This is a genomic window from Synergistaceae bacterium, from assembly GCA_017540085.1.
Classification (GTDB): Bacteria; Synergistota; Synergistia; order Synergistales; family Aminobacteriaceae; genus JAFUXM01.
Map to the genome: position 1 here is coordinate 1 of JAFYBQ010000037.1, position 57671 is coordinate 57671.

General features: G+C 49.6%; 56 protein-coding genes and 1 tRNA gene (1 of these 57 running past the window's edge). 21 read left to right on the top strand and 36 right to left on the bottom strand.

Features of this window, described 5'->3' with window-relative positions:
* The 3 genes from IKQ95_08685 to IKQ95_08695 form a co-directional block, all read left to right on the top strand.
* Positions 1-570, top strand: a 570-nt coding sequence (locus IKQ95_08685) for a group II intron reverse transcriptase/maturase (protein MBR4196769.1), incomplete at its 5' end; no start/stop codon positions are given.
* A 58-nt stretch (positions 571-628) separates the two neighbouring features.
* The gene (locus IKQ95_08690) at positions 629-802 is read left to right on the top strand and encodes a phage holin family protein (protein ID MBR4196770.1); all 174 of its coding nucleotides are present in this window, start codon (positions 629-631) and stop codon (positions 800-802) included.
* The gene (locus IKQ95_08695) at positions 799-1086 is read left to right on the top strand and encodes a hypothetical protein (protein ID MBR4196771.1); all 288 of its coding nucleotides are present in this window, start codon (positions 799-801) and stop codon (positions 1084-1086) included. Before IKQ95_08690 ends, IKQ95_08695 begins: the two co-directional genes overlap by 4 nt.
* 25 nt (positions 1087-1111) lie before the next feature.
* On the opposite strand, the gene IKQ95_08700 is transcribed toward IKQ95_08695, so the two are convergent.
* Positions 1112-1636: a hypothetical protein gene (locus tag IKQ95_08700; GenBank protein ID MBR4196772.1), complete on the bottom strand. Its 525-nt coding sequence runs from the start codon at positions 1634-1636 to the stop codon at positions 1112-1114.
* A gap of 316 nt (positions 1637-1952) precedes the next feature.
* On the opposite strand from IKQ95_08700, the gene IKQ95_08705 reads away from it, so the two are divergent.
* Positions 1953-2222: a hypothetical protein gene (locus tag IKQ95_08705; protein ID MBR4196773.1), complete on the top strand. Its 270-nt coding sequence runs from the start codon at positions 1953-1955 to the stop codon at positions 2220-2222.
* A gap of 121 nt (positions 2223-2343) precedes the next feature.
* Here IKQ95_08705 and IKQ95_08710 read toward each other — a convergent pair whose 3' ends face one another.
* The 8 genes from IKQ95_08710 to IKQ95_08745 all read right to left on the bottom strand — a co-directional run bounded on the left by IKQ95_08710 (position 2344) and on the right by IKQ95_08745 (position 7875).
* On the bottom strand, positions 2344-2742 hold the full coding sequence (locus tag IKQ95_08710; protein MBR4196774.1) for a hypothetical protein: 399 nt from the start codon (positions 2740-2742) through the stop codon (positions 2344-2346).
* An 8-nt stretch (positions 2743-2750) separates the two neighbouring features.
* A complete protein-coding gene (locus IKQ95_08715; GenBank protein MBR4196775.1) occupies positions 2751-4082 on the bottom strand; it encodes a hypothetical protein in 1332 nt (443 codons plus the stop codon).
* Between the two features lie 13 nt (positions 4083-4095).
* The gene (locus IKQ95_08720) at positions 4096-4890 is read right to left on the bottom strand and encodes a transporter substrate-binding domain-containing protein (GenBank protein MBR4196776.1); all 795 of its coding nucleotides are present in this window, start codon (positions 4888-4890) and stop codon (positions 4096-4098) included.
* Positions 4891-4934: 44 nt separating this feature from the next.
* On the bottom strand, positions 4935-5432 hold the full coding sequence (locus IKQ95_08725) for an amino acid ABC transporter permease (GenBank protein MBR4196777.1): 498 nt from the start codon (positions 5430-5432) through the stop codon (positions 4935-4937).
* Positions 5433-5441: 9 nt separating this feature from the next.
* Positions 5442-5645, bottom strand: coding sequence for a hypothetical protein (locus tag IKQ95_08730; GenBank protein ID MBR4196778.1), 204 nt, complete (start codon positions 5643-5645; stop codon positions 5442-5444).
* Positions 5602-6339, bottom strand: coding sequence for an amino acid ABC transporter ATP-binding protein (locus IKQ95_08735; protein ID MBR4196779.1), 738 nt, complete (start codon positions 6337-6339; stop codon positions 5602-5604). Before IKQ95_08735 ends, IKQ95_08730 begins: the two co-directional genes overlap by 44 nt.
* A gap of 314 nt (positions 6340-6653) precedes the next feature.
* Positions 6654-7631: a transposase gene (locus IKQ95_08740; protein MBR4196780.1), complete on the bottom strand. Its 978-nt coding sequence runs from the start codon at positions 7629-7631 to the stop codon at positions 6654-6656.
* Positions 7624-7875 (bottom strand): hypothetical protein, encoded by a 252-nt coding sequence (locus IKQ95_08745; protein MBR4196781.1) that lies wholly within the window; start codon positions 7873-7875, stop codon positions 7624-7626. Before IKQ95_08745 ends, IKQ95_08740 begins: the two co-directional genes overlap by 8 nt.
* 250 nt (positions 7876-8125) lie before the next feature.
* Between IKQ95_08745 and IKQ95_08750 the strand changes: the two genes are divergently transcribed.
* Genes IKQ95_08750 through IKQ95_08790 form a run of 9 tightly spaced genes read left to right on the top strand, consistent with a single transcriptional unit; the run spans position 8126 to position 18406 of the window.
* Positions 8126-9793 carry a VanZ family protein gene (locus IKQ95_08750; protein MBR4196782.1) on the top strand — a complete coding sequence of 556 codons (1668 nt, stop codon included), beginning with the start codon at positions 8126-8128 and terminating at the stop codon, positions 9791-9793.
* Entirely contained in the window at positions 9790-10929 is a 1140-nt protein-coding gene (locus IKQ95_08755) for a glycosyltransferase (GenBank protein ID MBR4196783.1), read from the top strand. The genes IKQ95_08750 and IKQ95_08755 overlap by 4 nt, the downstream gene beginning before the upstream one ends.
* Positions 10904-12076, top strand: a complete 1173-nt coding sequence (locus tag IKQ95_08760) for a glycosyltransferase family 9 protein (protein ID MBR4196784.1) — start codon at positions 10904-10906, stop codon at positions 12074-12076. Before IKQ95_08755 ends, IKQ95_08760 begins: the two co-directional genes overlap by 26 nt.
* A gap of 3 nt (positions 12077-12079) precedes the next feature.
* Positions 12080-13525 carry a D-glycero-beta-D-manno-heptose 1-phosphate adenylyltransferase gene (gene rfaE2 / locus IKQ95_08765; GenBank protein MBR4196785.1) on the top strand — a complete coding sequence of 482 codons (1446 nt, stop codon included), beginning with the start codon at positions 12080-12082 and terminating at the stop codon, positions 13523-13525.
* 1 nt (position 13526) lies between these two features.
* A complete protein-coding gene (locus tag IKQ95_08770; GenBank protein MBR4196786.1) occupies positions 13527-14108 on the top strand; it encodes an SIS domain-containing protein in 582 nt (193 codons plus the stop codon).
* Entirely contained in the window at positions 14098-14637 is a 540-nt protein-coding gene (gene gmhB, locus IKQ95_08775; GenBank protein MBR4196787.1) for a D-glycero-beta-D-manno-heptose 1,7-bisphosphate 7-phosphatase, read from the top strand. The genes IKQ95_08770 and gmhB overlap by 11 nt, the downstream gene beginning before the upstream one ends.
* Positions 14637-15707 carry a glycosyltransferase family 9 protein gene (locus tag IKQ95_08780; GenBank protein ID MBR4196788.1) on the top strand — a complete coding sequence of 357 codons (1071 nt, stop codon included), beginning with the start codon at positions 14637-14639 and terminating at the stop codon, positions 15705-15707. Before gmhB ends, IKQ95_08780 begins: the two co-directional genes overlap by 1 nt.
* A complete protein-coding gene (locus IKQ95_08785) occupies positions 15704-17026 on the top strand; it encodes an oligosaccharide repeat unit polymerase (GenBank protein ID MBR4196789.1) in 1323 nt (440 codons plus the stop codon). Before IKQ95_08780 ends, IKQ95_08785 begins: the two co-directional genes overlap by 4 nt.
* Positions 17027-17047: 21 nt before the next feature.
* The gene (locus tag IKQ95_08790) at positions 17048-18406 is read left to right on the top strand and encodes a hypothetical protein (protein MBR4196790.1); all 1359 of its coding nucleotides are present in this window, start codon (positions 17048-17050) and stop codon (positions 18404-18406) included.
* A gap of 7 nt (positions 18407-18413) precedes the next feature.
* On the opposite strand, the gene nagA is transcribed toward IKQ95_08790, so the two are convergent.
* From nagA to IKQ95_08805, 3 genes are all read right to left on the bottom strand, one after another.
* Positions 18414-19535: an N-acetylglucosamine-6-phosphate deacetylase gene (nagA, locus tag IKQ95_08795; GenBank protein ID MBR4196791.1), complete on the bottom strand. Its 1122-nt coding sequence runs from the start codon at positions 19533-19535 to the stop codon at positions 18414-18416.
* 249 nt (positions 19536-19784) lie between these two features.
* Positions 19785-20246 carry a hypothetical protein gene (locus IKQ95_08800; GenBank protein ID MBR4196792.1) on the bottom strand — a complete coding sequence of 154 codons (462 nt, stop codon included), beginning with the start codon at positions 20244-20246 and terminating at the stop codon, positions 19785-19787.
* A 50-nt stretch (positions 20247-20296) separates the two neighbouring features.
* A complete protein-coding gene (locus tag IKQ95_08805) occupies positions 20297-21763 on the bottom strand; it encodes a PTS transporter subunit EIIC (GenBank protein ID MBR4196793.1) in 1467 nt (488 codons plus the stop codon).
* Between the two features lie 143 nt (positions 21764-21906).
* Here IKQ95_08805 and IKQ95_08810 point away from each other — a divergent pair, with 143 nt between their 5' ends.
* Positions 21907-23133, top strand: a complete 1227-nt coding sequence (locus IKQ95_08810; GenBank protein MBR4196794.1) for a 6-phosphofructokinase — start codon at positions 21907-21909, stop codon at positions 23131-23133.
* Positions 23134-23183: 50 nt separating this feature from the next.
* Here IKQ95_08810 and IKQ95_08815 read toward each other — a convergent pair whose 3' ends face one another.
* Complete coding sequence (locus tag IKQ95_08815) at positions 23184-23783, bottom strand: DUF4276 family protein (GenBank protein ID MBR4196795.1); 600 nt, start codon at positions 23781-23783, stop codon at positions 23184-23186.
* Positions 23780-24955 (bottom strand): AAA family ATPase, encoded by a 1176-nt coding sequence (locus IKQ95_08820; GenBank protein ID MBR4196796.1) that lies wholly within the window; start codon positions 24953-24955, stop codon positions 23780-23782. The genes IKQ95_08815 and IKQ95_08820 overlap by 4 nt, the downstream gene beginning before the upstream one ends.
* 173 nt (positions 24956-25128) lie before the next feature.
* Between IKQ95_08820 and IKQ95_08825 the strand changes: the two genes are divergently transcribed.
* Positions 25129-25201: transfer RNA gene (locus IKQ95_08825), tRNA-Ala, on the top strand.
* 4 nt (positions 25202-25205) lie between these two features.
* On the opposite strand, the gene IKQ95_08830 is transcribed toward IKQ95_08825, so the two are convergent.
* The 10 genes from IKQ95_08830 to IKQ95_08875 all read right to left on the bottom strand — a co-directional run bounded on the left by IKQ95_08830 (position 25206) and on the right by IKQ95_08875 (position 33780).
* Positions 25206-25685: a DUF501 domain-containing protein gene (locus tag IKQ95_08830; GenBank protein ID MBR4196797.1), complete on the bottom strand. Its 480-nt coding sequence runs from the start codon at positions 25683-25685 to the stop codon at positions 25206-25208.
* 38 nt (positions 25686-25723) lie between these two features.
* Entirely contained in the window at positions 25724-26296 is a 573-nt protein-coding gene (locus IKQ95_08835) for a S1 RNA-binding domain-containing protein (protein ID MBR4196798.1), read from the bottom strand.
* A 32-nt stretch (positions 26297-26328) separates the two neighbouring features.
* A complete protein-coding gene (locus tag IKQ95_08840) occupies positions 26329-26916 on the bottom strand; it encodes a hypothetical protein (GenBank protein MBR4196799.1) in 588 nt (195 codons plus the stop codon).
* A gap of 2 nt (positions 26917-26918) precedes the next feature.
* Positions 26919-27467 carry a hypothetical protein gene (locus IKQ95_08845; GenBank protein ID MBR4196800.1) on the bottom strand — a complete coding sequence of 183 codons (549 nt, stop codon included), beginning with the start codon at positions 27465-27467 and terminating at the stop codon, positions 26919-26921.
* 15 nt (positions 27468-27482) lie between these two features.
* A complete protein-coding gene (locus tag IKQ95_08850; GenBank protein ID MBR4196801.1) occupies positions 27483-28805 on the bottom strand; it encodes an ACT domain-containing protein in 1323 nt (440 codons plus the stop codon).
* A gap of 104 nt (positions 28806-28909) precedes the next feature.
* Positions 28910-30226 (bottom strand): aspartate kinase, encoded by a 1317-nt coding sequence (locus IKQ95_08855; protein ID MBR4196802.1) that lies wholly within the window; start codon positions 30224-30226, stop codon positions 28910-28912.
* Positions 30223-31458 carry an amidohydrolase gene (locus IKQ95_08860; protein MBR4196803.1) on the bottom strand — a complete coding sequence of 412 codons (1236 nt, stop codon included), beginning with the start codon at positions 31456-31458 and terminating at the stop codon, positions 30223-30225. Before IKQ95_08860 ends, IKQ95_08855 begins: the two co-directional genes overlap by 4 nt.
* A complete protein-coding gene (gene dapD / locus IKQ95_08865; protein ID MBR4196804.1) occupies positions 31377-32075 on the bottom strand; it encodes a 2,3,4,5-tetrahydropyridine-2,6-dicarboxylate N-acetyltransferase in 699 nt (232 codons plus the stop codon). The genes IKQ95_08860 and dapD overlap by 82 nt, the downstream gene beginning before the upstream one ends.
* Positions 32076-32079: 4 nt before the next feature.
* Entirely contained in the window at positions 32080-32889 is an 810-nt protein-coding gene (dapB, locus tag IKQ95_08870; protein MBR4196805.1) for a 4-hydroxy-tetrahydrodipicolinate reductase, read from the bottom strand.
* A gap of 3 nt (positions 32890-32892) precedes the next feature.
* The gene (locus IKQ95_08875; protein ID MBR4196806.1) at positions 32893-33780 is read right to left on the bottom strand and encodes a 4-hydroxy-tetrahydrodipicolinate synthase; all 888 of its coding nucleotides are present in this window, start codon (positions 33778-33780) and stop codon (positions 32893-32895) included.
* A 360-nt stretch (positions 33781-34140) separates the two neighbouring features.
* Between IKQ95_08875 and IKQ95_08880 the strand changes: the two genes are divergently transcribed.
* The 4 genes from IKQ95_08880 to ychF all read left to right on the top strand — a co-directional run bounded on the left by IKQ95_08880 (position 34141) and on the right by ychF (position 40175).
* Complete coding sequence (locus IKQ95_08880; GenBank protein MBR4196807.1) at positions 34141-36522, top strand: hypothetical protein; 2382 nt, start codon at positions 34141-34143, stop codon at positions 36520-36522.
* 126 nt (positions 36523-36648) lie between these two features.
* Positions 36649-38139 (top strand): potassium/proton antiporter, encoded by a 1491-nt coding sequence (locus IKQ95_08885; protein MBR4196808.1) that lies wholly within the window; start codon positions 36649-36651, stop codon positions 38137-38139.
* Positions 38140-38425: 286 nt separating this feature from the next.
* Positions 38426-39061: a L,D-transpeptidase gene (locus tag IKQ95_08890; GenBank protein MBR4196809.1), complete on the top strand. Its 636-nt coding sequence runs from the start codon at positions 38426-38428 to the stop codon at positions 39059-39061.
* A gap of 16 nt (positions 39062-39077) precedes the next feature.
* Complete coding sequence (gene ychF / locus IKQ95_08895; protein MBR4196810.1) at positions 39078-40175, top strand: redox-regulated ATPase YchF; 1098 nt, start codon at positions 39078-39080, stop codon at positions 40173-40175.
* Between the two features lie 53 nt (positions 40176-40228).
* Here ychF and IKQ95_08900 read toward each other — a convergent pair whose 3' ends face one another.
* Complete coding sequence (locus tag IKQ95_08900; protein ID MBR4196811.1) at positions 40229-41218, bottom strand: acyltransferase family protein; 990 nt, start codon at positions 41216-41218, stop codon at positions 40229-40231.
* A 94-nt stretch (positions 41219-41312) separates the two neighbouring features.
* Complete coding sequence (locus IKQ95_08905; GenBank protein MBR4196812.1) at positions 41313-45662, bottom strand: hypothetical protein; 4350 nt, start codon at positions 45660-45662, stop codon at positions 41313-41315.
* Between the two features lie 249 nt (positions 45663-45911).
* Here IKQ95_08905 and IKQ95_08910 point away from each other — a divergent pair, with 249 nt between their 5' ends.
* Positions 45912-47186, top strand: coding sequence for a transposase (locus IKQ95_08910; GenBank protein ID MBR4196813.1), 1275 nt, complete (start codon positions 45912-45914; stop codon positions 47184-47186).
* A gap of 23 nt (positions 47187-47209) precedes the next feature.
* Complete coding sequence (topA, locus tag IKQ95_08915; protein ID MBR4196814.1) at positions 47210-49708, top strand: type I DNA topoisomerase; 2499 nt, start codon at positions 47210-47212, stop codon at positions 49706-49708.
* A 45-nt stretch (positions 49709-49753) separates the two neighbouring features.
* Here the strand turns inward: topA and rsfS are convergent, their stop codons facing one another.
* The 10 genes from rsfS to hisF all read right to left on the bottom strand — a co-directional run.
* Positions 49754-50065 (bottom strand): ribosome silencing factor, encoded by a 312-nt coding sequence (gene rsfS / locus IKQ95_08920; protein ID MBR4196815.1) that lies wholly within the window; start codon positions 50063-50065, stop codon positions 49754-49756.
* Between the two features lie 95 nt (positions 50066-50160).
* Positions 50161-50961, bottom strand: coding sequence for a transporter substrate-binding domain-containing protein (locus tag IKQ95_08925; GenBank protein ID MBR4196816.1), 801 nt, complete (start codon positions 50959-50961; stop codon positions 50161-50163).
* A 36-nt stretch (positions 50962-50997) separates the two neighbouring features.
* On the bottom strand, positions 50998-52173 hold the full coding sequence (gene cbiE, locus IKQ95_08930) for a precorrin-6y C5,15-methyltransferase (decarboxylating) subunit CbiE (GenBank protein ID MBR4196817.1): 1176 nt from the start codon (positions 52171-52173) through the stop codon (positions 50998-51000).
* The gene (cbiD, locus tag IKQ95_08935; protein ID MBR4196818.1) at positions 52166-53206 is read right to left on the bottom strand and encodes a cobalamin biosynthesis protein CbiD; all 1041 of its coding nucleotides are present in this window, start codon (positions 53204-53206) and stop codon (positions 52166-52168) included. The genes cbiE and cbiD overlap by 8 nt, the downstream gene beginning before the upstream one ends.
* Complete coding sequence (locus tag IKQ95_08940) at positions 53191-53790, bottom strand: precorrin-8X methylmutase (protein ID MBR4196819.1); 600 nt, start codon at positions 53788-53790, stop codon at positions 53191-53193. The genes cbiD and IKQ95_08940 overlap by 16 nt, the downstream gene beginning before the upstream one ends.
* Positions 53777-54856 (bottom strand): cobalt-precorrin 5A hydrolase, encoded by a 1080-nt coding sequence (locus tag IKQ95_08945; GenBank protein ID MBR4196820.1) that lies wholly within the window; start codon positions 54854-54856, stop codon positions 53777-53779. The genes IKQ95_08940 and IKQ95_08945 overlap by 14 nt, the downstream gene beginning before the upstream one ends.
* Complete coding sequence (cobM, locus tag IKQ95_08950; GenBank protein MBR4196821.1) at positions 54834-55586, bottom strand: precorrin-4 C(11)-methyltransferase; 753 nt, start codon at positions 55584-55586, stop codon at positions 54834-54836. Before cobM ends, IKQ95_08945 begins: the two co-directional genes overlap by 23 nt.
* The gene (locus IKQ95_08955; GenBank protein ID MBR4196822.1) at positions 55583-56359 is read right to left on the bottom strand and encodes a histidinol-phosphatase; all 777 of its coding nucleotides are present in this window, start codon (positions 56357-56359) and stop codon (positions 55583-55585) included. Before IKQ95_08955 ends, cobM begins: the two co-directional genes overlap by 4 nt.
* The gene (locus IKQ95_08960; GenBank protein MBR4196823.1) at positions 56356-57009 is read right to left on the bottom strand and encodes a bifunctional phosphoribosyl-AMP cyclohydrolase/phosphoribosyl-ATP diphosphatase HisIE; all 654 of its coding nucleotides are present in this window, start codon (positions 57007-57009) and stop codon (positions 56356-56358) included. The genes IKQ95_08955 and IKQ95_08960 overlap by 4 nt, the downstream gene beginning before the upstream one ends.
* Positions 57010-57011: 2 nt before the next feature.
* A protein-coding gene (hisF, locus tag IKQ95_08965) for an imidazole glycerol phosphate synthase subunit HisF (protein MBR4196824.1) crosses the window boundary here: on the bottom strand, positions 57012-57671 show its 3' portion. It continues 99 nt past the right edge of the window; 660 of the gene's 759 nt are visible here — the last part of the coding sequence; its start codon lies off the right edge, out of view — the gene reads right to left on this strand; it ends in the stop codon at positions 57012-57014.

Consider the following 57671-nt stretch of genomic DNA (forward strand, 5'->3'; position numbering starts at 1 on the left):
AGAATGACACATCTGACTGACCTAGAAATTCTTGACACCTACAATGCTCAAGTGCGGGGCATTTGCAATTACTATGCGCTGGCAAGCAATTACTGCAAGCTGTCATATTTTGTCTACCTCATGGAATATAGCTGTCTGAAGACTTTAGCAGCAAAACATAAATCTAGTGTTGCTAAAATATATGCCAAGTACCGACAGGGAAGCACATGGGGTATACCATACGAAAGCAAGAAAGGCAAAAAGATAAAAATGCATGTAAGGCTTAAAGATTGCCACCGCTCAAGTGCATATGACGGTGAAGTGAGCATTGACGTAGACCAAGTACGCACAAAATATCACAACACGAACGTTAATACGCTTGATGCAAGGCTAAAGGCAAATACATGCGAGCTTTGTGGCAGGAGTGGCGGAGATACGCAATACGAAATCCACCACGTGAACAAAGTGAAAAACCTTTCAGGGCGTACGCTATGGGAAAAAGTCATGATTGCCAGAAGACGCAAAACACTTGTTGTGTGCAAAGAATGCCACCAAAAGATACATCAACAAAGCAGTAAAAAAAAGGCGTAATTAGAGTAAATGGCGAGCCGTATACATTGAGAAGTGTAAGTACGGTTCTGAGAGAGGTTTGTGCAAACCTACTGTAGAAATACAGCAAGGCGGCACTTACCTACTCTACATCGGCAATGAAGGCATTTCCATCATCGAGAATGCTGACAGACTCGGCATTCCCATTCTCGGCTTTATTCGCGACAGATTCCTCAATATGAAGAAGCTGAATAAAAATAAGGTTTCCGCATGAAGTGTCAGCTTATACACGACCACTTTCAGAACTTCCGCTCTTACGGTCTCCCGAAAGCACAGTTCATCATCGCCGACATTCTTTACAACTTTTCGGGGGACTTCTACGCCTCACGGCATAGCTGGTGGAAGGACGGCAAAATTGAGAACGGTGCGAGCTGTGTCGCGGGAAAAGCTGCTTTCAATTCGGACGCTGCTTTTAATCTCACCGAGTATTTTCACTTCCGCTCGTCTTCATCAAAAGCTCTTCTCCTCAGGTTCTCAAAGCTAACATACGGATTGTAGGGGTTGTTGAGTATACTCTCGTCCTCTACCGCAACAAGCTGCCTAATTTCATGAACTCCGGCCATGACTCCGGGATTTTCCATCCGTGAGCGTCAAATATATCCTTGTTGTAGTCTGAGATGTCCGCAAGCAGTTCCGCGTCCTGAAAGTTTGAGTACTTTACCTCTCCTCCGATCCCGATAATGTCCGGGTAATTCTCGCGTATGAATCTCGTCTTGAGAATCGTAATCGGCTCATTAGGTGAATAGTTGTGAGGTGAATAGCCGAGAAGCTCGAACACGGTTATTTTTGTGTCAAACGGTGCTGTGAGTTTGCAGAGTAATTCGGCCTTAGCGTTAATGAATTTCATTTGCGGCGAACCTATGAACCCCGCCACGAAAATATTATCCGGCTTGTTGTACAGCACTGTAAGCGATGCAGCCTTCTGCACGCTTCCGTCTTTCATGACAACGATACGGATACCGAGCGTCGTTGCTTCCGTCTGGTCGTGCGTAACGTAAATTATTGTCGCGCCGAGTCTGTCGTGCAGCTTTGCGATTTCGGCTCTCATCCATCAGGAAGACTTGCGGATTACTGACGATTGCGCGTCCCATTGCGACTCTCTGACGCTGACCCCTGACAGCTGAGACTGTCTGCGGTCTAAAACTTTCTCAAGCTACAAGATTCTCGCGGCTTCCTTCACGGCGTTGTTGACTTGGGACTCTAGCAATACGGCCTCGAAGCGAGCGAACCCGGACATTCTTTCGGCTCGGCAAGAAAGAATCATATTACGTCATAAACGGGCGGGGGACTCTTTATTCCGATGACGTTCGCGACCGCACTAGGACATTCAGAATCAATTCGGGCGAAGGATTGACGGACTCAGGGTGAAACAGGCTTTAGAGTCCGCCGGATTCACTCATGAAGAACCCGTATACAGGACTCATTTCCCGGACTTGAGAGAGAATTTGCGCGATGAGATGTTATTCATTGTCGACAATAATAACGCTTCACAGTTTGAGCTTCTCGGACAACTTTATATGTTCGTGGACATTCCCACACGTTCAGCGGAAAACGCCTGCGAGATTTCTACATGCGCGAGGCAGTCTCATACATTGAGAGCAATTATCAGCGTTATGTTACTGTTGAGGAAATAGCCGGAGCGTTGAGGCTCAAAAGTAGTTATTACGGAGTCTCCCCGCGTGAATGGAGGAACAATCATAAATTAACCTGAAAGGGAGTTTTACGGATGATATTGCGGCCTTTCAGGTTTTTCATTCAGTGTATCCTGCGGCTGTCAGCTATAATACTTAATACCCAGAAAGCATCAGCCAGTAGTATAGCCAACCCGAACCACGGCGCGGCTCTGAGGGCGGAAAAAGTTTCTGCTCTCAGAATATAGGAGCTTGCAAACACAAGAAATATTCCGTAAGCAAAACGCAGGCTCTTTGCGGGACGGCAGAAGAAAATCAACGCTACCAGCAGAATAATTACAGCTCCGAACGATATATACGGCATAGCCTCCGAGGTAAATACATTATTCAGAAGCCAGGCATTTTTGAGGACTAAATAGCGGTGCATACCCATTTTCATCCCAGCGAAATATTCCGCAACACAGCACGCAGGCAAAGCAGCGAACACTAAGAGAACAGAAACAATTTCAGAAAAACGCCTCATAGTATTTCCTACTTGTACTGCGGTTTCTGATCTCCGAACATAACAGGATTCGAGGGATCATTTGACCATTCGCACCAGCCGCCGTCATACAAAGATATATCAGGCCAGCCCAGCACGACAAACTCAAAATTAACTTCAGCGGCTCTCCAGCCCGTTCCGCAGAATGTCGCTATCTTGTTTTCCGGGTGAATGCCCCATTCATTCCACAGCTGTGTGATTTCGATCCCGTTCCGCATTGTTCCATCGATATTCTCAAAGTCCGGCAGGGTCTGCGCGTCAGGCCCGCAATGCCCCCAGACATCGCCGGAAATACGCCCTTTGCGCTCAAGCCACGCATAGCCGGAAGTTTCACCGATCTGTTCAGGCCATGAACGAATACTCACAAGCCGCCCGTTAGAGTCCGCGAGGATTGCTTTTGCTTCTTCTGTGCCGATAACGAGATTTTTGTTGCCGGGCACTGAAGCTCCAAAATCTTTCACGGGGCTTTTTGGTGTTGACTCTTTTGTTACGGGAAGCCCTGCCATTTCCCACGCGCTGAACCCTCCGTCAAGAAGCCTCACATCCTCAACTCCGCAGTACATCAAAATCCATGCTATTCTCGCGGCGGCCATGTTAGCGGTTGTGCTGTATACGATGACAAGGGTGTCCTTTGTGATTCCGTTGGCTTCCATTGCTGACTTCAGTCTCTCGTCTGAAAGCTGATTCCAGATTGGCCCCTCTTCAAATTCGTCTGTGTTTATGTGAATTGAGCCGGGTATATGTCCGTTAGCATATGAAGTTTTTTCTTCACCCCAGCTTGCTTCAAACACTTTGAAAGGTCTGCCGTCATAGTTTTCAGGCGTTTTCCCGTCCATTAATGCCTTCAGCCACTCAGGATATACAAGAAGCCGATAATTTGGGTAGCTGTACATCGGTATAGTTTCGTCTGATGTCCATTTTGAGGCCGGAAGGGTGAAAAGAACAGCGCGCTTTACGTTTTTCCTTGCGAGTCCGTCAAGAAGTCTGCTGTCTATTTTGTCAGCACCGTAAAGAATGACAGTTTTCCCCTCTGAAACTCCCTTCTGCGTGAGAATGTCATCAAGTTTCTCGTCATCCGCGAGCTTCAGCCATGAAACAGGAAAATCCACAGCACCCGCTACATGTCCTCCCCGCACAGCTCCGTCAAGTCTCCATCCCATGTAGGCGGCTTCAGGTCTCAGATCAAGCATAACACTGTCAGCATTGCCGATGTAACTGCGGAATACTGCAACGGAATCGGTTACTGTCAGCGAAACTCCTTCAGCAAAGCACGGAGTAATCAGCAACATTGAAACAAAGAGAGCAGAAATTACTTTCCTCATCTCATGGCCTCCCCTAGAATTTCCAGGGCGATACGTAGCCTTCAGGGGGATTGCTGTAATCCTCGCTGAACCATTTTTCATATATCGCCTTCAATGAGCCGTCAGCTTTCATTTCCTGTATCGCTTTCGTTACGATTCTGCAAAGCTCCTCTGATTTCGGGTCTCCTTTGCGGAAGGGGAACGCCTTTTCTCCGACAGTGATATTTTCCTCAACCGTTCGCGCTTTAAGGTAGCCGTTCTTTATCTTGAATGCCGCCTCACTGCCCGCGAAAATCATAACATCAACTTTTCCCTGCCTGAATGACTCGTTAAGCAAATCGCTCGAATCATACACAACTAACTCGACTTTGATTCCCTCTTTCTCTGCAATCTGCTTGAAGAGATTCCCGCCGTTTGACCCGGAGGAATAGCCGCATTTGAGGCCGTCAATGTCTTTCAGGCGTTTGAGGTCTGTGCGGTCTTCATGTACGACTAACTTCTCAGGTATATACGCGTAAGGCTCCGAGAACTGGTACTTGTCGATTCGTTTCTGATTCACCGTTATCGTGTTGCCGACAGTATCAGCGCGCCCGGAGTCCAAATACCCGAATAGCGTGTTGAACTCGCCCGTAACAAAATTCACCTTGAGGCCGGTTTTCTCAGCGATTACCGCCCAAATATCCGGCTCAGTTCCGAGATGTTTTCCGCCCGTGATGTATGTGTTTGGGACGGACGAATTTCCCGAAGCAACCGTGATTTCTTTCGGAGCGTCAGCAAACGCAATCCCCGAAACTGCAACGACAAGCAAAGCAAACAATAAACGTTTCATGATGTAACACCTTCCTGTGAAAATTTATGCCAAAGAGCGAGGGACTAATACAATTTCGCAAGCCTCCGCTCGATAAGCCGCAACACAAATTCAACCGCTAAAACTATAACGAGATATACAACCGTAACGCACAAATATGCCTCAAAGAATCTCAGGCTCAATGCCGCCTCCATTTTCGCAGTACCCATGACATCAGCAAGCCCGACAGTGAAGCCCAATGCCGTACCCTTTATGATTCCGATAAAGTGATTCCCGATTGACGGGACAGCGACAACGAAAGCCTGAGGAAGTATCACCCTCATCATCGCCTGACGCTTGGTCATTCCGATTGAGTAACACGCCTCAATTTGTCCCCTGTCAACAGACTCAAGCGCAGCCCGGAAACTTTCGGCCATGAATGCAGAAGTGTTGAAGATCAGACTCAGTACGACAGCCTGAAACGGAGTCATGTCCTTCAATGCCGGAAAAATGCAGGGAAGCGCAAAGAATATCATGAACAATTCAACAACAAGAGGAGTCGCCCTGAACACCGTAATGAACACGTCAAAAAATTATGTCAGCACCGGGATTTTGTAGTAGCGTATTATTGCTATGAAGAGTGATAATATCAGCGTCCCGATTAATGACAGTATTGCAATTTCAGAAGTGAGTCCGAGTGATGACAGTACTAGCGGAAAAAGCCCCGCGAAATTATTGATGTCGAATAACATATTACCCCTCCATAGCCATGCTGACGAATCGCCGTATACGCTCATTGCCGGAATGCTCGAATATCTCCGAGGGACTTCCCTGCCCTGCAACGACTCCGCCCTCAAGAAATATCATCGTGTCGGCAATCTCACGTGCGAATTTCATCTCATGCGTAACGATTAGCATTGTGATGTTAGTTTTTGCGAGACGGCGTATTACTTCGAGTACTTCACCGGTTAATTCGGGGTCAAGTGAGCTTGTCGGCTCGTCAAAAAGTATAACGTCAGCGTCAGAAGCTACAGCCCGTGCAATTCCGACTCTCTGCTGCTGGCCTCCTGACATTTTGCGGGGGTAAAAATTTTCTTTGTCAGCGAGTCCGACTTTTGCGAGAAGGTCTCTTGCGCGTGACTCTGCTTTCTTCCTGTCAATTTTCTGTACTGTAATCATAGGCTCCATAACGTTTTCGATGGCTGTCATGTTTCGGAACAGGTTGTAATTCTGAAATACCATTGATGTTTTGCGCCGTAATCTGTATATGTCGGATGATTTTGCGGCTGAAGCGTCAATTTTCACGCCGTCAATTTCGATTGTGCCGGAGTCGGGGCGTTCGAGAAAATTTATGCAGCGGAGAAGGGTTGATTTCCCCGTTCCTGAAGGCCCTATTACGGCCATGACTTTGCCGGACTCAAGCGTGAGATTTACACCTCTGAGAATCTGAAGGGTGCCGAATGTTTTTGTGAGCTGTGAGATTTTGAGCAATATATATTTCCCCCGTTGTTATAGTTATAGTGAAAGGGTGAGGGAAATTATTGAGAGATTACGCCGTAGTATTCACAAGCAAATGACATGAAGAATGCAAACCCTGCACCCTGTTTTCATGTCATGTAAAATTTTTCTGAAATGTGAAATACAGCAACAAATGTAAATCCTTTCTGTAGGCTCAATAAATTATACACGTGCTTATATGGCAAGTGAGAATAACGAAAAACGCTATCACACCTCAAATGACTTGGCCGGAAATTTCATCCTCACAGAAAATTAAGTTAAGTATACGTGCCTGAGCCTCCCCATGCCTAAAGGCAGGGGGTTCTCAAGAAGTTTGATTTTAAGTTTCCACCTGCATATACAGGCATCCTTATTCTTAAGGGCGTGGCCAGTCCGCCCCTACTGTATAGCCCTATTAAGGGCACAACATTACTTTTCCTGAGTATGTTCAATGCTCCATTTACATCGGCATTTAACTCAAAACCTGTGCTTGTTCGGTACAATCCTCTGTGAATGCGACTGCCGGAAAATTCATATTTCTGCGGGTTATCGGCGTTGTATATGGGCATTTCGTCCTTGTCCCAGAATGATGCCTTTGACGTGTAACTCTCTTCCTGTTCATGATATTCAATCCCATACAATTCGCAAAGATACTCTAACTTTTGCCGGATTTCTCCGTATGGGATATTCACGAAATTCTGATTGTTCACATTTCCCATATGCGTGTCTCTCTGGAATGTTACGTTATATCCGCAAACTAATATCCCGATACCGTTCAGAAGGCAGTAATTTATGACTTTCCTGCATGATTTAGAGATATAGTCATTCACGCGCAATTTTCTTTTTCTTGCAAGCTGTCTCTGTCTGAATGTAGGCTTTTTGCCGTAGTTCTGCTTGTCCTTTATGCTTGCTAGTCTGGCATTCACTTTGTTGTACCATTGATTTATCGCTTTCAGTCTCCGCCCGTCTATTATGAACGACTGCCCCTCACTTGTCGCGCATGTCATCAAGTTGTTTAGCCCGAAATCTATCGCAAGTGCTTTTTGTTTGTCCAATTCCCTTTGAGCTGTTACAGCCTCGTATGTATACTGTATCTCAAAGAACCTAGCGTTATTTATCGGGATTATTCGTATGTACTTAACTTTCTTGCCTTCAAGTATCGGTGGTACTTTTACCGTAAGTTTTGAATGAATAGCTCCGTATTGCTTTGAATATGGCAGTGTGAATATCTGATTGCGTATCGTGAACTGCTGAATGATTAACGGTGCATACCCGTCTTTAGGCAATTAATGCGGAATTTTCACCGCTCTGCTGTGCCATATTCGAGTTCAATATTCGGTAATTCCCGGAAGCCTTCAATATCGCGTAAGTTTTCTCATAGCCGAGATACTTGCCTTCTCTGAAGAAATACTGTCGGTTGACGTAAATAGCCTCATTCATCAGGTTTTTGGAAGTCCTGCACAATTCACGCAAAACTCGGTAATCATCTTTAGACAAATGCTTTAACTGTTGCTTGACTGTAAGATACATATTCTTTATCTCACCTCCTTTTACTAGAAGTAAATATTACCAGTAAAAGAATATCAAGCAAAAATTACGTTGCGCCTTATATCCCCATAGCTAAATCTAGGGGTTTTACGGCGGTTTTTTGATAATGTCCGAGCTGGTGAACGGGAAAAATCCGTGAAAATATTTTTTCAATTGCGCTTGTGGTATCATTACGGAAAAAATTTCCCGTTTCAGTGTGGTGTTGTATATCATTATGGAAGAAGAAAATTCTTTGCTAAGAAAGCTGCTGATTCTTTGGCACGGGCGGAAATTTATATTATCATTGACAATCATCGCCGCTGTGATTTCGCTGGCCTATGCATTTTACCTCCCGCTTATCTATAAGGCTGACTGCAATTTTATTCCCCCGAACCAGTACATGAACAAACTCGGAGTATTCGTTAGCCTCCAAGATCAAAGCGACAGGGTCGGAGGACTCTCAAACCAGTCTGTAGTGGCTGAGTCCGTTACAAGCAGCCAGATGATTATGGGACTCATGAAGCAAAATTCAGTGCTTGACGCAATAACAGATCGCTTTTCCCTGATGGAAGTGTACAAACAGAAATCACGAGGAAAAATGCGCGAGTACATCGTGAAAAAACTTCTTGAGCTTGAGGAAGATGCCAAGAGCGGAATAATCACTGTCGGATTTCTTGACGAGAATCCCAAGAGAGCCGCAGATATAGCCAATGCTTTTGTTGAGATTTTGCAGGACAAAATAGTTTCGCTGGCACGGCATGACGCGGAGCAGAAGAGAATATTTTTTGAGAAACAGCTATTTAATGCCCGGCTTTATCTCGACAAAGTGCAGAATGAACTTATCGAGTATCAGGAAAAACTCGGCGGAGTAACTATCCCCCGCGCACAAATGGAAGCAACATTGCGCTCAATCACAGACCTTCGGCAGAACATCGCGGCAAAGCAGGCGGAAATCTCAGCGATGAGAACCTATGCCCCGTCAACAAACCCTAAACTCCGGGCGGCAATCTCACAGCTTGAGACGATGACGAAAGAGCTTGAGCGGCTCGAAGCAGTCCAGCGTGACTCAAACCCTCAATTAGGCGTGGAATATCACCGCTATGAGACGAGGGTCAACACGGCCTCAAGAAATTATGACTCCATCATGAGAAAACTTGAGGAAGCCCGGATTGATGAGTCTCAGACGTTCTTTCAGCTCCAGATTGTAGAGTATGCCTCCCCGCCGGATATGAAGTACAAGCCCAGCCGCGCAAGGATAGTAATTCTTGGGACATTTATCGGCTTCCTTCTTGGGTGCTTCTGGGTGGTATTCGCAGATTTCCGCAAAGGACTCAAAAAGGCCGTTAGGGAATATTCAGAGAAGAACCCCGAAATTTTCACGGACTCCGAAATTCCACAAAGCCATGAAGTTATCCCCGGCCATGACGGAGACAGCCCCGGATTTTTTCGGCGTGTTATGGTCGTTGCGCCTGTCCTGCTGTTTATGGCGGTCATTGCGCTTCTGACGTTCCAGCCCCCGGAGGGAAGCGATCTTCTTACGGCGAAATTTCAGATGCTTGCGTCTCACTTTCTGGGCGGGAATGTTCCTGCGTGGATTTCCGACAAGCTCATACTGCGGTCAGTGATTCATTTCTTCCTGTACCTACCATTAGGTGCGGCGGTGTATTACGTGCTTAGGCGGTTCGGCGTTCGGGGAGTCAGGGCAGTGATTCCGGCTGTGATGATTTCGGGGGCGTTCGGTCTTGCTGACGAGGCCGTGAAGATGTTTCTTCCCGGGCGTGAGTTCGATTTTGCTGACTGGCTTATGGACATGGCCGGGAGCTTTGTGGGCGTGATTATTGCGGCGGCTCTGGGCTTCCTGTATTCACTGCTTCACAGTAAGAAGGAAAATGCACTAAATGAAGGGGGCATATCAGCGTGAAAATTCTTCACATAGCACACGCATATTATCCTCATGTCGGAGGGGTTGAGACTTCAGCAAGGCAGATTGCCGAGGGAAGCGCGGCGCGGGGTCATGAAGTAACAATGCTCTGTTTTGACGATAAGAACGAGAAAGAGGTCGTAAACGGCGTAAATGTCATTAGGGTAAAGCCTCTGTTCAGAGTCGGGAGCGCGTCAATTTCATGGCGTTATTTCCGAGAATATATGAGACTCTCAAAGGACGCGGACATCATTCACTTCCATGTGCCGAATCCAATGGGCGAGCTTCCTTTCTGCCTTCTGAAACGCGGAAAAGCCCGGACGCTCTGCACGTATCATCTTGACCCCGTGAGGCCGAAAGCGTTTGTGTTCCTGTACACGCGCCTGCTAAACTTGTTCATGAAGAAGGTTGATGTGATATGCCCTACATCGCCGTACTATATAGTGTCGTCAAAAATCATCGAGAACTATCTCGAAAAGTGCCGGACTATTCCTCTTGGCGTTGATGTGAAAAGTTTTCAGAATGTATCAGCCGAAAAAATCGCCGAGGCCGAAAAAGTCGTGTCAACCCTCAAAAGGCCGAGAATATTATTCTGCGGAAGGTTCGCATACTTCAAGGGGATTCCGACTCTGCTTGACGCGATGACATTTCTGCCGGAATATTCGCTTGTGATGGTCGGAGACGGCAAGAAGCGTCCTGAGACAGAGGAACAGATTGACAGACTCGGACTCCGCGACAGGGTGATACTTGCGGGAATGCAGACGGGAGAATTTTACCGGGCATTCTTCCATGTGGCTGACATTTTCGCGTTCCCGTCAACATGGCCGGAGTCTTTCGGGATTGTCGGAATAGAGGCACTTGCGGCAGGGCTTCCGATTGTTACGACAGAGATTTGGGCGGGGTCATCGTACTACAATGAAGACGGCAAAACGGGAATCATTGTCCCCCCGCAAGACCCTCACGCCCTAGCCGAGGCAATCAGAACGATACTCAGCAACCCGGAAATGCACAAAACAATGTCTGAGAACGCAAGAATACGCGCTGACAAATTCGCCATTGAGAGAATGCCGGAGCGTTATGAGGAAGTATATTCATTCCTGATGAGGAAAAATGAGCATAAAGACTCTAATCAATAAAGCCCTTATAGCCTCTGACGCATTATTGAGGGCGGCTCTTAGGCGGAAAAGGAAAACAGCTCTCGGCAAAGTGCTGGTGATATTTCAGCAGGCTTTAGGAGATGCGGTGCTGATTAGTGATTCGCTGAGGGAGTACCCGAAAATTTTCGCGGGCTATGATGTCGTGTTCGTTGCGCGTCCGTCTATAATCAAATTCCTGAAAGACGTAATGCCCGGTGCTGACGGCCTGAATTTTGAGGCTATCGACTTCAAGCGATTCATTGAGGATTACGGGTATTACCGGGAAATCTCCGGGAAATACAGAGGGTCGGCGGAAATTCTGATAGTGCCAGCGTCGACTCCTTCAGCCGAAATATTTTCATGCGCCAATGATTCGCCCCGTAAAATTGCCTCAGTTCGTCCCACAGACATAAAAAGCTCCCTGCTAATGTTCCTCCTGTCAAAACTATCATACACCGAAAAAATCAGGCCCGACAAAAACGAGATGACATTACAGCGGCACCGTCAGTTAATCCATTATCTTGGGAACAGGGATTTTCTTGCCAGACTCCCGCGTCTGAAGCATGAGCCGAAAATCATCGCGGAGGATCATTACTGCGTCATCTGCGCCGGAGCATCAAAGCCCGAAAGATGGTGGCCCGCCGAGCGTTTCGCGGAAATTGCAGACTTTCTGAATGATACGTACAACATGAATGTTCACCTTTGCGGAGGACAGAATGAGGCCGAAATCGCAGAAAAAGTACAGTCCCTAGTGAAACATCCTGAGAGAGTAATAAATCATGTAGGGGCTACGAGTTTCGCGGAATGGTCATCAATCGTACAGCATTCAGATTTAGTTGTGGCAAATGACAGCGCAACAGCACACCTTGCCGCCGTACACAGGGTGAAAACTGTCTGTATAATAGGCGCGTATGAGTTCGTCATATTCCCGTACAAGGTTGATGTTCTTGAAGACGGAGACCGCCTGCCCCTTTGCGTGTATCATCACATGCCCTGCGAATATTGCCGGGACAAGGGATATTTTTCCGGATGCCTCAACAGTGAGTGCTTGAAGCGGCTAAATGAGGGGAAATGCGCGCTGTGTATTGACGCTGTTACGGCTGATGACGTAAAAAACGCGATAATCAAAATCATGAAAGAAGGATAAATTTTGCCAGCTTCATTGAATGACATAAAGCCCGGAAAAATTCTAGTTGCCGGGGATATTATGCTTGACACATATTACACCGGGGACATCAAAAGAATATCCCCTGAAGCCCCCGTGCCTGTGTTCAGGAAGGAAAAAGAGCGCAGTGTTCTCGGAGGAGCGGCCAACGTTGCGGCCAACCTCGACGCGGCAGAGCAGAAAGTCTACATGATGTCCGTTGTCGGGAATGATGACGCGGGCAGTGAGCTTGCCGAAAGATTCGCCAGGATGGGAATTGATACGGAGCTGATATTCAGGCTTGAGGACAGGAAAACGACCGTCAAAACGCGCTTCCTTGCGGGAAATAATCAGCAGGTTATACGGATGGACGTTGAAGACTCCCAGCCCATAAGCGAAAATCTCTGCGCTGAAATGCTCGCCCGTCTCAAAGAAAAAATGTCGGCGGAAAATTTCAGCATCGTTCTTTTGTCGGACTACATGAAAGGACTCCTGACTTACGATTTCACGCAGGGGGTAATAAAACTCGCGAATGAGGCAAATATCCCCGCATTTGTTGACGTGAAAGATCCCAAAATAGAGAAATACAGCGGGGCGTTCCTTCTCAAACCGAATTTGAACGAGCTGCGGACTCTCACGGGGATTAACGCGCAGACCGACGACGAAATCATACAGGCCGCCGAATTTCTCCGCGTAAAGGGGAATCATAAGTACGTCCTTGCTACCTGCGGGCCTCGCGGGATGGTTCTTGCGGGCGAAAATGAGTCGTACTTCATAAAGTCAACAGCTCAGGAAGTTTTTGACGTTACAGGCGCGGGCGACACGACAATAGCATATCTCGCCGCGTGCATGGCCAACGGTTTCGACATGCATACATGCGTTGACATCGCCAACACTGCCGCGGGGATTCAGGTCTCAAAAGTCGGAACGTCATTAGTCTACTGGCGTGAAGTAAGAAGCGCAATGAGCCGCAAAGCCATCCATGTAGACGAGAAATTATTGACGGGGAAAGCCCTTCAGACCTTCAGGAAAACACACGAGGAGCAGAGAGTCGTATTCACAAACGGGTGCTTTGACATTCTCCACGCCGGACACGTGAAATATCTCCGCGAGGCCGCAAAGCTCGGTGAGGTTCTCGTTGTCGGACTCAACAGCGACTCTTCCGTAAAACGCCTCAAAGGTGAATCCCGCCCGATAAACTCACAGAATGACAGAGCCGAAATTTTGTGCGCCCTCGGATTCGTCGACTATGTTGTGATATTCGAGGAAGATACCCCGCTGAACCTGATTCAGGTCATACAGCCCGATGTACTCGTGAAGGGCGGCGACTATACCCCGGACAAAGTTGTGGGCGCGGACTTTGTGAAATCACGCGGAGGGGAATTGTTCCTTATTCCGTTTGTAGAGGGAAAATCAACAACTAACATTATCAGAAAGATTGAGGCAATGTAACATGCACGAATTAATATGCGAAAGAATCAACGACAGCATAAAGCTGAAGCAGTCCCTCCTGAATGACTCTGCCCTTCTCGAAAATATTTCCCGCACCGCAGATGAGATTGTTACATGTATCAGGAACGGCGGAAAATTAATCCTCTGCGGGAACGGCGGTTCAGCCTCGGACGCTCTCCACTTTGCCGGGGAAATTGTCGGCAGATTCCAGAAGGAGCGCACCCCGTGGCCTGCTGTCGTCCTGAATGCTGACGTTGCGACAATGACAGCAATCGCCAATGATTACTCGTATGATGACATGTTCGCACGCCAGGCGGAAGCACACGCCCAAGCCGGGGACATCCTCATAGGCATAAGCACGAGCGGAAATTCTGAGAACGTTCTCCGGGCGGTGAGGGCGGCAAAGTCAAAAGGCGCGAAAACTGTAGCCCTTCTCGGCAAAGACGGCGGAAAAATCGCTCATGAGGCAGATTACCCGCTCATAGTCCGCCATAATGTTACGGCGCGTGTTCAGGAGTGCCACATCTGTATCATTCACATACTCTGCGAGATTGCCGAAAACATTTTAGCCGATGGGAAATAGGGCGGTATTTCTTGACCGGGACGGGACAATCAACGCCGACAAGAATTATCTGTACAGGGCGGAGGATTTCGAGTTCCTTCCCGGGGCTGTTGAGGCTCTGAAACTGTTGCAGGACTCCGGCTATCTTCTCATCATCATCACTAACCAGTCGGGAATAGCGCGAGGGTATTACACTGAGGACGACTTCAGGACTCTCACCGAATGGATGTTAGGCAGACTCAAAGAAGCGGGCGTGAATATCGCGAGGGTATATTACTGTCCGCACCTGCCTGACGCAAAAATCCAGGAGTACCGCAAAATCTGCACATGCCGGAAGCCTGAGACAGGACTTTTTGAGCAGGCAATAAGGGATTACGATATTGACATGGCCAGAAGCTATGCCATAGGGGACAAGATGAGGGACTGCGCCATATGTGAAAAGACTCCGTGCAGGGGATTTCTTATCGGCGGAAAATCTGACAGCGAAAGAGTCAAAACAGTCTCAAGCCTTCTTGAAGCGGCGAAAATCATAACAGGCGGTGAATCCTAATGAACGTATTAATCTGCACAGGGCCGGGGATCGGCGACATGGCGCAGAAATTGCCGATGGCCTCGGCGATTAAGTCGCAGTACCCGGACGCTAATATAGACTTCATCATGAACAGGCCCCCGCAGAATTGGACAGCCCGAAACCAAGTATCGCAGGACGTGAACATTCAGGTTTTGCAGTGCCAGCCCTATGTGAGAAATTTATACTGGTACAACGTGAGGCACCCGTTACACTGCGCGAAATTGCTGTTTCAGCTCAGAATGAATCATTATGACCTCGGATTTGACCGGGACAGCGGAATAAACAACAGGGGAAAGAGGCCATCATTATGGATGTACCGCATAATGAGATGGGGGGGCGTGAAGAAAATCGCGGGCTACCTGAAGGATTATGCCGACATTTTTGTTGATGTCCCCGAAAGGACTCACTTTCTCGAACGCGACAGGCTCACCCTTAACGCCGCAGGAATCACAGCTCCCATGACAATAAAGACGATTGATGAGTCAAAACTTGATTTCAGTTTTCCGGGCTGTGAAAGACTGCGGGAGTCCCAGAAAATTGTCGGGCTTTCTGTCGGCACTAATTCTTATCCTTGGACGCTAGGCGGAAAAACAATCATGTACGATGTAAAGTCATGGCCCTATGAGAAATGGCGGGAGCTTGCCGGAATGCTGGCGGAGAAAAATATTGATGTCGTTATTCTCGGAGGCAAAAAGGAAATGAATGAGCTTGCCGAGAAAAATATAACTTTCCCCGAAAATGAACATATACATAACCTCATAGGACAAACGACGCTGAAACAGAGTCTTGCGGTTCTGAGTCTCTGCTCTCTTGCTGTCGGTGCTGAGGGCGGAATGATGCACTGCGCTTCCGGGCTTGGCGTGAAAACGCTGACGGTATTCGGAGGGTCAGACTATAAGATATGGACTCCTGCCGGAGGGGACATAGTGAGCTTGAATCTTCCCTGCTCCCCGTGCTTCTCCACACAGCGGGCGGCCGAATGCAAATATCACAGGTGCCTTGAGGAAATCGGCACTGATACAGTTTTCCGCAGGATTATGGAGCTATGACGAATCTATACATACTCATGTGGATTTACCTGGTGTACTTGGGAGTGTCATTCTGGCTTTTCGGGTATAATTTCATGTCTCCGAGCGTTGTTTTCTTTGTGTCAATGTCAATAATGCTGTGTGTTGCGTATTATGCCGCAAACAATATGCAGATGCTTTTCGCGATAAACATGCAGACGTTCACAATTTTTGCGTGGGGCGGTTTCTTTTTTCTCGCGGCCGAGTTCATGGTTTACGCGGGGCAGGCCGTAAGGTGTTTTCGGAATGCTCCCCTTGTCCCGCAGGATATGCCCGCAAAGCCTGAGCCGCTTTTCATACACTGGCAGATACAGGTGTCTGCGATGATATTTCTCGCGGTGTCCTGTGTTTTAGCGTTTGCTGTACTCTACATGAACACCGGCGGCATAACACTACACGCAAAGATGAAAGAATTTAGGTCGCTTCTGTTTTATCATCCTGAAAACATAAAATACCTTTTCATCATCGCGCAGCTGTACAAGGTGAATCTTGTGATCTCCAATCTTTTCGGCTATGTCATGCTCTATAATATGACAGTCTGCAATATCCCGGCAAGAAAATTACTAGTGCTTCTGGCGTGCGTGATGCTTTACGCAATTTTCAGCGTATTTTACACATGCGCCCGGCAGTCGTTCATGGAAGTGTGGCTTTGCATGGCCATGATGTATATCACAATCAACATGAGGCCGGGAGGAAAGGAGAAAATATTTAAGTTTGTGTTAAAGTTAATACCAGTACTGATTCTCACGGCTTCGTTCTTCACTGCTATGGGAGTTCTTGTCGGACGTAATAAAACTACAACTAAGAGCAGCTCACTGCAGTTTGTTGAATACCTATCCGGGGGGCTTTACTCGTTCAACCTTCATGTAGACAATGGGGCATCATCAAAATATTTCGGGCAGTCGACCTTCTCATACGTCTACCTGATTCCCCAACATTTGGGATTAATGCCTAAATTTGAAAACGACAAGTTTATAGGCAAGTTTGAATTATACGGGAACATGGTAACGATTTTCGGCAGGTGGCATGAGGATTTCGGAGCTGTCGGAGTTTGTGTGATGGCCTGCATAGTGTCAACACTGTACTCTCTCGTATTCTACAGAAAATTAATATACTCAGAAAACCAAAGCCGGGAGCATCATTTGACCCGGATATATTACTGCCAGTTCATGACGGGGCTTATGTGGGCGGGAACGGATGATCGTGTATGCGCGCTTTTTACAGCGCAGAGCGTTGTATTCTTAGCATTGACGGCCATTCTCTACAAGATTCTTGTCGTAGGCAGATTCAAACTGGCATAAACCGCAGGAGGCTTTATTCACATGCAAATACACATAACCCGCGCCGATGCTTTTTGGAGCTACGCGGGGACAATAATTTCAATGGGCGCAAACTTCATCATACTTCCGTTTTTGATGTACTTTCTTGACGCTGACATGCTCGGACTCTGGTACGTCTTCACGAGCATAGGAACGGTAAGCCTGCTGTTTGATTTCGGGTTCGCCGTAACATTCGCTAGGAATATCACATACTGCTGGAGCGGCGCAAAGGAGCTTAGGGAGGAAGATGTTTCTTTCACTGACGGGGGAGAGCCTAATTTCGCCCTGATGAAGGATGTACTGACGACAACGAGAACTGTTTACGCCATTATAGCCTCAGCCGCATTAGTATTCCTGCTTACGGCAGGGACTCTCTACATCAGGAGCATAACAAAGCACATACCCGGAAATGTCCCGGTAATCTCATGGCTGATTTACGCCGCGGCGATATTCCTGAATATATATTACGGGTATTACGCCTCATTCCTGCGCGGGGTCGGGGCGGTTGCGCGGTCTCAGAAAAACACCCTCATAGCTAGGGCGGCGCATATAATCTTGGCACCTGTGCTTTTGTTTTTCGGGACTGGGATTATCGGGGCAAGTGCGGCATATCTTGCTTACGGAATCGTTTTCAGGTTCTTGGGAAAATATCACTTCTACAAATATCAGGGCATAGGCGAAAAACTTTCAGCGGTGGAAGCAAAAACATCATTCGTAAAGCTCCGTGAACTGTTCTTCATTGTCTGGCATAACGCATGGAGGGAGGGTGTTATTTCCATATGCGATTATCTCTGCTCACAGGCTTCCGTGATTATATGCTCGGCGTATCTTCCTTTGTCTGAGACCGGGGTCTACTCAATCGGGGTACAGGTCGCCGCGGCCATAACTCAAATCTCAAAGACAATGTACAGCGCAAAGCAGCCTGAGCTTCAGAACGCCTATGTTATTTCAGACTTTGAGACTCTCCGTCGGACAATGAAATCTATTGTCATTACATTTCTGTGTCTGTTCGTTCTTGGGACAGCGGGATTTGTTTTCGCGGGTCGTCCTCTGCTCCGTCTCGTGAAACCCTCGGCTGTCGTGTCTGTTCCTGTCTTCCTGGGAATAAGCGCATACAATATAATGCTGGGCTTCAGGGACTGCCACGCCTCATATTTTTCATGCACAAACAGAATTTTATACCTCAAGAGCTACGTTATCTCATCAGTTGCCGGGGTGATTCTCTCATTCGCGGCAATGGGCATATTCAAAGCCGGAGTCTGGGGACTCATAGCGGCGCAGATTGTGAGTCAGTGCGCCTATAACGTGTGGCACTGGCCGCTGAAGGCATATCAGGAGCTTTACGCGGCGGAGAGGAAATGAGTCAGTCTCAAGCGAGTTTTCCCCGGCGTATCACTCCGGCAACGTTCAAATCACGGTCAAGCATGACGAGATTCGCGGCTCTTCCTGTCTCAATTCGCCCGAAAGAATCATCAAGCCCGACAGCTTTCACGGGGTTGACGCAGGCGCACTTCACAGCGTCTTCAAGCGGGACTTCCATCTCCGTAACAGCAAGCCTCATGCACTCCATGAGATTCGAGACGCTCCCGGCAATCGTAACGCCGTCAGAAAGAGTCGCCGTTCTCCCGCGCTTTATGACCTTCTGCCCGCCTAATGTATATTCACCGTCAGGCATTCCCGCGCATTCGAGAGAGTCTGAAATGAATATTACCCTGTCAGTGCCGAAAAGTTTCAGCGTCATGCGGACGACAGCCGGGTGAATGTGTACCCCGTCAGCAATAATCTCAATCATTGCGCCCGACTCTAATGCCGCGGGGATTGGCCCGGGATTCCTGTGGCTGATTCCGTTCATGGCGTTGTACAGGTGGGTAACATGGGACGCTCCTGCCCTGAATGCGCGTTTTGCCGTGTCATAATCGCAAGCAGTGTGGGCGATTGAGACTCTCGCGATGGATTTCGCCTCAGTGATGAATGAGATTGCGCCGTCAGTTTCGGGGGCTACAGTCGCGACTCGTATCAGCCCTCCCGATTCTGTCTGAAGCCTGCGTAACATTTCTATATCCGGCGGGACTATGTACGCGGGATTCTGCGCTCCCTTTTTGGCGTGAGAGATGAACGGCCCTTCAAGATTTATCCCTATGAGCGATGGATTTTCCCGGCTGAAAGATTTTGCGGCTCTCATTATGCGGGCTAAATCGTTTTCGGGTAATGTCATTGTCGCCGGGCATATTGTCGTGATTCCGTTAGCGGCTTCATGCTCTGTTATTGCCGTGAAAGACTCCCGCGTCCCCTCGCAGAAGTCATGACCCATGCACCCGTGAAAATGTATGTCCGTTAGGCCGGGAATGACGTAGAGTCCCTCGGCGTTAATCCTCATTGCGTCATCGGGAATGCTGTCGGTGATTTGCCCGTCTGAAATTGCTACTGTGCCGATGTGAAATTGATTGTCCGGCCTGAATATTATTCCGTTGCTGATGATTATATTGTCCATGTGAATATGTCCTCCGTGATTCTTGCTGATGTACCCCGTGAAAATTTCTGCCTGCACTGAATGTTACTGTACCGATGATGATATGCCCTGCGTGATTATGGCTGATGTACCCTGTGAAAAATTCTGCCTGCTCTAAATGTTACTGTCCCTATGATAATATGCCCTGCGTGATTATTGCTGAGGTACCCTGCGTGAAAATTTCTGCCTGCCCTGATTGTTGTCCCGATGATACCGCCTCCGTGCTTCTTGCTAATGTATCCCGTGAAAAATTCTGCCTGCCCTGATTGTTACTGTCTCGATGATAATATGCCCTCCGTGATTATTGCTGATGTACCCCGTGAAAATTTCTGCCTGCCCTAATTGTTGTCCCGATAATGATACCGCCTGCGTAATTCTCGCTGATGTACCGTGTGAAAAATTCTGCCCGCTCTGAATGTTACTGCCCCTATGATGATATGTCTTGCGTGCTTCTAGCTGATGTACCCTGCGTGAAAATTTCTGCCTGCCCTGATTGTTACTGTCCCTATGATGATATGCCCTGCGTGCTTCTCGCTGATGTACCGTGTGAAAAATTCTGCCCGCTCTGAATGTTACTGTTCCGATGATAATATGCCCTGCGTGCTTCTCGCTGATGTACCCCGTGAAAAATTCTGCCTGCCCTGATTGTTGCTGCCCCGATGATGATATGCCCTCTGTGATTCTTGCGTACAAAAAAATCCGCCCTCCGTCAAAATTCAGAGAGCGGAAATTTCTGCTGAAGGTTACTTGCTGGCCTCAACAAGTTTCTTCATTGCGTCATATGCAAACTGCACACGCGTCCCGATTACGACCTGTACATTCGTTGTCGTCAGCCTCGTTACGCCCGGTATGCCCGCCGATTTGATTTTCTTCTCGTCAATCTGCGAGCCGTCATTCACTTCAACACGTATCCTTGTCGCGCAGTAGTCATAGCTCTTCAGATTCTCAGCTCCTCCGAGTCCCTCAAGAATCACCGCGGCCATGTGCGTATAGTCTTTCTTTGCGCCCTTCACAGGCTCATCCTGCGCGGGGGGAATCATCGCGTCATCGTCATCATCCTCACGCCCCGGCGTTTTCAGGTTGAACGCACGAATCGCCCACGTGAACACGACATAATATATCACCGCGACAACTATCCCAATCGGAATAATCATCCACGGATTCACGGCCATTGGAGCGCGGAAGCTCAATATCCAGTCAACCATTCCCGCACTGAAGTTGAACCCGCACCGAACCGGCATATACGCGCAGACAGTCATGCAGATTCCCGTGAGTATCGCGTGAATCAGATACAGCCCAGGCGCAAGGAACATGAACGAGAACTCAAGCGGCTCCGTTATCCCCGTGAAGAACGCCGCGAATGACCCCGCAAGCAATAAACTTTTGGCCACGTTCTTGCGCTCCGGCCTCGCCTCACGGTACATAGCGTAAGCACCTGCCACTAGCCCGAACATCATAACCGGGAAAAATCCGGTCATGTACATTCCTGTAACACCGAGAGTCCCTTTCCCTGACCAGAAATTTCCGAGGTCATTTATGCCGATTGTGTCGAACCAGAATACAGCATTGAGCGCGTGATGAAGTCCCAGCGGGATTAATGCCCTGTTCAGCATTCCGTATATGCCAGCTCCTACAGGGCCTAATTTTGAGATTGAGACTCCGAAACTCTCAAGCGCACCGTAAACGACAGGCCAGACATAATAGAGTATTGCCGCAACAATCGCCGACACGAACGCCGTAACAACCGCCACGCACCTTTTGCCGCTGAAAAATGCGAGCCACTCAGGCGGGGTTGCGTCCTTGAATCTGTTGAAGCATGTTGCCCCGATTAAGCCCGACAGTATTCCGATAAAGGCATTCTGAATCCTCCCGAAAGCCGCCGGAACCTGAGAAGCCTCGACTCCCGTGTACATCGCTACAGCCCCGGACGAAAGCAGAGTCGTTATCATCAGCCACGACACAAGACCCGCAAGAGCCGGAGTCCCGTCCTGTTCATCGGACATACCTATAGCCGTACCAATCGCGAACAATAACGGAATCTGATCGATTATCGCGCTGGCTGCCTTTATGCAGAATGCCGCAATAATGCTGTTGCTTCCCCAGCCGGCCGGGTCAATCCAGTAGCCTATACCGTAAAGAATGCCTGCTGCAGGGAGACATGCTACAGGGAGCATTAACGAGCGGCCTATCTTCTGTAGATATTTCACCATGATAAGAGATTGCCTCCTTCAATGTGTGTATTTATGACGGCTATTATAGAATATTCCGGGTCAGATTGCTTAGGCCACAAAATAATGAAACACTGTATAATTATTTCCATTCACAAAAATTTTGTACAAAGGAGTTTTCTATCTTGGGCGACAAAAAGATAAAGAACATCGGAATAATTACATCCGGCGGCGACTGCGGGGGACTCAACGCCGTAATCAGGGGTGCGGCTCGCACTGCCCTTATGCGCGGAATGAGAACGTACACAATTCCCAACGGCTACGCGGGACTCTATAACCTCGTGAATTTCGATCACCTTGTGGAGCTTGACGAGGAGAGAACAGATCACATCACATCACAGTTTGCCGGAAGCGACGCGGGACACAGCAGAGTCAAAATCTCAAAGATTAACGACCCGGACAAGTACGACAGAATCATGATGGGACTCCGTAAGCACAACATTGACGGCCTCGTGATTTCCGGCGGAGATGACACGGGGAGCGTTGTTGTTGACCTTGCCGAGCACGGGATACCCTGCGTACATGCTCCAAAGACAATGGATCTTGACCTTCAGACATATTCTGTCGGCGGAGACTCAGCCATCAACAAAATCGCCAACATTGTCGACGACCTCAAGACAACAGGAACGACCCACAACCGTATAATGGTGATTGAAGTTTTCGGACGCTATGCGGGTCATACGGCGTTCAGGGGCGGAATTGCGGCGGATGCTGACTGCATATTGATTCCTGAAGTGCCGGTTGACTTCAACGCGGTATACGCTCACCTGAAGCACTACTATATACGGCGCATTCTCAATTCTGACGTTCACGCGGGAACATACACGATTGTTGTCGCTGAGGGCGTAAGAGGTCAGGACGGAAATCTCTTCTCAGACGGCGGCGGCGCAAAGACGGACTCATTCGGACATCCCAAACTTGCGGGCGCGGGGCGTTTCGTGAAAGAGACACTTGAGGACATGATGAGGCAGGACCCGGAGATCAAGCAGTTCATGAAGACATCAGAAATGTACGTGCCGGGAGTGTTCGAGATTCCCGAAATCCGCGAGGTTATTCCGAGTCATATTGTCCGCAGCGGCTCAACGTCAGCCTATGATGTCAATTTCGGGAAACAGATAGGCGCGGCGGCGGTGATATTGCTTGAGCAGGGAGTGAGCGGTGTTACTGTCGTGAAGATGTTTGACGGCGAAATACGCTACATGCCCACGGCGGAGGCAATCGCGCAGAGGTTCGTAGGGCTTGAGAGCGTCGCATTCTATGAGCAGATGGATGTCTGCTTCGGCCGCTTCAGGCAGGAATATATACCTAAATTGCAGGAAGTTCACGGAGCTGTCGAGCGTCAGTACAGCTAACGGAAAATTTGTCCCCCTTGCCGGAAAAATGGCGGGGGGATTTTTCTGCGTCATGGTATGGCCGGGGTATTGCAGAGTACTAAGATAGTGTTGATGAAAGATTTTAGTTCGGGACATGCGTTTATGGCTTTCATGAGGTCTGCTTTCTCAAAAATGCTCATTCCGTCCCGCTGTTTAATGTAGCGTTTTCCGTTTTTCCCTGCCCTGAAAATTTCCTTGATGTAATATGACGGCGGCTTTCCGTGATTTATTGTTTCCGGGAGTCCTTGTGGGGAATGCATGTTGTGTCCGGCTTTCTGCTGTATAACGTCCCAGTAAGGGAGAAGCCACGCCTCAAAATCATGTTGCGCCGCGTGTGGGTGAAACCTGCTGTTCTGCCCGACCCAAAGGCTCATTTTCTTTTTCGCGTCCTTCGCGTCCCTGAAATCATCAGTCCCTGTGTAAACGTCAGTCAGTGCGATAACATGATCCGCGCCCCTCGCTAAAATATTCTCAACGACACGCTTCAGGTTTCCTTCTTTGGGAATGCGCCCGTTGTAAGGATGAAATTTTATCTTGGGCATTGTTTTCACACGCTTTTCGAGAAAATCTATGAGTTTTTCCTTAAAGGCTGTTTCCGTTCTTCCTTCTACTATGATTGTAATGTTCATGCCCGGCCTCCTATTTCGCCCATGCGCCAAAGCTCGTCAAGCGAATAATCCTTCAGCCATTCGCCGAGATTCATTGTGTCAGCGCGGGTTATCACTGTTTCTCCGTCTTCATTGAGATCTATAACGCAGACTTCTTCAGGCTCAAGAAAGCGCACGAACCTGTCCGAATGAGTCGCGGCGATAATCTGCGTCTCAGATGAAGCCTCCCTCATGAGCTGGGACAGAAGGTCTAGTAGTTCAGGGTGAAGGCTGACTTCAGGCTCGTCAATCATTGTTACTGTTGAAAGTCCCGGACTCTTGAGCAGAGATGAAAGCCAAAGGAATCGCAAAATGCCCTCGGAAAGCTCATTTGCGTAAAGGACATCGGGAAAATTTCTGTCCTTCCACGTCATAGCGAGCATACCTGCTGCCACAGGAGGAAAATTAAGCTCCTCAAAACCCGGAAAAGCGGCTCTCAAAGCGTCAGTAACTGCGGAAAAACGCTCTTTCCTGTCTTCCCTCATGGTCAAAAGAAGCGGGATGAGATACTCACCGTTTATGCCGGGAAGGCTTGCGGGCTTCAGGAGCTGGGGCATTTTCACAGGGGCATTCCTGCCTACGTCAAGATAATGATACTGTGTCGCTGAGGCTAAAATTTGCCTGAAAAGCTCAGGCTGGCGGAACACTTTTGACACTTGGGACAGGGCTGTTTCGTCAGGGTCATAATCCCAGTCAGGATACTCAAGGTGCTTTGTGTCTGAGTTGAAATATCTTATATTGCCTTCCTTAGCGTCAATATACATGAACGGCCTGCCATAGCGGTTTTCGTCCCTGTGTTGCAAAAGCTGCTCTTCCGCGATCACATAGCCTGTCCTGCGCGGAACAATACTTAAATGATAATGCAGTGGGGAATTGCCCGGCCCGGCTGTGTCTTCAGGAAGCTCAATATCCACGTCAATAGAGATTCTGTCGCTTTTTCCGCGTGTCAGAAGGCTTGATATTCCGCCTGCTTCGGATAATTTTTCAGACAGCCTCCCGGAAGCTGAAGCTGACAGCAAAGAAATAGCGTCCAGAAATGAAGTCTTCCCCGAACCATTCGCGCCTACAAAAACCATGAAAGGCGACATTTCTACATCAACGGAACGAAGCCGCCTGAAACCCTCTATCTTTATTCTTTTGATGTACGAAGCCATAATGCTGCCTCCTTTTATGCGGATTTTACATTCTCCGTGCAATATTGACAAGAACGCAGGACGGGCATAAAATATCCTCTGTTGCTTTACGGGGCTATATCCTAGCAGGGAGCGTCTTCACATTCGTATTTTGAGGCCGCCCGCACGTAATCACCTCAGCAATACAAAGATACGGGGCTGTAGCGCAGTTGGGAGCGCGCGACATTCGCATTGTCGAGGCCGGGAGTTCGAATCTCCTCAGCTCCATTCCCTAAATCTTTTCACACAGACACGAATCACATTCACCGCATAACCCGTGAGATCTCAGCCATTCGCCCGCAGGATGAAAGCCAAGCCCGATGAATGAAGCCGCCTGAAGGTGCAGGCATTTGACATTCACGCCGTCCCCGACTCTGATTCCTCCCACGCCCCCGCGCATAACGTCCCGGAAAATTCTCCTCCTGTAACGCCGCATAAATCCGTTCACGTGAACCCCGCCGAGTTTCAGCCGTATCACCTGATGAAGCATGTTGTACTTCCGCCACTCATGGACAAGCCCCCGCGATGATATGTACTCTTCAAGCTCACGCACTCCGCCGAGACTCTCAATTTCCCCCGCGAGCCTCACAAGGTGCGGGCATTTAAGCCAGAAACTTGTCGGGAAAATTTTGCGTCCAAATGGGCGGCAGACCTGGACTCTGACATGGCCGAACGAGCATAATATTTCCCGGTCAACAAAAACGGGAGACACCTGGCGATGTCCCCCGCGGAAATTTCTTCCCGTCATAATCAGTAGTCCCGGCTGTTAGTCCTGCGCCTTGCTGACGCTCTCCCGGATCTAGCCGAGTTTCGGGTGTTAAGGTCGGTGATTTTTGCCTCGCTAGTTTTCAGGAATGAGGCCATCTTTTTCTCGAAGCTGTCTGCCTCTTCCGGGTTCTGCTCCCTGTACTCGGCCTGCATATCGTGAAAGTCCCGGGGTGCGCGTGTCTCGCGTGTTACGCTCCTGTATTCTTTCGGCGGGCGGCCGTTTGTGTCCTGCTGCTGGCCGGTAAATGTCCTTTGCGGGCGCGGAGGTCTTGACGGCCTTTCGGGAGGCTCCTGCATCTGCTTCAGCGACAAATCTATGCGGCCCTTCTCATCTATGCGGATGACTTTGGCCTGTATCCTGTCCTGCACTTTGAGAACAGTATTTATGTCTTTCACGAACGAATACGACAGCTCCGAAATGTGAATCATTCCTTTTCTGCCCGTTTTCGCTATTCTCACAAACGCCCCGTAAGGCATAAGCTGCTCAACGGTGCATTCAACAATTTCTCCGACTTCAACTCCGGCTGATGTTGCGACAATATTAGCCTCGGCCATGTGAAACTCTTACTCCCCTGAAATAGATTTTGTTACTCCCAGCGCCATTCGGGTTTTCCGCCCAAGCCAAGACGGCGAATCAGATATACATATTTCGCTTTAAGCTGGCGGCTTCCCGGCTTGTACCAGACTAAGAGAGTCCCGCGCTGTTTGTTTAACGCTAATTTTAACACGGAGCCTTCAACAATTGGCCCGTAACACGCTAATACTGCCTCATTCCGCAAAGAGTCAGGGCGTTTCTTCATGTACTTCAGGACATTCCGCAGCTCTATCGGGAGTGCCTGAACCTGTTTCAGGAGCGTCCATGTCTTGGGCTTTTTCGCGAGCTGGAATCGGTGAGTCTTGATGTCTTCCTTCACGTAGCGTTTTATGCGGTAATTCTGGGAACGCGCTTTTTTCCCGGCAAGTTTCACGTTCACTGCTGACGGTCTCATCTTCTCCGAAAGTCCGTCAATATCATACGGCTTTGACGCTGTACAGGAAATTTCCGGCTTAACGCTGACTGTCTCAATACGCTTCTTTATGCTAACAGTTTTCGGAGGCTCTATGCTGAAATCGTCAACCCTGTAAACGTCAACCCGCCTCGAAATTCTCCGCGCAAGGAAATCACGAATGCCCATATTTAGCCCCGGCCTGTGGCAAGGAAGCTCAACGCCTTCTCAAGCCTCGTGAACGGCTCTAATATGTCCATAGTCCCGGCCGCCTCTGTCAGTATCGCGCCTGCCTGCTGTACTTCCTCCGGCCTAATCCCCGCGGGAAATTCTGCCCTGAATGGTGCGCCGTTTGTGTTCGCCTGAATCAGGAACACTCCCGGGTCTGCTGTCGTCTCAATATGCCCGGCAGCATCAAGCGGTACATGCGGGGACTCCTCAAGAAGCACGGACTTTATACGGCTGTAATCCCTCAGCGGGGCGAGTATGTCTGTGTCCTGGCATATCCATAGCTGCGGGTCAGTCTCAACAGAGTCCAAGAGGCTCTCAAGTATGAGCTTTTCTTTCGCGTATTTCCCGAACGACTCGCCGTAAAGTATTCTCGACAATTGATCTGGTCTAAGAGGGTCAGTCCTCACAAAGTCAACGGGAAATCCCTTCATGTCCGTAACAAGAACCGCGCCCCGTATGAGCGAGTCGCCCCCGTCAATGATAATATAGCCCATAGCGTTATTTGCCATATGAACAGCTCCCTGTCATTTCAGTATCACAGCCCCGTACAGAGCGCGCACGGCGGCTTCATAATCTTCATCGTACACTCCGATTATAATATTGAGGTCATCGCTTCCCTGCTCTATCATACGCACTTTTATTCCTGCGGCGGCTATTGCGTTGAATATCTTTGCGAATATCCCCTTCACCGTTCCCATTCCTTTGCCTACTACGGTAATCAGGGATAAATTTTTCTCAACGGTAATATTTTCAGGCTTTATAGCGTCCTTCAGTGCCTGCAAAATTTCCGCCCGTTTCAGGTCAAACAGGGGATTTTTGACGACAATGGAGAAGCGGTATATTCCTGACATGTAATGTTCGCAGGATATATTTCTCTCGGTGAATATCCCGAAAACTTTCTGCCCGATTCCCGTGAGCCTGTTTAGGCCGAATTTCTGTATATGGATTATTCGGTAATTTCTTTTTCCGGCAATGCAGGCGGCGACTCCTCGCCTTGAGTCCTCCGGGAGGTCTGCTGTTACTGATGTCCCCTCGTCGTCTATGTCGTTTATGTTGCGGACTCTCAATGGGATTCCGATGTCCTGCATAAGAAGTATAACGTCCTCGTGGAAGATATTTATTCCCATGTACGTGAGCTGCTTTAGTTCCTCGTATGTTATCTGACGTATGACTTCAGGATTGTCGACTATTCCGGGATCTGCGCTGTAAATTTTCGTTGTCTCGCTCCATTTTTCGCACAGCGTAGCGTTCACGGCTCTTGCGACAATGGCGGCGGTTATGTCAGCTCCTCCGCGGGGGAATAATTTTATCGCGTTTGTTCCTGCTGACCCGTAAAAGCCGGGGATTACCGCGTGTTCAGTCTCAGCGAAAATTTTGGTGGCCGCCTCGAATGTCTTTTCACGGTCTAAAGCTCCGTCCCTGCCGAAAAATATAAAGTCAGCCGCGTCGATAAACTTCCAGCCGATATACTCAGCGAAAATTTTTGCCATGATATATTCGCCCCGGCTCACTACGTAATCATTTCCGCGCCCGAAAAATAAATTCTTCTTCAGGTTCATGATTTCCGCGTCAATATATGCGTTTACGCCGATACCCCTTGCAATATCGCTGAACCTGTCGCGGATTTGCGTCATCATCTCGTCAAAATTCTCGCGGTTAGTATAGCGGGCATTCATGATAAATAGCATGTCGGTAACTTTCATGTCCTCGCGTGAAACAGCTCCGGGTGCTGAGACAATGACATACTTCCGCTCAGGCTGGGACATCACAATTTGGGCAGTCTTCTTTATCATGTCAGGAGTCGAGAATGCCGCGCTCCCGAATTTTGACACAATTACATCGCTCATGACACTTCACTTCCTTTGCTGTGTTTCTGTGGGAAAAATCATCATAATTATAATCTCTTGAGGGCATAAAAATACCCCCTATATTTCAGGGGGCTTTGTGATTCTTACTGTATCATTGTGCTGTATAACGCCCTTATTGACTTTTCATAGTCGGAATCGTCAACGCCTATTATGATATTCAGCTCGTCAGATCCCTGATCTATCATGCGGATGTTGACTCCCGCGTCAGCAAGTGCCGTGAAAACTTTCGCCGCTGTACCCTTTGCGCTTATCATTCCCTCGCCGACAACAGCAATCACCGCTAAATTCTTCTCGATTGTGATAAAGTCCGGGGCTAACTCGTTCTTTATCTCGCGTAGAATCTCCTCCCGTTTCGCGTCAAATGCCGAGGAGCTTACCACAACCGAAATTGTGTCAATACCTGTCGGGCAATGCTCAAAGGGTACACCGCTGCGGGCGAAAATGTATAACAGCCTCGCGCCGAATCCTGTCTGACCGTTCATTTGTGATTTCTCGACTCTAATGCTCGTGAATCCCTTGCGCCCCGCGATTCCTGTTACGGGATTTCGCTTTACGTCATGAGGGACTGAGGCGGAAATGAGAGTCCCTGCGTCCGAGGGTGAATTTGTGTTGCGAATGTTGACGGGGATACCTGCCTTCCTCACCGGGAAAACGGCATCCTCATGGAGAACGCTCGCGCCCATGTATGACAGCTCGCGGAGTTCGGTGTACGTGATATGCTCTATCGGCTTGGGACTGTCGACTATTCGCGGGTCTGCCGACAACATGCCGGATACGTCCGTCCAATTCTCGTAGACATCAGCATTAACCGAACGGGCGACTATTGAGCCGGTGATGTCGCTTCCTCCGCGTGAGAATGTCTTGATTGTCCCGTCAGGAAGTGAGCCGTAAAAGCCGGGGATTACTGCGTGTTCAAGCCCCTTCAATTTTTCGCCGAGAGCGTTATATGTTCTGTCGCCGTCAAAGATTCCGGCCTCGTCAAAAAACACAGCCTCCGCCGCGTCAACAAACGGCCATCCGAGAAACTCAGCTATGATTTTCGCGTTGAGGTATTCGCCCCGGCTCGCAAGGTAATCCGCAGGGGGATATTTCCTGAGTGCGTATTCTATCGTCTCAATTTCCTCTGATATGTCGAACGTTATACCCAAGTCCGAAATTATGTCGGAATAACGCGCCTTTATTTTCGCCAGTGTGCCGGAATACTCATCGCCCTTCGCGAACTCTGAATAGCAGCTGTAAAGCAAATCTGTAACCTTTATGTCGTCCGGGAATCTTTTGCCCGGTGCTGAAGCTACGATATATTTCCGTTCGGGATTAGCCCTGATGATGTCAGCGGCCTTGCGAATCTGTGAAGCGTCCGCAAGTGATGTGCCGCCGAATTTCGCCGTGATTACTCTCAATTGTTGCTGCCTCCTGTCTTGTTATAGTTGTATGCTGACATTGAATGCATAGCCGAGGCCGTTATGATTGCGTCAGGCAAAGGGAGAAATTTATCGGAATGGAGCGGATATTCACACCCCGCGCCGATATGGTAGAAGCACCCTGTACGCGCAAGAATATAGCTCCCGAAATCCTCGCTGATGAAAAGCGGCTTGCTGATGATGTCGACTCTTTCACCGCCGAAAGTCTCACGCGCTGAACGTTCGCATAGGGCTGTGAGTTTGTCGTTGTCGTTGACGACTCCCACGCATGAGTCTGTAATGACACATTCAGATTTCGCGCCGAATCTCCCGGCAACGTCAGCGCAGACCGTCTCAAGCTCTCTGCACATGGCCGAACGTTTATCGAGTCCGTATGTCCGTATAATTCCGGCTAACTCTGCTTTTCCCGCGAGAATGTTATTCGCCGTCCCTGCGTGAAATTTCCCGACACTGACGACTCCGCCCGGTATGCGTAAAATTTCCGGGACAATGTGCGAGGCCGCCTCTATGCTGTCTATGCCTTTGTCCCTCTGCGCGCCGTGAGCGGATTTGCCGATGACCGTCAATTTCCACGTAGCCGAAGCCGCGTAGAAATCCCCGTACTTTATGCCGACATGCCCCGCAGGTAATGCCGGGTCAACATGGCACCCGAAAACCGCCGACACGCCGTCAAGACATCCCGCGTCAATCATGCGTTTTGCTCCGCCGTCGCCTTCCTCGTTCGGCTGGAATATGAATGTTACAGTGCCGGGAAGCTCGTCCCTGTGAGACTGTAGAATCATTGCCGCGCCTAATGCCCCCGTGATGTGTACGTCATGGCCGCAGGCGTGCATCATTCCGGGATTCTGAGACGCGAAATCGCACCCGGTGGCCTCCGTAACGGGCAATGCGTCAATGTCCGACCTTACAGCGCAGTGTTCACCCGGCAATTTCCCGTCAACCCTCGCAATGATTCCAGTGTTGATGGCTCGTCTGTGAGGTATTCCGGCCATGTCTAAATAGTGTTCGATTAGGTCAGCGGTGTGAAATTCATTGTCGCCGATTTCGGGAATACGGTGAAATTCTTTGCGTATTTCCGTGAGTCTGCCCCGGAGTTTTTCCGCCTCAGAAAGAAAATTTATTCCCATCGTCAAATCTTCCTCAATGACTCCTGAAGGGCTGTTTTCTGTGTCGTACTGCTGTCCTTGTCCTTTATGACTCTCGCAGGACATCCCGCTACGACTTTTCCGGGGGGGACATCCTCAATCACGACAGCACCCGCAGCGACTACAGAGCCTTCACCGATTCTTACGCCCTCAATGACGACAGCATTAGCCCCGACAAGAACATTATCCTCAACGACTACGGGCTTTGCGCTTGCAGGCTCAATCACTCCCGCCAAGACTGCCCCCGCGCCTATGTGGCAGTTTTTGCCGACAGTGGCACGGCCTCCGAGTACGGCGTTCATGTCTATCATTGTCCCCTCGCCGACAACAGCCCCGATATTTATCACAGCTCCCATCATGATGACGGAATTTCTGCCGATTGTCGCATTTTCGCGGATTATCGCGCCCGGCTCGATTCGTGCGGGAATGTCTTTGAGGTCAAGAAGGGGGATTGCGCTGTTCCGTGATGAGTTCTCGATGACAATATCAGCGATTGAGTCGCGGTTTGACTCTATTACGGGCTGAAGCTCTGACCAGTCGCCGAATATGATTTTGTCGGAAGCACCGAAAATTTTTGCGTTTGTCCCGCTGAAGTCTACCGGGGATTTTTCCCGGAGATATATTTTCACGGGTGTAACTTTCTTTGCGTCTGCTATGTATCTGATTATCTCTTGAGCGTCCATGAGATTACCCCGCTATGAAGTCCTGCATTCCGTAGAGGCCGGGAGCTTTCGTGATGAGCCATTTTGCCGCGGCTAATGCTCCGTTCGCGAACAGTGCGCGGTTCTTTGCGTCATGCCGTATCGTTATCGTTTCGAGTCCGTTGGAGAAAATTATCTCGTGAGTCCCGACTTCTGACCCGTAGCGCAGTGAGTGAATGCCGATCTCATTCGGAGACCTTTTGCCGTTCTCGTGCCGTCCGATATTGAGAGTCATGGCCGGGTTGCCCTCCTGACCCCCCTTTTTGTGGTTACCCCCCTCCGTGAACGGTGTCCCCCCTAATTTAGAGGGGATTAAGGGGGGTCTTGCTTCCTGTAACCTTTTCGCGAGCATTAACGCCGTGCCGCTGGGAACGTCCAATTTCTGATTGTGGTGAGCCTCTATCATCTCTATGTCGCAGTCCCCGAAAAGTTTTGCGACTCTCTCGGCAATGTCAGCAACAAGAGCAACGCCCACCGACATATTCGGGGAAATGAACACGGGAATTTTCGCGGCGGCCTCGCGGATTAATGTCATCTCGTAGGGTGTCTGCCCTGTTGACGCGATGAGGACGGGCAAATTTCTTTTGACGCAGTAAGATGTTACGGCCTGAGTCGCGGCGTGATTGCTGAAGTCTATAACGCAGTCAGCTTCCCCGGCGAAGTCATCAAGCGCGTGATACTTCCCGTTCCCGGTCTGAAATGCCACGTCAACAAGTGCTGAAATATTTTCCTGCCCGGCCATGTCAGCGAGGATATGTCCCATTTTCCCCCCTGCGCCGTTAATGATAATCTTCATGGCCTAAATCAACCCCTGCTCTTTCATGAGGGCAAATAATTTTTCCCGGTGAGCTTTCTCCATCGGTACAAGGGGCAGCCTCAAATAGTCCTCGCAGAATCCCATAGCATTCATTGCAGCTTTGACGGGAATCGGGTTTGTCTCACAGAAAAGCGCGTTGATTAACGGCAAGTACCTGCACTGCAATTCCGCAGCTCCCTTCACATCGCCGGCAAAAAATTTCTCGCATATCTCCATTGTCTGACGCGGCGCGGGGTTCGACAGCACGGAAATTACGCCCTGCCCGCCCATAGAAAGAATCGGCACAATCTGATCATCATTGCCCGAATAAATATCCATTCTGTTGCCGATGAGCTGGGCTGTGTGTACGATTTTGCTGATGTTGGAATTTGCTTCCTTTATGCCGTTGATTTTCGGGTGCCACGATAATTTTTCGTAGGTCTCCGGCTCTATGTTGATTCCTGTGCGTGAAGGGACATTGTAGAGGATTACGGGCTTGCTTGAAGCGTCTGCTATTGTCTCGTACATTTTGACGAGTCCGCCCTGTGTCGTTTTGTTGTAGTAGGGAGTAACGAGAAGGAGAGCGTCCGCCCCGGCATCGCAGCAATATTTCGAGAGCTGTACGGCGTAACGGGTATCATTTGAGCCAGTCGCGGCAATCATTACGCACCTTCCCGCGATTCTTTTCACGGCGAAATCAACAACAGCTTTGTGTTCTGCGTCATCGAGGGTTGAGCCTTCTCCCGTTGTCCCGGCTATAACAAGGGCGTTGATCCCCTGTTCGCACTGCCAGTCAATGACTTTGGCGAATGAGTCATAATCGACTCCGTTCGCGTTCATAGGGGTGATAAGTGCCGTAGCGACTCCCCTGAAAATCGGCTTGTCAGTCATAAAACAATCATCCTTTCACTAATTAATGCCACAAAAAAACCGCTCACCTTAGAGAAAATGAGCGGCTGATTTTATGCGGGTATGTACAAATCTCCGTCATTCTCTAAGGCAAGACAGCACAATTACGTTTTATCTTGAGGAATGACGCGCAGGAAGACACAAATACATTGAGGCGTGAAAAATTCTGCGACATGGATTTATGCTCCCTTCTGAAATTTTCGGAATATTTGCTGGAAATTCTAAACGTCAAAATTTATTCTGTCAACAAAAACAGCCGTCCCCGATAATAATTTGACACCGCAAACTTTGCATGTTTTAATTATCTAACAATCTATATTATCAGCAGGGAGATGTTTTTTCATGAAACGTGCAGGAATTTCACTGTTTTTGCTGGTTCTCATAGTCTCATTGAGTCCGGGAGTCAGTTACGGCGCGGAAGGCTATGTGTACGCAACTACAAACATGACCTGGGCGGAGTTCTACGCGGGCGAAACGGGCGAAACGTCAGCGGATTTGCTTTCGGCGGGTCTTGACGCAATCAGCACACCGACAACGCACGGCCTTGCGAGATTTCCGCTTCTCATGGGTGAGTCCGGCGACAATGGCACAACGATTACCGGGCTTAAAGCTGTTCAGGTGAGAATGACTCAGGACGTTTACGACTCACTTTCGGACAATTCCCGGTACACCGTAAGCACATCAGAGTTTGACGAGTATAAAGACGTGAACGCGGACGGCTCATTCGGGGCAATGGTCAGCACTTCAGCAGACGCAACAGCACTGGGCGCAAGCGTGAGTCTCACTACAGGCTCAAGCGCAAGATGGGGGCATTACGTCTTCAGCGTTTCGAGCGCGGATATACCCATAGGGAGCGCAAATAGGTACTGCGATTACTATTTAGGCGCACTGCTTGAGACTTCTGACGGCAAAATCTACGGCATGAGGCACAACAATAATTTATGGTTCAACGCCAAAGACCTCGCAATATCGACAGCAGAATTTGTTGAGGTTCACGGAGTCTCACGGAGCTATGAATACACGTCCGACATGGAAGGCAAGACCATCACGAAAATAACATACATGCTAAAGAATCTTCCGGACGAAATAATAAGCTGTGATGTATTTCTCAAGCTCAAGACTTCCGCGAGCGTTTACCCTGTGTATGAGGACGGCTATTACGCTGTCATGGCCGTGGAGAATGTAGAAATCCCGTTAGCGTTCAGCAATGTCCCTTCAAGCGCGGATTACAGTCTTTCGGGCGTAACGTTCGGGACAGGCCGAGGACGCAGAGCCGTAACAGGCTGTACAATTTCGGATGATGATGTTCTCACGATAGCCGGAACTGTCAGCGAAGGAACGTACACAGCGACTTTCAGCACGGAGACTTACGCGGATATTTCGGCGACAATAAGAGTCTTCACGGCAGACGCGACCGCAAAAGTTATCTCAGCCGACAAAAACGACGCGGGGCTTATGTTCCTTCTTACCCCCGCAGGAGTCAGCGATGCAACGGACGCTGTATTGACCGCTCAAAATTTCGTGAACGCCACAGATTACACGGCCATTGCGGACAACTCGACAGCAGTTTTCACGGGAGGAGCGAATCAGATTGCGGACTCTGGATTCTCGCTTGATGTCAGACTTTCGGGCGTTCCTTCAGGCAAACGCGGCATACTGGGATTCAGCAAGGGACTACAGATTACCCCGGCTAAAATCGGAGCTAATGATTTCTCGGCCATGTCAGCGAAAATTCTCGCGCTCCCTGATGTCGCTTACGGCTGGCGAGTCCCGACAGAATCACAGCTCCGTGATATGGGATTGATTGTTGTCGGGATTTATCCTGACGGAGTATCACGCGACATTACCGGGTACATCTCAAGCGGGATCAGAGCCGATGACGGAGCAATCACTTTCACATACGGCACTGTTCTTATTGACCGGGAATTTTTAGCGGCACCGGGCGAGGAAGGGAAAGTGTACGAGCTTTCGGAAGAGGGAGAAGGCACAATGAGCGACGGAGCTTTTGACGGCCGACTCTCTGCGACATGGTACGTCAGGACACCGGGCGGGGCTTCCGGCGGAGACGGTACAGACTCACAGGACATCACACCGACTCCCGCGTCAGACGACACAAGACCGACTCCAGGCACTGACTCAGGCGATAGGACTCCAGGCGCAGGCTCAAGCACAGTAACACCCATAAAGCCCGCAATACCTCTCACGGACTCAAAGAAGGCCGATATTACTCAGGCACTTTCGAGGCTGTCAGCGAAAGTTTCAGGCTCAACAGAAGTCAGCGAGCTTCCGTCAACCGCCATAAAGGGGACTCAGACAGTAACAAGCTCAGACACTGCGGTGTACCTTCCTGTTATCGAGGTCAGCGAGTCAAAAGTCTACGTTTTCGGCGTGTCATTGGACAAATTCGCGGCAGGCTCTCCGATTTACTGGCACTCAAACGCACAGGACATAACAACGGGTGAATTTCTTGACGCGGCAGACGAACAAGAAGCCGTGATTTTCATGAATGACTCCGGCGCGGAAGTGAATACAGTACCCGTAAACAAACATGTGAATGTAGCGGCGTATTTCGAGACAGGCAGGACATATTACCCGGCAATCACAACGGAATCACAGGCCGAAACAGTGATAGGAGTCGGGAGTACTTCAGGCGGGTGCAGTGCGGGAGTCTCAGCAGCAATAATTCTCGGACTCGCATTCATTCTCACACACCGAAAACGCTAAAGGCTCTTCATTTTACACGCAGAATTTCGTGAAAAGACTCTCTGTAATATGACGGGGAGTCTTTTTTTCTGCTATACTCACAAATCATCACACACATTTATCATGAAAGGAACGATTCACTAATACATGCTTCAGGCAATAAATCCCTTCCTCGTTACCGGCCTGCTTTTATTCTTGAGCCTCGTTGCGGGCGCGCTCTCTGAGAAAATAAAAGTCCCTGCCCTGATATTGTTTCTCGGCATCGGAATGCTTGCAGGTGTTGACGGCCCGGGAGGACTCAATTTTTCCGACGCAAACGCCGCCAACAGTGTCGGCACATTCGCATTGGCCTTCATACTTTTTGCGGGCGGATTCCAGACGAAATGGAGCGACATTAAGCCCGTTGTGACTCAGGGCGTAGTTCTGTCGACTCTCGGAGTCCTTCTTACGGCTGTAGTGATGGCGATACCGATAGCATTTCTGCCTATGTTCACGTACAAGGACGCATTCTTACTCGGCGCGATAGTCTCATCGACAGACGCGGCGGCGGTGTTCTCGATACTGAGGACTCAGAAAGTCGGAGTGCGCGGAGCATTGAAGCCCCTGCTAGAGTTTGAGTCGGGAAGCAATGACCCTATGGCGGTTTTCCTGACGATTACGGCAATGACGTGGCTGACTTCTCCCGATGTGCCTGTTGACGAGCTTGCGATTCAGTTTGTGGTTCAGATGACGGCGGGCGGTGCAATGGGCTACATCATGGGTCGTTTCTCGTGCTGGGCAATCAAACGCCTTCAGGTGTCGAACGAGGCACTTTACCCGGTGTGGGGGATTTCTGTCGTCATGGCTACATTCGGGATTACAGAGACAGTTTACGGCAACGGATATTTAGCGGTCTACGTCTGCGGGATAGTCATGGGCGGCGGGGATTTCCTGTACAAGTACAGTCTTCAGAGATTTCATGACGGTTTCGCGTGGCTCATGCAGATTATAATGTTCTTGGTACTGGGACTGCTTGTTACCCCGTCTGAGGTCGTGAATTTCTCCGTCATGAGCATGGGATTCCTGATTTCATTCTGCCTAATGTTTGTGGCGCGTCCTGTTGCAGTGTTTGCCGGGACGATATTCAGCCGCTTCAACTGGCGGGAAAAATTGTTCATCTCATGGACGGGACTCCGCGGCGCAGTGCCTATCATCCTAGCCACGTATCCTTTGACGGCGGGACATCCTCAAGCAAGATACATGTTCAACGTTATATTTTTCGTTGTGCTTACGTCAGTTATGATACAGGGGAAGACTCTTGCGTGGTTCGCAAAATTCCTCAAGATTGACGAGGCTGTGAGGGAGGCTAAGAATTGGACGCTTAATTTTGACATTACGCCGGCTTCCGGGACTGATGAAACATATGAAGTTGACCTTCCTGAAGACGCTGCCGCAATCGGGACGGCGGTGAAAGATCTGCGCTTCCCTGACGGAGTAACAATTCTCCTAATCAACCGCGGCGACAAGTACATGATACCCAAGGGGGGGACGGTGCTTGAGCATGATGACACGCTATTATTGTTCGGGGACAGGGCGAAACTTCCCGGAGTCGTAAGCAGGCTCACACAGCGGGCGGAAAACGACGGCCAAGACTCTTGATTTTGCGCGTTAGTGCTGTAATATTCTGCATGGACACGGAAAAATTTTGCACATTCAGGAGATAATCTTACCCATGACAAAAGAAGATGCTGTAAAATTTATCATTGATTTGTTCACGTTGCGTACGGTATGGATAGACAGGGGCGGCGGAAAATGGGCGGTAAAGAAACGCTTTCACCCGTTATTGCGCTCGGCGTTCTGGGTGCTTGCTGTTATAGTCTGCGCGGGGATATATTCAGGTTTCAACAGCCCGAAAAACTCCGAGGCCGTAGAAGATTCTATGCCTATGACTGTCGCGACTCTCCCTGACCCTGAAGAGGCTTTCACCCCTCCTCCCGTGAGGCGCGAAACAGTGATACCCCTGAAAGCCTCAAAGCGCGGTGAAATCGTCCTGCCGTCAGAAAAGAACCCCGAAACCGACAGAATCATAGCCCCGTCAGCAAACCTGAAGCCGGAAATCACCCCTTCCCCCGAATTACCGTCAGCACCGCTCACGAAAGCCACAGGGCCGGGGAAATATAGTGTTGACGTGAACAAGTCAGCATACACGCTCACGCTATACAGGGACGGCGAGCCGGTGAAGGTATACCCTATAGCGGTCGGCAAGAACCCCGGCGACAAGCAGAGGATTGGCGACCACAGGACTCCCACAGGAAATTTCCGGGTAGTCTCAATCGAAAACGCTTCAGGATGGAGTCATGATTTCCGCGACGGCAAAGGGAAAATCAAAGGTGCTTACGGCCCGTGGTTTATCCGTCTTGACGCAAAGGGCTGGAAGGGGATCGGCATTCACGGAACGCATGACCCTGACTCGCGGGGGACTATGGCGACTGAGGGATGTATACGACTCAGCAATGAGGACATCGCCGAGCTTAAACAGTACGCCTACAGGAACATGCCCGTAACAATCCGGGAAAACTAGAGGGGGAATAATATTCATGCTCAAATGCGGGATAATCGGCCTTCCTTTGTCGGGAAAATCGACCGTCTTCAACGTAATCACACGCGCCGGGGCTGAGGTCAAGCCGTATGCGTCCGGGAAAACTGAGCCTAACCGGGCATTAGTGAATGTGCCGGACGAACGTTTTGACAGGCTCGTGGAAATCTTCAAGCCAAAGAGCGAGAAGCCTGCGGATGTTGAATTTGTTGACCTTGCCGGGCTGTCGAAAGACGCGGGAAAAGGCGCGGGGCTGGGAAATTCGTTCCTTTCGTTTGTGTCGGAGTCAGACGCATTATTGCATGTTGTGCGCGTATTCAGGAATGACTCAGTTCCTCACCCGGAGAATAATATTGACCCTCTCCGGGATTTTCGCATTGTCGAGGCCGAATTGATTTATCGGGATTTAGGTGTAATCAGCAACCGAATATCACGGCTTGAGGAGAAGAAAGCCAAGAAGAAATTAACGCCTCAGGAGTCAGCCGAGCTTGAATTAGTGCGCGGTCTTGAAGCACACATGCTTGAAGAAAAGCCGTTGAGGGAATATCCGCTTGACGATGAGCAGAAGAGAATGTTATCGGGGTATGCGTTCCTGACGCTGAAGCCTGAGCTTGTCGTCCTGAATCTTGACGACACGCAGACGGGGAACGTGCCGGAAATTTCGCCGCTGATGGCCGAGCTTGAGTCGAAAAACATGAAGGCCGTGAAGGTTTACGGTGCTACGGAAATGGAGCTTGAGCAGTTAGACCCGGAGGACAGAGCCGAATTTATGCGTGATTTGTCGGTTGACGAACCCGGCCGGGACAGGCTAATTCACGAGGCGTATAAATTGCTGGGATTGATTTCGTTCTTCACGTCGGGGGCTGATGAGGTCAGAGCGTGGACGCTGAAGGCCGGAAGCACTGCCGTTGACGCTGCCGGGACGATACATTCAGACCTTGCACGGGGCTTCATTCGGGCGCAGGTTGTGGCCTATGATGATTTCATCGCCAACAATGCCAGCATAGCGCAGTGCCGGGAAAAAGGGGTACTGCGTCTTGAGGGAAAAGAGTACACCGTGAAGGACGGCGACATGATAGAGATACGGTTCAACGTCTGAGACTGTGAGAAAAATTTTGCCCCCGGTTGACATGGCCGGGGGTTTTTTGTTGCTTACACGATGTATTTGTTGAGGACAGGAATATGATTGAGGAGGGCGGAAATTCCGAACGAGATCACGAACACAATCACAGAAATTACAGGGATGGAAATTAACGGGCTGAACGTCAGCGGATTGAGTCCGAATTTCCCGACAAGCCTTATCACAGCGACATGGACAAGATACGCCCCGAATGAGTACCGCGACAATGCCCGGATGATTCGCGAAGGCCAGTTGAATTTTACCCGGAAGAATACGAACACCATCACCGCTTCAAGCATTACATTTACGGTGTGGGAGGCATAAAATTTCCCGAAAGCCCCGCCCGTGAACCGTGAGGCATAAAGAGACACAAACACTGTCGCCGTAAACCCAGCAGTCCCAGCAATGTATATCAGGCGTTCAGCCCTGCGCGAAATATTTACCCTGTTCAGGAAATATCCCAGAAGAAAATACCCCGCAAAGCCTCCGACAAAATGAAGCTGAAAATTTCCGGCGGTGTTGCCCGCAAAATTTCCGAAATGCTCCGAGAACAGCGAGATTATATTGACCGTCTCAGGAACAGCAAACGCGAACAAAAACGAAAGCGCAAGGAAATATTTTGTCAGCGATTCCGACTCCGCAATCTTCTTCACGAACGGAACAATCATATACAGCCCCGCAATCATGTACAGAAACCATAGATGATAATGTCCCTTCAGGAAATGCCCTGCCGCCTTCATGATGTCCCTGTCCTTTATATATCCGTGAACGGCATAAAGTAATGACCAGAACAGAAACGCCGTAAATATCCTGAATATGTACTTGCTGTAAATTTTCCTGACGGGAATATCTTTGCTGAGGAACAGCGCACCGCTTATCATCGTGAAGACTGGCACAGCCCACCGCACTATGCTGTCATAGAAATTCATCGCAGCCCATTCAGCCGTGCGAATATCCGTATCGTACCATTCCCGCGCCGCAACATGAAGTACCATCACCGCAAACGCCCCGAATACCCGCAAAAAGTCAAAATAGTGGCATCTGCTGTCTGCTGTCTGCTGTCTTAATTATCATTAATATGCGCCTCCTCGAAATTTCAAGCGTAATACTCCCGATTTACAGCCCGATGTTGAACAGGTTATCTATCAATTGCTGTTTGAACTGTTCGCCGGGACTCTCTTCCTCCGCACTGGGCGCACCTTCCCCGACAGGCAGCTTGAACCTCATCTTGAACTGTGATGTCTCTTTCTGCTTCTCCTCGTCCCTGTTGAGAATGTCTATCGGCAGGAAGTCCTCTATCGGCTTGGTAACCTTTATGTCCCTCAAATGAGGCTCACTCCATGAATTTGCGATCGTGAAGGAAACGTTCTGAAAGTCTTTCTGCTTCACGCCCATAACCCTGCTCGCCGCGTCCCGCAGTACATTGCGCGCAAGACTCCCGGTCATGTACTGAAACACACCCTTCATTGCACCTAGTAGACGGTCAAGCAGTTTCAGGTCAAAACGTCCGTCGCAGAGCAGCTTCAATCCCTTTCCTGAAAGCCCCATTGACCCGTTAATCATGAAGTACCTGTACAGAGGCTCATCAAATCCTGCCCGCGCCCCTGTCCCAGGATTGAGGAACAAATCTTTTCCGTCCCAGAAAAATGACCCGTTAATCTTCTCGAACGTTATTTTTCCTGTCGGCGTTATGTTCTCAAGCATTTTCACTTTCTGAATACAGCCCGGCCCCGTCGTAAACTGCCCGTCCGCAAAACTCAGCGCAATATATTTCGTTGATGTTCCCTTCATCACAACCTGCCCGCTTGCTGTGCCGACTAACTCACCTTCAGGCATGAATGGCTTTGTGAGCTTCCCGAAATCGACATTTGACGCTTTCACTTCCCCGCGCCATTCGGTTTGGCTGTCTTCCATGTCAACCTCAAACTCTGCACGAATGACTCCTCCGCTGAGAGTCGCACGGCCTGTAGTCATCTGTATCTTGTTCTTGTCCGTGAGGAATTTCACAGGCAGGTTGATGTTGTTGACCGTGATTTTGTCCATCAGTGTTATCTCGTTTGAACGGGCGTTTATGACAATCGGATCTCCGGGCTTTGTGCTTCCGTGAACGTGTGCAACAACTGAGCCTTTCACCATCCCGGCCATTTCCGGCATCTGCGTCTCTATTGCGCTGTCAACGTCCAGCGGCTTTGTGTCGACAGTGTAATATATCCCGTCCGGCTTTATCTGAATGTCAATGTCTGACTCCGGCTTGAAGTTGTTGATACGGGCTTTTCCGTGCATGACAAAATGATTCTCCGCCGGGGATTTCACGCTTAATGCTATGTCGTGAATCTCTGATTTCTGATACAGCACCGGCTTTGTGAGCGCAAGATGTGCTGTAGGCTGTCCGATTGTCCCGGTAACGCCTGCTTTCGCGTCAATAACTCCTTCAACGGGTGCCTTCTGCATAAATTTCTTCAGCAGTGCTTTCAGGTCAAGATTCTTCACGGACGTGTCAATGTTTATCGCGCTGGCCATTATGTCTTTCATGTTCGGGGAAATGTCGCCGAGACCTTTTATTTCAGCACCGTTTACAGTGGCTTCTATGTTCCTGATGTTTACACGCCGTATATTTCCGTCAGCCTCAACAAGCGCGCTTGGTATGTCGGCAAAATCTGTAGCCTTTACGTTCTTGGCCAGAATTTTCGCGGTGATGTTCGACATCTTCATGTTCGTCCCTGCGCTGAGAGTCACGAACCCCGCAGAAGCAATATCCCCGGCCTTTATGCTGTCGCCTGTAACACTGGCTGTAATGGCCGCATTGCTGAGACCGCCGCGGATTCTGGCGGAGCCTTTCACCGTTCCTGACACGGGCATGGAATTGTCCTGCAGCTTTAACGCCGTCATGAGTGTGTCTATGTTTATGCCTGAAGTTGACGCTGTGAGGTCAAGCAGGGGATTGTTCATGTTCTTGATGTTCACCGTGCCTTTAGCGGTTACGTTCCCGCCCGGAAGTGAGGCATTCGCGCCGGAAATGTTCAGGACTCCCCCGCGCAGTGTCATGGGTATGTCAGCATCGCCGAATTTCATTCCCTGATAGCCTGCGTCCCTTGCCGAGACTGCAGCATTTGCTGTGATTGCGTTTACGTCCGTGAACTTCCCGGAAGCGTCCGCCCTGAATGAATATCTGCCCGCAACATCTTTCAGCCCCGGAAATGATTTCAGCTCAAGATTCTGAATGTCAGCGTCTGCCCTGAAGGTGGAGTCATTGAGATTGGCAGAGGCATTAAGAGTCGCTGACCCGTTCGGGAGTGCGGCGTGTGCGCTGTTGACGGTGAGAATGTTGCCGCGGAATGTTACGGGGATTTCTGCGTTGCCGATGTTTACACCGTTGTAGCTCGCGTTACTGGCCGTGAGGAGTCCGCCTGCTGTTATTGTCCTTGTGTCGTTAAAATTGCCGGAAGCGTCTGCGTTAAGTGAGTACGTCCCCTTCAACTGTTTCAGCTGCGGAATGAATCGCAGGTCTAAATTTTTCGCGTCAGCATTTGCGGTGAATCGGCCTGTGATGATGTCGGCTTCTGCATTGAGACTCGCGGAGCTTCCCGGAAAGCGTATGCTTGCGCCGCTGACCTTCACGACTCCATGCGAGAATGTTATAGGGATGTCGGCATTACCGCGCCTAATGTCGGAATACCCTGCATTGCGCGCCGTGAGATTCGCATTGGCCGTGATTGTCCGAATGTCGTTGAAGTTCCCGCCCGCGTCAGCCTTCAGTGAATACGCACCCGCAACACCTCTCAGCATGGGAATGTGTCCCGGCTCTATGTTGTTCGCGTCAGCCCTCGCCGAAAATTTCCCGGTGTTAATGTCAGCGTCAGCCCTCGCGGTGATTCGCCCCCGTCCTAAATTTGCGGTGAAGTCATGTATTTTCGCTGTCCCGTTCTGAATGTCGTAGCCTGCCTCAGCGTTAAGCCCCGTGAGAATTACGCCGAATGCCCCGGCTCTGTCTGATGTGATTTTCGCGTTGACGTTGAGCGACTCGGAGATTTCAGCGCGGGCCGTGATTTTGCCGACAGGATTCTCGATGAGGCCGGAAATCTGCGGGATTGCCTTCACGAGAGAGGGAATATCAAGATTCACGATTGACATAACGAGTCCTTCCGGCTTAATGTCGCCGTGTGAGTCTGTTACTGCTCCTCCCCGTGCGAAAACTTTTCCCCCGAACATTTTTCCCCCTAGTGATATGTGAGGCATTTTTCCGGGCGTTAGCTTTATGTCGGCTGTGAGGTTCTCCGCTGTCTTTATGCCCATTGCCGAGACTGACGGGAAACTTGCTTTGAGGCTTGCCCGCGTCCGATTGAATATCATCGTCATAACGTCATCAGTAAATTCTGTGTCTGCGTAAAATTTCACGTTCCCCCCGTCGCCGATAACGTTAGCTTCAGGCGCGAACATTGTCCCAATTTCGGTTAGTGATATATTTCTGCCCTCGCCCTTTGCGGTGAACTTCATGCGCTCAATGTCCCCTGAAACGCTCAGGGAGAGTCCTGCGGCCTTTGTGCTGAATGTCGCATTATCGAGCATGAAAATTTTTGTGCCGTCCCACGAAAAAGGAAGGCGGAAATTCAGCGGAATGTTCATGACCTCAGCGCGGGGCATTGAGATTACTCCTTCTGCCGAAATTGCGCCGTCATTGTCCTTTGCGGAAATTTTTGCGTCAATCCTGCCGGTTATGTTCATGTCGGGGGAAATGAGATTCGCGAAATCCTCAAGCTGTATTGCGGAGAGGAATAATTTTGCGTCAACGGGCTGAATTTTCCCGGTGATTTTGCCCGTACCCTTCTCGCCAATATTGATGAGGGAGGAAAGTATTTCGGCTGACGGGAGATTTATATCGGCCTCCGCTTTGAGGGGAAGAACGCTGTACTGTGATGATAGCATCGCGTCAAGTATGAATTTCCCGGCCTCGTTGAGCGTGAGAGAGTCCAGCGTCAAATCAGCATAGGGACTCCCGAAAAATATATCCCTCACGGAAATATTTGCGGGGTTCAATTTGAGGGTGAAAGGTTCTGCGATAGGTTCGGGCTTGTCCTCTGATGATGGCGGAAACACTGAGGCAATCTTCATCACCTTGTCGAGGTCTGTGCTTAGGCCGTGAACGTTCAGCGACTTGATGAAGGGGATACCGTCCATTCCTGAGAGGACTAAATCCCAGTCCGGGCTGACTGAAGCATGACGCAACACCGCGAGAGTCTCATCGCCGGAAGTGATTCGGAGTCCGTCAAGCGCATAGCCATTCCGCAGAGAGCCGGAGACGTTATCGAGTCGGACTCTCATAGGGTGAAGGAAGAAAGAGCCGCCGCGCTCAAGTATGGGCTTCACGAGCCATGAGCCTGTATCGAACCAGAAAAGAGCCGCCCCGGCCGCAACTGTAATCAATGAAATGTATATGAGATATTTTATGAGTGAACCAAAGAAACGCACGGTAAAATTCACATCCCGAAAAAATTTCATTAATTATATTCTAAAATTTGTGATGTGAACCTCCTGCGACAAAACGCCGCACGATTCTCAAGAAGTTTGACATTAAGCCCTTATTCTTGCAGGCATGTACACTTTGCCCCTACTGCCTAGTCCCAAATGACACAGCACTTACTTTATCATTAACTCGCAAGAAGACTCTCACTTCTTTAAGTGGGAGATGAATTGCGCCGATTAGGATATAATATTTATATGACCGAAGAAGAGAGATTAGCCAAGAATAACCGTATACGTGAACAAGGCAGACTGACCCGTGAAAAACGCAAGCGTCAAATATGCCGAGTGTACCGTATGAAAATAGACATCTCTCACCTAAATGAAGCCCAGAAAACTCACCTGAAGATGCTTTTTGTTGAAGCTAAATGGCTGTACAATGACGCACTGACTTTCACTAATGAACATGATATTAACGACTACGATACAACAACCCATACAGTTCACGGGCTGGATAAAGACAAACAGCCTGTAACCCATGAGCTTGAATATTTAGGCTCACAGATGAAGCAGTCAGTTATTCAGGGCATAAAGTATAGTCTTAAAGGATTAGCCGAGCTAAAGAAACATAATCATACAGTAGGGAGTTTGCGCTACAAGTCAGATTATGAGTCAATCAACCTTCAGCAACACAGAGTAACTTACAGGTTCTATGACCAATGGCACATAGGCATTCAAGGTTTCAAAGAGCCAATTAGAATTAGGGGTGCTAGCCGATTCTGGAATATCCCTGATATAGAGTTTGCTAATGCGAAACTGTTAAATCTTCCTGATGGCTATTATCTAGCAATAACAACATACCAGAATAAGGGAGGTGAGACAAAGAAATATAAGCCTGAGATAGGAATAGACATGGGAATAAAAACGACAATAACGACATCTGAGGGCAAGAAAATCAAAGTACTGATTGAAGAAAGTGAACGAATAAAGAAAAGCCAGCGATTAATAGCTCGGCGGAAAAAGGGTTCAAACAATCGGTACAAAGCGATAAAACTATTATGCAAGGCATATCAGAAGTTATCAAGCCAAAAGAAGGACGCAGCGAATAAAATCGTACATGACCTATTAGAGCATGAACATGTATACATGCAGGATGAAAATATTTCCGGGTGGCATAAAGGCTTGTTCGGAGGGACGGTGCAACACTCAGTATTAGGATTAGTGAAAGCGAAACTGATACACAATGAGCGAGTAACAGTACTGTCATCAAGAGAGCCAACGATGAAATATTGCCCTGTATGCGGAAAACTCAAGAAGAACATAACACTAGCAGACAGGGTATATGAATGCCCCTGCGGATATAGAGAAGACCGAGATGTACATGCGGCGCGAAATATGATATTGCTGAGTAAGAAAAATACCTGTGGGACGCAGGGAAGTTACGCCTTTGGAGAGGACGTAAGACGGAAACAGAAATGTTGCAACGCAGACCTCGTTGAATTAGGAATCCGCCGAATCCGTGAGGGGCGGTAGTTCACGCTGTTCAAAAAATGCAAATGGGGGTAATTACAATTTCACCTGTGAGAAAAGCCGCCTCGCCAAAAACTGAGGACGCTAAGAAAAAAGCAATCGCAAAAAGAGTCAAAGCCGTATTAGAGCCTGAGCCGGAAGAAAATACATCAGACGCAAATTTGTCATCACCGCAAAAGAAAACCCCCGCCCGAAAATCAAAGACCGCAGGAAAATCACCGTCAGCAAAAACCTCAAAGCCCGGCACTAAATCACCGTCAGCAAAAACTACAAAGCCCGGCGCAAAATCACCGTCAGCAAAAACCCAAACGCCCGGCACTAAATCACCGTCAGCAAAAACCCAAACGCCCGGCGCAAAATCATCATCATCAAAGAAAGCTCCTGCAAAAAAATCCCCGGCAAAATCCCCGGCAAAATCCCCGGCTGACAGCAAAATTCTTGTCATCGTTGAGTCCCCGTCAAAAGCCGCTACCCTCTCCAACATGCTCGGAAAAGGCTACATAGTCAGATCCAGCAAGGGACACATGAAGGACTTGCCCAAAAGCCGCATGGCCATCGACATTGAACACGGCTTCACGCCTGAATATATACTCGTGAAGGGAAAAGCTGATCTCAAGAATGAGCTTCTCCGCCTTGCGTCAGCCGCAAAAAGTATCCTCCTTGCCTCAGACCCTGACAGAGAGGGCGAGGCTATAGCGTGGCACTTGGCCGACATTCTCGGAGTGAATCTCGCTGAGAAATGCCGCGTTAGATTCTATGAGATCACAGAGAACGCCGTGAAGCTCGCTGTACAGAACCCGGACTATATTGACCTCAACAAAGTTGACGCACAGCAGGCGCGGAGGGTGCTTGACCGTCTTGTAGGGTACACGCTGAGTCCATTGCTGTGGAAGAAAATACGCTACGGACTTTCGGCGGGGCGTGTTCAGTCTGTCGCGCTGAATCTCATCTGTGAACGCGAGCGGGAAATTCAAGCCTTTATCCCTGACCCCTATTTTGTGATTACGGTGCTTGCGGAAAACGGCGGGAGAAATTACGAGCTTAAACCCTACAAACTTGACGGGAAATCTTTGCTCAAAGGAACGTTGCCGCTTTTAATCGACACTGAAGAGAAAGCGAACGAAATAATATCAGTGATAAGAGCGAACAATATCATTATCACCGATTTCAAGTCAAAGAACAGCTCACACTCTGCCCCGGCTCCTTTCAGGACAAGCACACTTCAGCAGGAGGCATCGCGGAAACTCAGCTTTGTACCGGCGCACACAATGAGGCTCGCGCAGGCACTGTACGAGGGTCTGAACGTTCCCGGGCGGGGGCATATCGGACTCATTACGTACATGAGGACGGACAGCCAGAGGATTTCGGACGAGGCTATAGCGATGTGCAGAGAATATATTTCCGCCAATTACAGCAAAGACTATCTTCCCCCGAAACCGAATACCTACGGAGCTTCAAGCAGGGCAAAAATTCAGGACGCTCACGAGGCAATCCGCCCGACCGATATAACATTAACGCCCGAAAAACTCGCAGGGACTCTCACGGCGGAACAGCTCAAACTTTACACGCTCATATGGAGACGCTTCACCGCAAGCCAGATGACTCCCGCAGTAACAGCAAAATCAACCCTCAAAGCCGAGGCAGGCCGCGTAACTCTCAGGCAGGAAGGGGAGACGTTAATTTTTGACGGATGGAGCGCGTTATGGCCGCTTGACCTGAAGGGCAGTGAGTTGGCGAAAATTGACACGGGCGAAATTCTGACCCTCAGAGACATTCAGAGCGAGAAGAAATACACAAAGCCCCCCGCAAGATATTCCGAGGCCGGATTAATCAAAACGCTTGAGGACAACGGAGTCGGCCGTCCGTCAACATATGCCACGATTGCAGGGACGTTAGAGTCGCGGGGATATATCGAGAAGAACGAGGAGCGGAGATTTTTCCCGACAGGGCTGGGAATGACTGTTGACGAATTTTTAGCGCAGTATTTTAACCGCAAAGACCTATCATCAATCGTTGACGCGGGATTTACTGCACAGATGGAAAAGGAGCTTGACGAGGTTGAAGAGGCCGCAAGGAAATGGCTTGATGTTGTGGGTGAATTTTGGAATGAGTTTTCCGCCACACTGCACGAGGCCGAGGACGCTCCGAAAGTCCCGCTGCCTGAGCCTGAGCCAATCGGGGAAGCCTGCCCGGACTGCGGCCATGACTTAGTGAAGAAGCGCGGAAGGTTCGGTGAATTTATTGCGTGTTCAAATTATCCTGAGTGCAAATATACCCGTCCCATATTGAGCAAAATAGGCGTAACCTGCCCGAAATGCGGCGAGGGTGAAATAGTCAAACGCAAAAGCAAAAAGGGAAGGACGTTTTACGGCTGTTCGCGCTACCCTGAGTGTGATTATGTAGCGTGGAACAAACCCGCCGGGGAAAAATGCCCGGAGTGCGGAGAGGATTTATACGTTAGAGGGTCAACAATATTCTGCGCCAAGTGCAAATACAAGGCCGAGGCTGAGTCGTCAGCAGAGTGAGCGCAAAAAAATTCCCCTCCCGATTCTGTGTCAGGAGGGGCAAAATTATTCTTCCCAGAGTCTTTCGAGCCTGTAGAAATCGCGTCCCTTGTGGCTGAACACATGAACTACTATGTCCCCGCCGTCAAGAAGCCGCCAGTTGAGACTGTGTTCGCCCTCGATCCGGCACTTTCTCCCGGAGCACGTGAGAATCTCCTCGGCTGTCTCAGAAAGAGTCCTCATGTGAGTCTCAGAGTTTCCCGTAACAAGTACAAACGAATCCGCAAGCCCGCCTTTGTCTTTCAGGTCTAACGCTATTATGTTTTCCCCGCTCTTTGCGTCAAGCGCGGATGTTATTTCCTGAATGATATTGTCCATTTCTCTATTTCCTCACCTCACTATAGGATTATTATACACACAGCGAAAAAAATTCCCCCCGGCACAAAACCGAGGGGGGTAATATTTTCTGGAGTCTATTCGGCCTTGTAGTCTTTCGTGAGAACAACTGCGACCTGTTTCGCGTCCTCGTAAGGCTCTGAGAAATCCGTGAACATTTTGCGCTCCTCGTTGACGGTGATTCCCGCGCAAATCATATCAACCTTCCCCGAATTAACCGCCATGAAAAGCGAGTCGAACGGGTACGCGATAATAACAAGCTCTTTGTCTAGTTTACCGGCAATAAGCGCGCACATCTCGATGTCGATTCCAGTATAGCCGTCGCCAACTTTGATGTCATAGGGAGGGAATCCCGACTCAGTTCCGACATACAGCTTACCGCCCTTTGCGCCCTTGTGGAGGTCAATATCTTCCGGCTTTGCGGCTGTAGGGTCTTCCTTGTACTTGAGCATTATTGCCTGAAGTGAGCCGTCTGCTTTGATTTCGGCAAGTGCTTTGTTCACCGCGTCAAGTAATTCTTTGTTACCCTGCTTGAAGCCGATTGCGTACTGCTCAACGGTCAAAGCCTCCGGGAGAATCGTTAGGGTGTCCGGATCATTCTTCACGAACTGAGTCGCGGGTGCCTCGTCCATTATTGCGCCCTGAATTTTTCCGACCTTCAGAGCCTGTATTACGTCGGTGGCTTTCTCGTATGTCGTGAGCTGATCTTTTGCCTTGTCGCCTAACATCTTCTTTGCGATTCCTTCCGCGATTGTCCCGCGCTGAGTGCCGATTTTGATGTTCACGAACTGATCCGGCTTGGAGATGTTGAGGCCGTCAGCAAAAGCGGCTCCGGCTGTGAGTGCCAACACTGCGAGGACTGCTGCAAGTTTCTTCATGATGGTAGTACCTCCGTCATAAAAATTTGCAGAATATTATACAGTATGGCCCGCGCTGAGAATTGTTACGGGATTTGCGGCCTTCATCATAGTTAGGGAGGGTGCAATAACTTTTGATGATGACGCTGACACCTGCACCGCCCCGAAATTTTCCCTGTCTCTGAGGAACGTATAAGCCTCCGTGAGTGTCTCAAGAGTTACGCAGGCAATTACGACACGTGCAGGGCGATTCATGGCCGTTATTCGCGGGAGTATCCCGGACAATTCGCCCCCTGCACCGCCGATAAAGACATGAGTCGGAGCCGGAAGTCCGTCAATCACATCAAGAGCGCGTGAATTATGCACGGTGATATTATGCAGGTGAAACTTTTCGGCGTTCCGTGAAATTAGTCCTGCTGACTTGGGATTATAGTCAACCGCGTGAATCTCGGAGAACGGGAAAATATTGCCCGCCGTAACGCTGATACTTCCTGTGCCTGCGCCGATGTCCCACAAGACAGAATCCCCGCTCATCTCAAGACGCGACAATATCACCGAGCGTACAGACTCATTTGTCATCACTATGTCAGGCTCGCGGAGAAAATCACTGTCCCGCAGGAATAATCTTGCGGGGGTATACGGATTTTTGTTGCGTATGAGGATTATTGACAGCTCCGGGAAATTCTGAACGCTGAAACTCTCAGGACTTCCCCGGAATATTCGCTCGTTGTTCCCGCCGAGACATGAGCCTATGACGACATCAACGCCGGAAATACACGACAGCTTTTCACACGCCCATGAAGGAGAAATATTTTTGTCGCAGAATAATACAGTAACGCGATTCCGTTCGACAGTGTTCAAGAATTTTCCGGCAGAAAGACTCCGGCCATGCCCCGAAATTATCGCAGCATCGTGCCACGTCTCCCCGGCATGAGCGCATATCGCCTGCAATGAGCTTATCCCAGGAAGGACTCTGATATTCTCACCGGGATAACGCCTCTTTATGACAGGAAGAAGGCTGAAGACTCCCGGGTCGCCCGAAACAAGAAGCAGTATTTTCCCCGTCATGCCGTCAATCTCGTGAAAGCTCCTTATGTCGGCAACATTTTTCCCCGCCGGAATCCTGTCAGCAAACCTTGAGTCAGCAAACACCGTATCAGCCTCATTAACCGCTCTCATAACCTCCGCTGTAAACTCGCCGAGTCCCGCGCCCGCAATCACAATTTCACGCATGATTACTCCCTAAAATATTCCCGTCCCCGTCAATGAACACCGCGCTGATTCTCATTGCCCCGTTAATTCTCTCCTCACATTTTCGCGTTACAGCCTCCGCAATATTATTCCACACGCCCGAAAATCCGCACTCCGCAATAATATTCACGGCCTCATTTGTCGTATTGCTGTGATAAATCCGGCGTATAATGTCCTGACTTGCTCCCATTAAAGCCAGGTGAGCGCAGAGAGATTCGAGTCTTCCGTCTGAAACTTTGCTGTGAGTTACGAAATTTCCCGCTGAAACTTTGAGGAGCTTTCCCGGATGACCGCATAAAATCGCGTGAGTGAATCCCAGTTTGGCGGACTCATCTAAGACATGGCCGGGGTAATTTCCGCACTGTATAACGTTCCTTCCTGTTACGTGAAATATTTTGCGCGTGAAAGTCTCCCCTGTCCCAGCAAACGCAATGTATATCTCCCTGAATCCCAATGAATATATCATGCTGAGTTCGAGCGACAGAGAGTCTAATAACGCCTGCTCATTCATGGGCTTTACGATTCCTGTTGTGCCTAAAATGGAGATTCCGCCGACAATGCCGAGCCGGGGATTGAACGTTTTGCGGGCTAACTCTTCTCCGTTTGGGACTGAGACTGTTACGCGGACTGACTTGCGGGGGATAATTTCGCGGACTGCGCGTGAAATCATTTCGCGGGGAACGGGATTTATTGCGGGCTGACCGGGGGGAATCTTGAGACCGGGCAATGTAACAATCCCGACACCTTTCCCGGCCATGAACTGAATATCATTCTCACCGCCGATAATCTCAACGCGGGCTAAAATTTTCACACCGTCTGTAACGTCTGACCTGTCATCGCCTGAGTCTTTCACCGCGCCGGAATAGTCCCCTTCACGAAAGACATTCAGCAGAAATTGACGGCCTTCAAGATTCCTGACAGTTACGGAGTCTGGGTGCGTTCCTGAAGTGAGGAATATTGCTGAGGCTTTAGCGGCTGCTGCGGCGCATGTGCCTGTAGTTACGCCAGTCCGTATAATACTGCGTTGATGATCGCGCAAGCTACAGTAGTTCCGCCCTTGTTGCCGTGAGCGATTATGCGGGGAATGTCCGTGAGTGAGTCGAGCATTCTTTTTGCCTCGATGACGTTCACGAAACCTACAGGGACTCCGACAATGAGCGCGGGATTTGCGAGGCCTTCACGGATTAATTCACAGAGCCGTATTAATGCGGTCGGGGCGTTTCCGACGGCGTAAATTGCTGACGGGTATTCACTCACAGCGCGTTCAATGCTCACGATTGCGCGTGTGATGTTTCGGGAATGGGCTTCTTCTTTCACGTCTGAGTCTGAGACATGGCAGACGATATTCACGCCGTAACGCTTGCTGATTCCTGCTGACAGCATGAGTGTGTCTGTGATTATGGGAGTGCCTCTGCGGATTGCTTCACGGGCGAGATTGACAGCACCGGGGGAAAACGTGAGGGAGTGAAGGAAGTCAAAATCCGCCGTTGCGTGAATGACACGCATAATGACGGGCAAATTTTCCGGGAGAATGTCAGAGTCATCAATGGCACTCTGTATTATTCTCATGCTCTCACGCTCAATTTCAGCGGGATTCAGTATCATGATATTCACTCCTCGCAAGCGCAAATGTCATCCCATTATACACAGTCTTGCACCTCATCAGCACACCGCCTTCACCCGCCGAAAGAACGCACGCTCGCTCGCATACATTATCCGTACCCGTGAATCTCCTTACAGTCTCGGAGGCCGTGAAATTCCCCGCAAGCGCATTCAGCTCTGAGGCCGTAAACGTAACCAGCGGGATATTATGACGCTGTGCAAAAATCTTCATGGCCGGCTCATCTCTCTTTATGTCAATCGTAGCAAGAGCCTTCAGACTGAGCGGACTCACTCCCGCGCCTTTGAGGAAATCAATTGCTGACAACTCAAATTCCGCAGGGCTGACTCCCCTGTTGCACCCCGCGCCAAGTATTAACACTCTCGGACGGAGCATTAATGTTACGGGGAAAGGAACGGGGACATTCTCGCACGTTACAGCGACTCCGACTGACTCGCCCTCAAGAATTTTTGCTGACACTTTCTTGACCGCTCCGGGATTCTCGATGACGCAATCATTTTTCACCGCCCACTCATCAACAGCAGGCAGGTTATTCACGTCAGTAGCGGTTGTGATTACGGGGACAGCGTGAAGGAAGGCCGCAATTTTCCGCGCAAGGTCATTAGCCCCGCCGACATGCCCGGACAATAACGGAATGACGAACTTCCCGCCCTCGTCAGCAACAACGACAGCCGGATCCGTCATCTTGTCCCTGACACAGGAAGCCACAGCCCGCACAGCAATCCCGCAAGCCCCGATGAATATTATTGCCCGCGACTCACGGAACATTTCCCCGGCCCATTCAGTGAGAGAAGAGCCGATGACATTCACGCCCTCACGCGAAAATCTTTCAGGCGCGAAAACTTCACCGCCGAGAAATTCCGCGAGCCTCAGCGCGAGATTTACGCCCCTATGTGTGAAAGCAGTGATAATAGTTCTGTCTTCTGTAATTCCGTTACCCCCCTCCGTGAACGGTGTCCCCACTAATTTAGGGGGGATGTTGAACGCAGTGAGACAGGGGGGTCTGCAATCAAATGGGTGGTCAGAAAGACCGTCTGTATTCATGGGAAAAATTTTTGTCGTAAAGTTTCGACTGTGAGTCCGTGTTGTCGCCGAGAAAATCCCCTGCGAGGATTATTGCTGACTTTGTGACTCCCTCAGCGAGTCCCGGAAGTGTGGCCAGAGTCCCGCGTATGACTCTCTCGTCCGGCCATGAGGCACGATACACCACAGCCGCCGGAGTATCACTGCTGTAGCCGCCCGAAATCAATTCCGCGCATACAGCCTCAAGCATTCCCGCCGACAGAAACACAGCCATTGACGCACCGTGTACCGCAAGAGATTTCAGCCTCTCGGATTCCGGGACAGGAGTCCGCCCTGCATGACGTGTGATTATGAGCGTCTGAGTCTGGCCGGGGATCGTGTACTCTGTTTTGACTGCTGACGATGCCGCAAAAAGCGAGCTTACCCCCGGCACAACCTCAAACGGAATCCCCCTAGCCCGCAATATGTTCATCTGCTCACGTATTGCCCCGAAAATCGCAGGGTCTCCCGAATGCAGCCTCACCGTAATTTTCCCGCTCTCATGGCCGGATATGAGGCAGTCAGAAATTTCTTCAAGCGTCATTGATGAGCTGTCGAAAACCTCGCACCCTTCAGGCGAATATTCAGCGATAATTTCAGGGTTGACGAGCGAACCTGCATATACGATTCTTCCTGCTGACCTGAGAATTTCCGCGCCCCGTACTGTGATTAAGTCAACAGCTCCCGGCCCTGCCCCGATGAAGTAAATCATAGTGTAACGACTCGGAGTCCCAATGACCGCGCAAGCTCTTCACATTCCGGGAACTGGTACATGAGAGTGTCTTTGCTGTGAGAATCGCTTGAGAGTATCACGCTTCCGCCGTGCGATGATATGTACTCTAAAATTCTTGCTGACGGGTACGGAGTCTTCCGCCATCCACGCGAAATAGCCCCGGTGTTAATCTCAAACGGCTTCCCGGTCTCAAGCAGAGAGGCAAGAGCGTCATTGCAGGCCGAAATATAGCGTGGGTTATCCTCGTCAAAAAATTTGTTGGTCTCGTTGAATTTCGTGATTAGGTCAAAATGTCCGATAATGTCAGCATTCGTTTTTCTGACGACATCAGCGGCAAGCGAATAATATTCCTCCGCGAGTTTATACGGGTCATCATTGAGGCGGTGAATCAAGTCCGCAAAAATTTCCGGCGTGTGATCTACCGAAATATATTCCCCGTCAATTTTCACATAATGCACTGAGCCTATAACGTAGTCATAATTCCCTGTAGGCATGTCGGAATAATAATCCTGCTCCGTTCCGCAGAGAATATCAATTTGGCCGCGATATTTTTCCCTGAGCCTGTGAATTTCGCTGACGTAGCTTTGTGTCCCGTCAAACGTCATGCACGGCTCTGTGTCGAAAGCCGTGAACGAATGCCCCGAAAATCCAAGCCGGGACATTCCGCGCCTGAGTGCCTCCTTCACGATGTCTTCAGGGGAGTCTTTTCCGTCGCAAAAATTTGTGTGAACGTGGAAATCTTCAAGCCTCATGATGTCATTTTTTCCTGCTTTATTTTTTTGTCGATTACGTGCCGGGAGGCCAGCTCCTTTATGATGTCCTTTATGTCAATATTCATTTCGGCCATGAGAACAAGCAAGTGATAAACAAGGTCGGAAATCTCGTAGATAGCTTCTTTGCGGTCATTTTTCGCGGCTATTATGACTTCTGAGCTTTCCTCGCCGATTTTCTTTAGTATCTTGTCTAATCCCTTCTCAAATAGATATGACGTGTAAGACCCTTCAGCCTTTTCCGCTTTCCTTCCTTTTATCAGCTCCATTAATCCGCAGACGGTAAATTTTTCGCGCTCTTCTTTCTCACGGGGCATAACATCATCAACAAAGCACGAGTCATTACCCAAGTGGCACGCAGGGCCGTCCGGCTTAACGTACACTAACAGCGTATCCCTGTCGCAGTCGGCTATAATCTCGCGTATGTGCATGTAGTTCCCGCTTGTCTCACCTTTCAGCCACAATTCACCCCGCGAACGACTCCAGAAACACGCCAGCTTTTTCTCCAGCGAGATATTCAGGCTCTCACGGCTCATATATGCCATCATGAGGACATCGCCGGAGTCATCATCGACAAGAATCGCCGGGATTAGTCCCCTGTCATCAAATTTCAGCTCGTCAACATTCACCATAATTACAACCTCACCGCTATATTTTCCTCGTGCAGTCTCCGCTTGAGGTCAGAAATTTTCACTTCTCCGAAATGGAATATCGAGGCCGCGAGTCCCGCGTCAGCACCAGGCACTTCATGGAACAGAGTCACAAAGTCATCAATTCCGCCCGCACCGCCTGACGCTACAACAGGCACATTCACGACAGCGCAAACAGCCTTCAGCATGTCAATGTCGAATCCCTGCTTCACGCCGTCAGTGTCGATAGAGTTCAGGACGACTTCACCCGCGCCCGCGTCAACACAGCGGCGAATCCATCCTACAGCCTCAATCCCGGTATCATCCCTTCCGCCCCTCGCAAAAACGTGAAACTCTCCGCCGACCCTCTTAACGTCAGCAGAAATCACTACGCACTGTGAGCCGTACAATTTCGCCGCCTCCGGGATTAATTCCGGGTTCATGATTGCGCCCGTGTTCACGCTCACTTTGTCCGCACCGCATGAGAGTACCCGCTCAAAGTCTGAGACCGCCGAAATTCCCCCGCCGACTGTCAGAGGGATAAAGACCTTCCGCGCAGTCTCCCGCAAAATTTCCGTAAATATCTTCCGCCCGTCCGATGACGCTGTAATGTCGTAAAATACAAGCTCGTCCGCGCCGTTTTTCGAATAGTATTCAGCAAGCTC

Bases quoted from the DNA above. Each gene is read 5' to 3' on its own strand.
- IKQ95_08910 (MBR4196813.1), top strand. From the start codon at position 45,912: ATGACCGAAGAAGAGAGATTAGCCAAGAATAACCGTATACGTGAACAA.
- cobM (MBR4196821.1), bottom strand. From the start codon at position 55,586: ATGATTTACTTCATCGGGGCAGGGCCGGGAGCTGTTGACTTAATCACA.
- topA (MBR4196814.1), top strand. From the start codon at position 47,210: ATGGGGGTAATTACAATTTCACCTGTGAGAAAAGCCGCCTCGCCAAAA.
- nagA (MBR4196791.1), bottom strand. From the start codon at position 19,535: ATGGACAATATAATCATCAGCAACGGAATAATATTCAGGCCGGACAAT.
- ychF (MBR4196810.1), top strand. From the start codon at position 39,078: ATGCTCAAATGCGGGATAATCGGCCTTCCTTTGTCGGGAAAATCGACC.
- IKQ95_08745 (MBR4196781.1), bottom strand. From the start codon at position 7,875: ATGTATCTTACAGTCAAGCAACAGTTAAAGCATTTGTCTAAAGATGAT.
- IKQ95_08720 (MBR4196776.1), bottom strand. From the start codon at position 4,890: ATGAAACGTTTATTGTTTGCTTTGCTTGTCGTTGCAGTTTCGGGGATT.
- IKQ95_08770 (MBR4196786.1), top strand. From the start codon at position 13,527: ATGCACGAATTAATATGCGAAAGAATCAACGACAGCATAAAGCTGAAG.
- IKQ95_08835 (MBR4196798.1), bottom strand. From the start codon at position 26,296: ATGGCCGAGGCTAATATTGTCGCAACATCAGCCGGAGTTGAAGTCGGA.
- cbiE (MBR4196817.1), bottom strand. From the start codon at position 52,173: ATGCGTGAAATTGTGATTGCGGGCGCGGGACTCGGCGAGTTTACAGCG.
- IKQ95_08700 (MBR4196772.1), bottom strand. From the start codon at position 1,636: ATGAGAGCCGAAATCGCAAAGCTGCACGACAGACTCGGCGCGACAATA.
- IKQ95_08890 (MBR4196809.1), top strand. From the start codon at position 38,426: ATGACTGTCGCGACTCTCCCTGACCCTGAAGAGGCTTTCACCCCTCCT.
- IKQ95_08695 (MBR4196771.1), top strand. From the start codon at position 799: ATGAAGTGTCAGCTTATACACGACCACTTTCAGAACTTCCGCTCTTAC.
- IKQ95_08850 (MBR4196801.1), bottom strand. From the start codon at position 28,805: ATGAGCGATGTAATTGTGTCAAAATTCGGGAGCGCGGCATTCTCGACT.
- dapB (MBR4196805.1), bottom strand. From the start codon at position 32,889: ATGAAGATTATCATTAACGGCGCAGGGGGGAAAATGGGACATATCCTC.
- IKQ95_08785 (MBR4196789.1), top strand. From the start codon at position 15,704: ATGACGAATCTATACATACTCATGTGGATTTACCTGGTGTACTTGGGA.
- IKQ95_08845 (MBR4196800.1), bottom strand. From the start codon at position 27,467: ATGGCAAATAACGCTATGGGCTATATTATCATTGACGGGGGCGACTCG.
- IKQ95_08960 (MBR4196823.1), bottom strand. From the start codon at position 57,009: ATGGTGAATGTTGACGAGCTGAAATTTGATGACAGGGGACTAATCCCG.
- IKQ95_08820 (MBR4196796.1), bottom strand. From the start codon at position 24,955: ATGGCTTCGTACATCAAAAGAATAAAGATAGAGGGTTTCAGGCGGCTT.
- IKQ95_08815 (MBR4196795.1), bottom strand. From the start codon at position 23,783: ATGAACATTACAATCATAGTAGAAGGAAGAACGGAAACAGCCTTTAAG.
- IKQ95_08955 (MBR4196822.1), bottom strand. From the start codon at position 56,359: ATGAGGCTTGAAGATTTCCACGTTCACACAAATTTTTGCGACGGAAAA.
- IKQ95_08760 (MBR4196784.1), top strand. From the start codon at position 10,904: ATGAGCATAAAGACTCTAATCAATAAAGCCCTTATAGCCTCTGACGCA.
- IKQ95_08880 (MBR4196807.1), top strand. From the start codon at position 34,141: ATGAAACGTGCAGGAATTTCACTGTTTTTGCTGGTTCTCATAGTCTCA.
- dapD (MBR4196804.1), bottom strand. From the start codon at position 32,075: ATGGACGCTCAAGAGATAATCAGATACATAGCAGACGCAAAGAAAGTT.
- IKQ95_08945 (MBR4196820.1), bottom strand. From the start codon at position 54,856: ATGAATACAGACGGTCTTTCTGACCACCCATTTGATTGCAGACCCCCC.
- IKQ95_08885 (MBR4196808.1), top strand. From the start codon at position 36,649: ATGCTTCAGGCAATAAATCCCTTCCTCGTTACCGGCCTGCTTTTATTC.
- IKQ95_08780 (MBR4196788.1), top strand. From the start codon at position 14,637: ATGAACGTATTAATCTGCACAGGGCCGGGGATCGGCGACATGGCGCAG.
- IKQ95_08805 (MBR4196793.1), bottom strand. From the start codon at position 21,763: ATGGTGAAATATCTACAGAAGATAGGCCGCTCGTTAATGCTCCCTGTA.
- IKQ95_08710 (MBR4196774.1), bottom strand. From the start codon at position 2,742: ATGAGGCGTTTTTCTGAAATTGTTTCTGTTCTCTTAGTGTTCGCTGCT.
- IKQ95_08840 (MBR4196799.1), bottom strand. From the start codon at position 26,916: ATGGGCATTCGTGATTTCCTTGCGCGGAGAATTTCGAGGCGGGTTGAC.
- IKQ95_08730 (MBR4196778.1), bottom strand. From the start codon at position 5,645: ATGAGCGTATACGGCGATTCGTCAGCATGGCTATGGAGGGGTAATATG.
- IKQ95_08860 (MBR4196803.1), bottom strand. From the start codon at position 31,458: ATGTCCTGCGAGAGTCATAAAGGACAAGGACAGCAGTACGACACAGAA.
- rsfS (MBR4196815.1), bottom strand. From the start codon at position 50,065: ATGGACAATATCATTCAGGAAATAACATCCGCGCTTGACGCAAAGAGC.
- IKQ95_08925 (MBR4196816.1), bottom strand. From the start codon at position 50,961: ATGAAGAAACTTGCAGCAGTCCTCGCAGTGTTGGCACTCACAGCCGGA.
- IKQ95_08790 (MBR4196790.1), top strand. From the start codon at position 17,048: ATGCAAATACACATAACCCGCGCCGATGCTTTTTGGAGCTACGCGGGG.
- IKQ95_08715 (MBR4196775.1), bottom strand. From the start codon at position 4,082: ATGAGGAAAGTAATTTCTGCTCTCTTTGTTTCAATGTTGCTGATTACT.
- IKQ95_08875 (MBR4196806.1), bottom strand. From the start codon at position 33,780: ATGACTGACAAGCCGATTTTCAGGGGAGTCGCTACGGCACTTATCACC.
- gmhB (MBR4196787.1), top strand. From the start codon at position 14,098: ATGGGAAATAGGGCGGTATTTCTTGACCGGGACGGGACAATCAACGCC.